This is a genomic window from Streptomyces sp. ISL-66 (assembly GCF_018614135.1).
In the GTDB taxonomy this organism is placed as follows: domain Bacteria; phylum Actinomycetota; class Actinomycetes; order Streptomycetales; family Streptomycetaceae; genus Streptomyces.
Map to the genome: position 1 here is coordinate 1 of NZ_JAGGOW010000005.1, position 57,671 is coordinate 57,671.

Here is a 57,671-nt window from a genome sequence, read left to right on the forward strand (position 1 = left end):
GCCGTGCGGGGCGGCCCCGGGCACGGCGGGCGGGGCGGCCCCGGCCCGGCCGTGCGGGGCGGCGGCCCCGGACCGGGCGAGGAGCCGGAGCCCGCGTACGCGGCGATCACGGGAGGGGACTGAGCCATGGGGTACCGGCCGTCGCAGCAGTTCAGGAAGACCGTCCTGGGGGCGGGGGCCGCCCTGCTGCTCCTCGCGCTCAACGCGCCCGCCGCGCTCTCCTTCGCCGAGGCCAGGTACCACGCGTACAAGATCGGGCGGCCGGGCTACCGCGCCCAGTACGGCTCCTGGGCGCTGATCGGCCTCCCCGACGAGTACAAGATCAACGCGATGCACGCGGCGCTGCTGCACACCGGCAAGGTCCTGCTCATCGCCGGCTCCGGCAACGACCAGCGCAACTTCGACAACGGCACCTTCTCCACCGTCCTGTGGGACCCGAAGGACGACACCTTCAAGAAGATCCCGACGCCCGAGGACTTCTTCTGCTCCGGACACAGCCAACTCCCCGACGGACAGCTGCTCGTGGCCGGCGGGACGGCTCGCTACGAGGTCCTCGACGGCAAGGTCACCCGCGCGGGCGGCGGCATGAGGGTCAAGAACGAGAACCCGGACAAGGCGGTCAGACTGCCGAAGGGGACCGTCTTCCGGTCCCCTTCGGGCGTCGAGTACGTGTCGAAGTTCGACGTCACCGTCCCCAGGGCCACCCGCCGGTTCGAGATCGCCCGCGGGCGCGGCGGGCAGGTGCTGCCGTGGAAGACCAAGGTGGTCGCCGCCGAGGCCCGGGTCTTCGTGGAGGCGGTGGAGCGGGGCGCCGCCGGGCTGACGACCCAGGCCGCGCAGTACGCGGTGGCCGGTCTCACCGGCAAGGACGCGAACGACGTCTACGGGCTCGCGGAACGGCTCAGCGCCGACAAGCAGGACTTCCAGGGCATCAAGTCCGCCTACGAGTTCGACCCCAAGGCGGAGAAGTACGTCCCGGTCGACCCGATGAAGGACGCCCGCTGGTACCCGACCCTGGTCGGCCTCCAGGACGGACGGGTCCTCGCGGTGTCCGGGCTCAACGACGTGGGTGACGTCGTACCCGGCGACAACGAGTACTACGACCCCCGCACGAAGAAGTGGTCCAAGGGGCCCTCCCACTACTTCCCCACCTACCCCGCCCTCTTCCTCACCCAGGGCGGCGAACTCCTCTACACCGGCTCCAACGCGGGCTACGGGCCCAAGGACAAGGGGCGCGAGCCGGGCCTGTGGGACCTGACGGCGAACCGGTTCCGGAAGGTCGGCGGACTGGCCGACCCCGACCAGCTGGAAACCTCCTCCTCGGTGCTGCTCCCGCCGGCGCAGGACCAGAAGGTGATGGTGCTCGGCGGGGGCGGGGTCGGCGAGTCCAAGCTCGCCACCGCCCGCACCGCGGTCGTCGACCTCAAGGAGGCCGAGCCGGTCTTCCGCTCGACGGCCCGGCTGCCCCGCGGCGTCCGCTACCTCAGCAGCGTGCTGCTCCCCGACGACTCGGTCTTCACGACGGGCGGCTCCGCCGACTACCGGGGCCGGGGCGCCAGCGACATCCGCAAGGCGCAGTTCTACCACCCGCGCACGGACTCCTTCGTGGCCGCGGCCGATCCGACGGTGGGCCGCAACTACCACTCCGAGGCGCTGCTGCTGCCCGACGGCAGGGTGGCCACCTTCGGCTCCGACCCGCTCTTCGCGGACAAGGACAACACCAGACTGGGCAGGTTCGAACACCGGCTGGAGGTGTACACCCCGCCCTACTTGTACCGGGACCCGGCGCTGCGGCCGGTCCTCGGCAGGGGGCCCGAGGAGGTCCGCCCCGGCGGCCGCGCCACCTTCGAGGCGAAGGGGGCGCGGCGCATCGAGCGGGCCCGCCTGATGCGGCCGAGCGCGGTCACGCACACCACGGACGTGGAGCAGCGGTCGGTCGAACTCGGGCTGGAGAAGGCGTCCGGCACGGTGACGGTCACCGTGCCGGCGGACCCGACCCTGGTGCCGCCCGGCTGGTACATGCTCTTCGTGACGGACGCGGACGGGACCCCGTCGGTGGCGAAGTGGATACGCGTCCGGGCGGACTCCTCCGGCTGAACACCGCCCGGCCACGGCACTACTGGTCGGTGGAGCGGCGGGCCAGGCCCAGGGCGTAGTCCGGCCACCACGTGCCCGCCGGCGGACCGCCGCGGCAGGGGCCGTCGGACTCGCCGGGGCGTTTGATCCACAGGTACGCGTCCACGAGCGGGTCGCCCGTCCGGTCGGTCGGGGGCGTCCCCAGCGCCCGGCCCGGCGGGTTGCACCAGGAATGTGCCCGGTCGGCGCCCGGGAGCGGGCCGGCGCCGTTGCGGCTGGTGTCGATGACGAAGTGCTTGCCCCCGGCCGCCTTGGAGATCGCCGCTCCGTACTCCCGGGCGGCCGTGTCGGGCTGGAAGTTGGAGACGTTGAGGGAGAACCCGTCGGCGTGCTCGAGCCCGGCCCGGTAGAGGGGACCGACCAGCTTCATCGGGTCCGGGATCCAGTCCGGGTTGCCGGCGTCCAGGTAGACCTTGGTGTTCTTGTTGCGCTTGAGCCGGTCGACGGCTTCGGAGAGCAGGCGCAGGCGCTCGTCGTGGTGGTCGGCCCGGGTGCAGCCGTCGACGACGTGCGGGACCGCGTCGGGCTCCAGGATGACCAGGGCCTTGTTGTCGGCGATGTTGTCGGCGAAGGCACCGATCCAGCTGCGGTAGGCGGCGGCCCCGGCCGCGCCGCCGGCGGAGTGCTGGCCGCAGTCGCGGTACGGGATGTTGTACGCGGTGAGGACGAGCGTGCGGCCGGCCGCGCGGGCGCTCTCCCCGGCCCGGCGGATCTGGGGGCCGGGGTCGTCCCCGGGACCCCACAGGGACATCGGCCGGTCGGAGATCCGCCGGAGGACCTGGGCGTCGCCGTTGCGCCCCTGCGCCTCCCAGGCGGCGACCTGCCGGGCCGCGTCGCTCTGCGGGTCCACCCAGAACGGCGACTCGTCGAGGATGCCGACGGCCGCCGGGCGCTCGGGCGGCGCGGATTCCGGCCGCGCGGCGGGGGCGTTGCTGCAGGCCGGTGCGGTGAGGGCGAGGGCAAGGACGACGGCGGTGGTGAGGGGGGTGCGGGCTCTGCGACGGACTGGCATCCGGCGGCTTCCTCGGGGCGAAGGGGCGGGCAGCGGACCGGGATATCGTGACATGACGGTCATTCGGGCCCGGCCGCGACACCGCCGCGCGGGGTGGGGTGGGTGGGCATGCGTGCGGGTGTGCGGGCGTCGGCCTACGCCCCGGCCGTCGGACCCGCGGTCAGGGCGATGGCCAGGGGGGTGCGTTCGTAGAGGATCTGGTGGCCGTGGCGGGACGCGACCAGGAGGCCCGCGCCCTGAAGGGCCTTCAGGTGGGACGAGACCGTGGAAGGGGCGAGGCCCAGGCGGTGGGCCAGGGCCGTGGTCGAGGCCGGATCGCTCAGCGCGCAGAGGACGTCGGCGCGGGCGCGGCCCAATAGCCGCGCGAGGGCCCGCGGGGTCGGGCCCGCCGAGGCCGTCCACAGGGCGCCGATGCCGCGGGCCGGGTACGCCAGCGTCGGCTGCCACGGCGGGTCGTAGCCCCCGACCACCTCCGGCCAGACGAACGCGCTCGGCATGAGCAGGAGCCCCTGGCCGTCGAGCGAGCGGTCGTGGTGGTTGCGGCGGTCGATCGTCAGGGTGTCGCCCGACCAGCGCAGGTCCGGGTGGAGGCCGTCGAAGAGCGCCTCCAGCCCGCCCGCCGCCAGCCGCCGCGAGTGGAAGAGGATGTCGGCCTCCAGGAGCGCCCGCAGCCGGGGCCAGTGCGGGGCGACCAGCGCGTGCCAGGCCGCCTCCATCAGGTCGGCCAACTCCTGGACCGCCCGCGCCGGATCGGCCAGCATCCGCTGCCCGGCCTCGCTCTCCAGCGCTCCCGGGGTGCACACCAGGGAGCGTCGCAGGTCGTCCTCGGCCGCCTGCGGATCGGCGGCCCGGACCCGCGCCAGCTCCTCCTCGAAGGTGACGGAGGGGCCCGCCGGCGGCGGACTGAGGAAATCCGGATTGTGCCCGGCACGTGGCATCAGCAGCCACAGCGGACGCAGGTCCAGCCCGGCCGCCGCCGCGCGGATCTGCCGGAGCCAGGGCAGGTGGTAGGCGTGCCGCCGAGGATCCAGCAGGACCCGTACCGCCTCCTGCGTCTCCCAGCGGGGAGAGATGGAGAAGCGGCAGCGCATCAGGTCCGCGGGACCGAAGCGATAGTGGAACGTCACGGGGCCCTCCGGGGTTCGGGCGGAACGGACCGGACCGCCCCCGGGGCGCATCCGGCCGCCGGGCCCCGGATCACCGGATCACCCGAGCCGCCGAGGGGCCCGGGGCGAGGCGGGGTGGCCGCGGTGATTCGGGCTGGGACGAATCTCTGTCGTCCCAGCCTAGGCGTCGCCAAGGTGATCCGTATGACCACCGTCGACCCGGGCACACCCCCCGCCGAACCCCGGACCACACCCCAGGGGGCCCCTGGCTCCGTGCGGGACTCCGCCTCCGCCGTGTCCGGGTCGGGACCCGGGCCGGGGGCCTCCGAGCCCGCTCCTGCCCCCGCCCCCGCTCCGGCGCTCGCCCCCGCCTCCGCGAAGGAACCCGCCGGCTACCGCTCCATCTTCCGCGTCCGGGAGTTCCGGCCCGTCTTCGCCGCGCACCTGCTGTCCGTGCTCGGGATCGTCGTCGCCGAGATCTCGCTCACCGTCCTCGTCTTCCGCGCCACCGGCTCGCCCCTGATGAGCGCCCTCACCTTCGCCATCGGCTTCATCCCCTACGCCTTCGGCGGCACCCTCCTCGCCCCCCTGGCCGACCGGCTTCCCGCCCGCCGCGTGCTCGTCGGCTGCGACCTGCTCTGCGCGGCCTGCGCGGCGGCCATGGCCGTGCCCGCCACCCCCGTCGCGCTGCTCCTCGTACTGCGCTGCGCGATGGCCTTCGTGGCACCGCTGTTCCAGGGCACCCGCAGCGCCTCCCTCGCCGACATCCTCGGCGCCGGGGACGCCTACGTCCTCGGCCGCTCCCTGCTGCGGATGGTCGCGCAGAGCGCCCAGCTCATCGGCTTCGGCCTCGGCGGGCTGCTGCTCACCGTGCTGGCCCCGCGCGGGGCCATCACGCTCACGGCCGCCGGATTCCTCGGCTCGGCGCTCCTGCTGCGCCTCGGCACCCGGGCCCGGCCCGCCCGCGCCGCGGACGGTGCGCCCCGCAGCTCCCCGCTCGCGGGACTGCGCGCGGTCCTGGGCGAGCGCCGGCTGCGTGCGCTGACCCTGCTGTGCTGGCTGCCGCCGCTCTTCGTGGTCGTTCCCGAGGCGCTGCTCACCCCGTACGCCGCCGGGATCGGCGCCTCCACCGCCGCGCTGGGGCTGCTGATGTGCGCGCTGCCGGCCGGCACCATCGCCGGGGAGCTGTGGGCGGGCTCGGCGCTCACCGCCCGAACGCGTTCGCGGATCGTGGCCCCGCTCGCCGCCCTCGCACCGGTCCCGCTGCTCGCCTACGCCGTCCGGCCCGGCGTACCGCTCCTGCTGGCCGCGCTCGTCCTGGCCGGGTTGGCCCACGCCTACACCCTTGGTCTCGACCAGTGGTACGTGGACGCCGTCCCCGAGGAGCTCCGCGGCCGGGCGATGACCCTGCTGAGCACCGGCTTGATGACCTCGCAGGGGGTGGGCATGGCGCTGGCCGGGGCGGCCGCGGAGTTCCTGCCCGTGCACGCGGTGGTCACGATCGCCGCCGTCCTCGCCACGGGTGTCGTCCTGCTGCTGCTCGCGGAGGTGCGCGGGAGCGACGGGCCGAGGCGTGAGACGGATCCCGGCGCCAAATGACCGCCCGGTAGGGTCTGGTGCGTGCCCAAACCGCTCAGCCTTCCCTTCGACCCCATCGCCCGCGCCGACGAACTGTGGCAGCAGCGGTGGGGGCCGGTGCCGTCGATGGCCGCGATCACCTCGATCATGCGGGCGCACCAGATCCTGCTCGGCGAGGTCGACGCGGTCGTCAAACCGTACGGACTGACCTTCGCCCGCTACGAGGCGCTGGTGCTGCTGACCTTCTCCAAGGCCGGGGAACTGACGATGTCGAAGATCGGCGAGCGTCTGATGGTCCACCCGACGTCGGTCACCAACACGGTGGACCGGCTGGTGAGGTCCGGGCTCGTCGCCAAGCGTCCCAACCCGAACGACGGCCGCGGCACGCTCGCCTCGATCACGGACAAGGGTCGCGAGGTCGTCGAGGCGGCGACGAAGGCGCTGATGGAGATCGACTTCGGGCTGAGCGCGTACGACGCCGAGGAGTGCGCGGAGATCTTCGCCCTGCTGCGCCCGCTGCGCGTGGCGGCCGCGGACTTCGAGGAGAAGTAGCCGCGGTCTGTGCCGGGGCGGCCCGCTGCAAGATCGTGCAAAACGGACGGCTAGGCTCGACGGCATGAAACGAAGCGTGCTGACCCGCTACCGCGTCATGGCCTACGTGACCGCGGTCATGCTCCTGATCCTCTGCTCCTGCATGGTGGCGAAGTACGGCTTCGACACCGGCGCCGACCTGACCTTCGCGGTCTCGCAAGCGCACGGTGTGCTGTTCATGATCTACCTGGTCTTCGCCTTCGACCTGGGCTCCAAGGCCAAGTGGCCCTTCGGCAAGCTCCTGTGGGTGCTGCTCTCGGGCACCATCCCGCTGGCCGCCTTCTTCGTCGAGCGCAAGGTCCGCGCCGAGGTCGAGCCGCTGGTCGCGGACGGCCTCGCGACCGCGAAGGCCTAGGGCACGGGTCGATCCGGACCCCCGGGGAGCGACTCTCCGGGGGTTGCCCATCGACATTTACTAGGACGTCCTAGTAAATTCAGGGGTATGGACGCTGACGCCATCGAGGAGGGCCGCCGTCGCTGGCAGGCCCGTTACGACAAGGCCCGCAAGCGCGAGGCCGATTTCACCACGCTCTCCGGGGATGACGTCGATCCCGTCTACGGGCCGCGGCCCGGCGATACGTACGAGGGCTTCGAGCGCATCGGGTGGCCGGGGGAGTACCCCTACACCCGGGGCCTGCACGCCACCGGCTACCGGGGGCGGACCTGGACCATCCGGCAGTTCGCCGGCTTCGGCAACGCCGAGCAGACCAACGAGCGCTACAAGATGATCCTGGCCGCCGGCGGCGGCGGGCTCTCCGTCGCCTTCGACATGCCGACCCTCATGGGCCGGGACTCCGACGACCCGCGCGCGCTCGGCGAGGTCGGCCACTGCGGGGTCGCCATCGACTCCGCGGCCGACATGGAGGTCCTCTTCAAGGACATCCCGCTCGGCGACGTGACCACCTCCATGACCATCAGCGGGCCGGCCGTCCCCGCCTTCTGCATGTACCTCGTCGCCGCCGAGCGGCAGGGCGTCGACCCGGCCCTCCTCAACGGGACGCTCCAGACCGACATCTTCAAGGAGTACATCGCCCAGAAGGAGTGGCTCTTCGAGCCCGAGCCGCACCTGCGCCTCATCGGCGACCTCATGGAGTACTGCGCGAACGGCATCCCCGCCTACAAGCCGCTCTCCGTCTCCGGCTACCACATCCGCGAGGCCGGGGCCACGGCCGCGCAGGAGCTCGCGTACACGCTCGCGGACGGCTTCGGCTACGTGGAGCTGGGCCTCTCGCGGGGGTTGGACGTGGACCACTTCGCGTCCGGGCTCTCCTTCTTCTTCGACGCGCACCTCGACTTCTTCGAGGAGATCGCCAAGTTCCGCGCCGCCCGCCGCATCTGGGCCCGCTGGATGAAGGAGGTGTACGGGGCGAAGTCCGAGAAGACCATGTGGCTGCGCTTCCACACCCAGACGGCCGGAGTCTCCCTCACCGCGCAGCAGCCGTACAACAACGTCGTCCGCACCGCCGTGGAGGCCCTCGCGGCCGTTCTCGGCGGCACCAACTCGCTGCACACCAACGCCCTCGACGAGACCCTCGCGCTGCCGAGCGAGCAGGCCGCCGAAATCGCCCTGCGCACCCAGCAGGTGCTGATGGAGGAGACCGGCGTCGCCAACGTGGCCGACCCGCTGGGCGGTTCCTGGTACGTCGAGCAGCTCACCGACCGCATCGAGGCCGAGGCCGAGAAGATCTTCGAGCAGATCAAGGAGCGCGGACTGCGCGCCCACCCGAACGGGCAGCACCCGATCGGCCCGATCACCTCGGGCATCCTGCGCGGCATCGAGGACGGCTGGTTCACCGGCGAGATCGCCGAGTCGGCCTTCCAGTACCAGCGCTCACTGGAGAAGGGCGACAAGCGGGTCGTCGGCGTCAACGTCCACCACGGCTCGGTCACCGGGGACCTGGAGATCCTGCGCGTCAGCCACGAAGTGGAGCGCGTGCAGGTGCGCGAGCTCGCGGAGCGCAAGGCGGGCCGCGACGACGCGAAGGTGACGCGGGCGCTGGACGCCATGCTGGCCGCCGCCCGGGACGGGTCGAACATGATCCCGGCCATGCTGGACGCGGCGCGCGCCGAGGCCACGATGGGCGAGATCTGCAACCTGCTGCGCGACGAGTGGGGCACGTACACGGAGCCGCCCGGTTTCTGACGCGGCCTCCCGGGATCTGGCGGGCCTCCTCTACGGGCCGGTCACGGCCGTCCACCCCTAAGGTGGCGGCCATGACCGGCCTTCGTCTTCCCGTCCCCGTGTACGGGGTGAGCGCCCGCGTGGTCATGCAGACCAACTGCGGGCCGTACGCGTACGTCGCCGCCGACTTCGAGCCGCCGGGCCCGGACGGTCTGACGGAGGTCCTGAACGCCGTGCCGGAGTCCTCGCTGCCCGCGCGGTACGTGCCGTGCGTGCGGGCGGGCATCGAGCGCGGGTTGGAGGGGGTGGCGGCTTCGGTGCTGCTCGTCGACGCCCGGTTCCACGAGGTGGACTCCTCCGAGTACGGCTACCGGCTCGCCGGGCTGGAAGCGGGCCGGGCCGCCCTGGTGGCGAGCGGACTGCTGCCGCCGGAGGAGGCGGACAGCCTGCGGTGGGCCGAGTGGCCGGGCCGCCCGAGGCCCTGGCCGGGCCACAATCCGCGTTCGGAGGCGCTGATCATGGCGGCCCCCGCCTGGTGCCCGGACTTCCTGCCGCTGTCGGACGGGCGGCCCCCCGTGGTCACGCCCGCGCGGGGCCGGGAGCGGCGCCGCCGGCCGCGCCCCGGAGGCCGTGCATCAGGAGGGCGGTGAAGGAGGCCACCCACAGCTCGTCGACCGGCTCGGAGCTGACCAGCGCGCGGTGGACGACCGTGCCCGCGATCACGTCGAAGATCAGGTCCGTGGTGTGGGCGGCGAGGGACTCGTCCTCCTCGTAGGGGAGTTCGCCGCGGGCCTGCGCCCGCTCGCGGCCCAGTACGACGAGACGTTTCTGCCGGTCCACGATGGCCGACCGGATCCGGTCCCGCAGGGCCTGGTCCCGGGTGGACTCGGCGACGACCGCCATCAGGGCGGTACGGGCCTCCGGGCGTCGCAGCAGTTCCGCGAACCGGAGCACCACGTACTCGATGTCCGCTTCGAGGGAGCCCCGGTCGGGGAGCTCCAGGGAGTCGAAGAGCTCCGCGACGGCGTCCACGACCAGCTCGTTCTTGCCGGACCAGCGCCGGTAGAGGGTGGTCTTCGCGACGCCGGCCCGCGCCGAGACGTCCCCCATCGTCAGCTTCGACCAGCCCAGCTCCACCAGCGCGTCCCGGGTCGCGGCGAGGATCGCGGCGTCGGCCGCGGCACTGCGCGGGCGGCCGGTGCGAGCGGCCGGGGAGGGCGGCGAGGGGAGGGGAGCGCCTGAGCTGGGGTTGCGCATGGCCGAGACCATACCCGCCGGTACTGGAACCGTCGGGGGCCCCGCCGGTGTGGTTCAGATCACGGGGCGCGGACGGGCGGGGCGAGTTACGCTACGGGTCGTAGCGTAAGAGCGGCAACCACGCGAAGAGCTACGGCGCCAGGTGGGGACCCGGCGCCACAGTAGGACGAGCAGGACACGCACGACGGCCGCGGCCGCGCAGGTCGCGGCCGACACGGCGGGAGTCGGACAGTACGGCGGTACGGCGTGCGCGGGCAGTTCGGCAGTGCGACGGATACCGCGATCGGTTCGTTTCGGCCGATCTTTTTCGTCGGCGCGCGCACACGGGGGAGGATGTACGCATGCAGCCCAGAAACATGTCCATGAGCGGCGTCGTCGACCTCGCCGCGGTGAAGGCGGCCGGCGAGGCCAAGGCGAAGGCCGAGCAGGCCCGCGCCGAGGCGTCCCGGAAGGCCGCTCAGGGCGGTGCGCCCGCGTCCGCCGGGGCGGTTCCGCCCTCCGCGCTCGTCTTCGACACCGACGAGACCCAGTTCGAGAGCCATGTCGTCCCGCTCTCGGGCGAGGTTCCGGTCATCCTCGACTTCCGTGCCGAGGGCTTCGAGCAGGGCCGCGAGCAGAGCCTGCTGCTGGAGCGGCTCACGGTCGAGGCCAACGGCCGCCTGGCCCTGGCCGCCCTCGACGTCGCGGCCAGCCAGAACTTGGTCCGCGAGTTCCGCATCCAGGCCCTTCCGGCCGTCTTCGCCCTGGTCGCGGGGCAGGCGATGCCGCTGTTCCAGGACTTCGCGCCCGAGGACGAGGTCCGCGCGATCCTGGCCCAGCTGGTCCAGATCGCCGAGGAGCGCTTCGGAGTCCTCGGTGTCGCCGTGGATCCGGCCGCCGAGGGCGCGGGCGGCCCGGGCCGCGGCCCCGGTGAGGAGCCCGCCGAGGCGCCGGCCGGACCGTACGACGCGCTGCTGGACGCGGCCGTCGCGGCGCTCGACGCCAATGACCTGGGCGGCGCCGTACAGGCGTACAAGAACGTCCTGCTGTCGGATCCGGCCAACACCGAGGCCAAGCTGGGCCTGGCGCAGGCCGAACTCCTCGCCCGTGTCAAGGACATGAACCCGCAGGCGGTGCGTGCCGCGGCGGCCGAGAACCCGCGCGATCCGGCGGCGCAGATCGCCGCCGCGGACCTGGATCTGGCCGGCGGGCACGTGGCGGACGCTTTCGGGCGCCTGGTGGACACCGTCCGCGTGACGGTGGGTGAGGACCGGGATTCCGTACGGGTGAGGCTGCTCGAAATGTTCGAAGCCGTCGGCGCGGACGATCCGCTGGTCTCCTCGGCCCGTGCGGCGCTCGCGCGGGTGCTCTTCTAACGCGGCCCCGCCGCTGGTCCGGCTTCGGTGCGGTGTCCGTCCGGCACGGTCCGACGCCGGTCCGGCGCCCACCCCGCGCCGGTGATTTGTTGACACGGAGATAAACAGCGGCCGCACTTTGCCAAAACTTGGCAATCGCGGCCGCTGTTACTCGCAGTAAATCGAACCCCGTGAACTGTCCGGTGTGTTCACTCTTCCCCCGGTCTGTCGTGGCCCTTGGTGACACCCTGTGTTGCCGCCCGACATCAACAGGTCTTCCTCGCGTTATTCGGCCGTTACCCGCCAGTAACGAACCCCCTTGTGCCCCGGCCGCGAATGGACCACGATCGGCGACGCTCGGTCCTTCCCGCAGAGCCGCTCATCCGGAGCCGCGGCGAAGGGTCCCCACCGGGCCGGCCGGTGGCAGTGGCACCGGCCGTGGGACAGGGGGGTCTTCGCCACACGGCGGAGCCTGTCCCCCAGGTTGCGCGAACGCGTGGCCAAGTGGTTGTCGCTCGGGGGTGATCGCCGGTGTACGGGACGCGGCTCGCTGCGGCTCGGCAGCCTGCGCTCCTTCCCGAGGACGTAGCACTTCTCCCATCCCAGGACGGGCACGGCCCGGACCGGAGATGTACGTCCGAGAAGGAGGAACGAAATGAGTTCTCAGATTCGTGGCGGGACCAGATGGAAGCGCTTCGCGCTCGTCATGGTTCCGAGCATCGCGGCCACGGCCGTGGTCGGTGTGGGTCTGGCGCAGGGTGCCCTCGCGGCTTCCTTCGCCGTCTCGGGCCAGGACTTCAAGGTTTCGGCCGACAAGCTCGACGGTCGCAACCTGATCCAGTACGGCGGCATTGCCGAGGGGCATGACCTCAAGGGCAACGTGGCGCACCACCCGGTCACCATCTCCGGGTTCAGCCACGCCGAGATCACCAACATGTGCCAGTCGCTGGTGACGCCGACTCCGCTCGGCAACATCACGCTGAGGCTCAACACGGGCACCAAGCCGGGCGTGCCCGCCGTGGCGACCAACATCTACTTGGATGTCGCCGAGCTCGACACGGACGCCGAGTTCGAGAACCTCGACATCGGTGTCGCCGTGGGCGACGCGAGCCACAAGACCAAGCCGCAGGCCGGTACGGTCGCGAGCCCGTACGCCTTCTCGCAGCGTGCGGACCGCGCGGTGCTGTCCAACGTGCGCCAGAAGGCCTGGGCGACGACGGCAGGCACCTTCAAGCTGCCCAACCTGAAGCTGCGCCTCCTCAGTGGCGACCAGCCCTGCTACCAGGACGAGAAGTAGTCGCTCCCGGTGCGTAGCCGGACGGGCGGGCGGCGACGGCAGCCGTCGCCGTCGCCCGCCCGTCCGGGCTCCACATAGTTCTCAGTACCACCCGTTTCCAGGGAGCTGTTGTCCATGAACCCCCAGGCCCCGGTTTACGTGCGCGCCGAAGACGACGCCTGGCTCACGATGGTGTACTACCGCTTCCACGCGTGGAGCGGTCGCCGCCCCTTCTGGGCAGGTCTGTTCACGCTCCTCAGCGGTGCTCCGATCATCTACTTCCCGTACGGGGACGTCCGGCTCGGCAACGTCACCCTCGCGATGGCGACGACGACCGGTTCCGGTTCGCTGATCATCGGCGTCCTCCTGATCACGCTGGGGCTGACGCTCTGGTTCCAGCAGGGCGTACGGATCTTCGCGGGTGTCGCCGCCATCCTGCTGGGGCTGGTGTCTGTGCCGGTGTCGAACCTCGGTGGCTTCGGCCTGGGCCTCATCCCCGCTCTGGTCGGCGGCGGTCTCGCGCTGTCCTGGATGCCGGGCAAGCCCGAGGAAGAGGCGGACGCAGTGGACGCCAGAGGCTCAATGCGCGCCGTGGACATGGGCAAGGCGGAGGCGATGGCGGGCTCCCAGGGCCTTGTGGGACAGCGCGCAACGGAAACGCAGGCATACGCGAGCGAGACGACTGCCCACGCCGATGGCGGGAGGAACAGTGCGGGGTGACGAAACGCAGCGGGGTGTCGCCCCAGATGCGCAGTCCCGTGAGAAGAAGGGCCCGCGCCACGCGGCGCCCAGGAAGTCGCTGCTGACCAAATTCCAGATACCCGTCGGCAAGACGATGGCTCTGGCGGCCATGCCGACGGCGGTCTTCGTCGGCATGGGCATGGCGCCGAAGCTGGCCGTGGCCGACGACAAGGACATCCCCTTCGCGCCCGGACCGTGTGTGACGCGGTCCGACGAGCCCGCGGAGTCGGCCTCCCCGTCCCCGTCCCCGTCGAAGACGCCTTCGAAGAAGGCGGAGAAGGCGGAGCCGTCGCCGGGCACGTCGCCCACCGCGGTGCCTTCCCCGAGCGCGAGCCCGTCGGCGTCCAAGGAGGCCGCGAAGCCCGCGGAGAAGCCGGTGGAGACGCCGGCCGCGAAGCAGGCGGCCCCCGCCCCGGAGACCAAGACGGCGAACCCGCTGGACCCGCTGGGTCTCGGCGACGCGGTCAAGGGCCTCTTCGACGAGCTCGGCAAGCCCCTCCAGCCCGCGGTGGCCCCGCCGGAGCCGAAGCCGGCGGCCCCGACCGCGCCGGCGCCCGCCCCGGACCCGGCCGCGAACGCGATCCGCGAAGCCGCGAAGACGGCCGGCGTCGAGGTCTCGGAGCTCTCCGAGGACGTCAAGAAGACCGCGACCGCCCCGAAGGACGAGACCGGCGGCACGTCCAAGGCCGACGCCAAGGCCAAGGCCGCCGCCAAGGCGGCGGCCGACGACAAGGCCGACGCCAAGAAGGACGCGGACGGGAAGCAACCCTTCCCGTGCCCGACCTACGACGCCAAGGCCCTGGCCGACGCCGAACTGGAGCAGGGCATCCCGCTGCTCCCGGACGAGCCCTGGTACCTCGACAGCTCGCTGCTGACCCTCTACGGCCTCGACTACGAGGGCATCGTCGAGGTGAAGACGGCGGGCGGCAAGACCAAGAAGGTCCTGAAGTTCACGGCGGACTCGCTGGACATCAAGGACCTCTACCAGACGGTCGGCAAGGGCGGCCAGATCGCCCATCTGAAGTCCCGACCCGGTTCCACCTCGAAGATCCGCGGGGCCAAGGTGACGATGTACACCGAGAGCCTCAAGGGCAACCTCTTCGGCCTGATCCCGATCGAGTTCAGCCCGAACAGCCCGCCGCCCCTGAACGTCCCCTTCGCGTTCTTCACGAACGCCAAGGTCGTCCAGGCCGGCCAGTTCGGCGGCACCCTGACCGTCCCGGGCCTCAAGAACTACATCGGCCCGGCGGAGTAGCAGCAGCTCTCGACAGGTGAACAAGTCGACCCGCAGTGAATGACCCGCCCTGGCAAATGAGGGGCGGGTCATTCACTTTTGGCCGCCAACTCCCTTGAGCTTTACATACGTTAATGGCGTGCATAATGTGATCTTGCCGCTGCCCAGGGCGCGGTGCGTTGGCTGTCCCAGGGGGGAAGTCCGAGTCTTCGGGTGCCTGTGGCATGCCCGCGCTCATGACTTCAGCGGGGGACCGACAACTCGATGCTGCAATCAATGAACCGCTCTTTGCGCCGGGCGGTGGTCTGTGCCGCCGGTCTGGTGCTGGCCGCCGTCGCGGCGGGGGTGTCCGGCGTGGCGCCGCCGCTCTGGCCGGACGGGACCGTCAACGCCGGCTCCATAGGGGCCCAACCCGTGGGCCCGCCCCTGAAGACGTTCCCGCTCCTCGCGCGCCACGCGAGCGCCGGAAAGCTCCGGGCGTACGAGCCGAACGGTACGGGCGGTCTGAAGTCCGCCTACGAGCTGGGCGGCGGTTTCGGTGACGCGACCGCACTCGCCCAGGCCAACGTCTCGGAGGGCGGCCGGGGCAACGACCTCTACCACCGTGCCGCCGGAACGCTCTACTACACCGCCGAACACGGCAACGACACCAAGGTCATCGGCGGCGGCTGGGACATCTACGACACGATCGTCTCCGTGGGGAACATGGGCGGTACGTCCGACGCGGACCTGGTCGGCCGGGACGCCTCCGGCGGCCTCTGGCTGTACCAGGGCAAGTCCGACGGCACCCTCGCGGCCCGGATCAGGGTCGGCACCGGGTGGAACGCCATGACGCTCGTGGGCCGTGGCGACTACACGGGCGACGGCAAGGCGGACCTCCTCGCCCGCTCCAGCGACGGCACGCTCAACATCTACGCCGGTACGGGCGCGGCCACGGTGGACGCCGTGGTCGGTACGCGGTATGCCGTGGGCGGCGGCTGGCAGGCGTACAAGACGCTCGCCTCCGCGGGCGACACCGACGGCGACGGGAAGACCGACCTGATAGCGGCGGACACCGCCGGCGCGCTGTGGCTGTTCAAGGGCACCGGCAACGCCGCCGCCCCCTTCGCCGCGCGCGTGCAGATCGGCACCTCCGGCTGGGCCGCCTTCGATGTCCTCTTCTGAGCAGAACGGCTGATACGGGTATGCGCAAGAACGCAACTGCGCCCAGACGCCGTCGTTTCGGCAACTGGACGAGCTTCCTGACCACCACGGCCGTGGCCACCGCCGCGGCCGTCACCTTCACCGGCAGCGGGGTGCAGCCCCTCGACGGCCTGCGCTCGGCCGCCGCCGCAGAGCCCGCCCCCTATGACCTGGAGGCGGCCCAGAAGGTCCGCGAGGCCCAGTGCCTGCTCGGCAACGTGCTCCGCAAGGGCGGCGCCGAGATGAAGGCCGTCGCCCGCACGGGCATGAAGGGAACCGAGGCCGAGCTGCTCGCCACCGGGGCGCGCAACTACTGGGACGGCACGCCGCTGTCCGCGGCGTACGCCAAGGACCATGCCGCCGCCAATGCCAAGTTCGCCGAGATGGACGACCGCAAGAAGGCGTGGCAGGCCAATCTGAACATGTACGACATCCCGCCCGGCTACACACCCACGGGATTCCAGTGGCCACCGGACGACCCGACCATCTTTACGGCGACGGGCTACGCGGGCTGGATCGCGGACCGGTTCTGGACGGGTGAGAGCGACTTCTACACGGACACGCACCCGCTGGCCGGCAAGGAATCCGTCGACGCGGCCACCAAGATCGCGAAGGCCCGCTACTACCCGGAGGCCCCCGCGACCTACGAGGACCGCAAGGAGTGGGAATGGCACATGGCGGGGTCCACCCCCATGTACGCCGACGACGCCCGCATCTTCCTGCAGAACGGCGGTTTCCCCACCAGCGCCCCGGCCGTGGACTCGATGGAGTTCCGGATCGACGTGGAGCAGCTGAAGGCGCGCTTCGCCTCCTGCGCGACCCGCAACCCGCTCGACCCGCACAAGGTCCTGACGGCCGAAGCGGCCATCGCCTCCCAGGAGTGGCAGGCCGAGATCGCGGGCCAGAACACCCAGCGCGACATCATCCTCGGTGCCGAGCAGGCCGCTTCCAAGGACCTGCAGATCGCCGCGCAGGCCATGGCCGAGGCGCTCGGCCAGTCCATGATCGCGAGCCGGCTGACCGACTGGGAGGCCCACTTCCTGAAGGTTCCGGCAGGCAGCGGACGGCCGTCGGCGAGTGAGTTCACCAAGGCCCGCACGGGGATCGAGCAGGCCCAGGCCCGTGCGACCGGGCGTCTGTACGTGGCCTCGCGCGCGGCCCAGGACGCCCAGGCGCAAGCCGCCAAGGTGACGACCGCGCAGAACGCCGCGTACGCCGTCGCCGATCAGGCGGGACTGCCCCGCGGCCGGGGTCTGCTCTACGGCCAGCAGGCGGCGCAGATCACCAAGGCGTCGGCGGCCGCTGCCCAGGCGGCGGCCAAAGCCACCGAGACCGCGCTGAACGCGACGCGCGCCTCGGCGGCCGACAGCAAGACCCTGAACTCGCTGGCCATGACGCAGGCGCACGCCTCGAAGGCGGAGTTCCGCCGCAAGGCCGCCGAAGAGGCCGCCGCGCAGGCGAAGTCCGCCGCGGAGGGTGCCGCCGCTCAGGCGGTCAAGGCCGCCGAGAACGCCACCAAGGCGAAGGCCGCGCAGGTCAAGGCGGAGAACGCGGAGAAGGAGGCCAAGACGGCCGCCGCGGACGCGAAGGCCAAGCGGAAGCAGGCCGAGGACGAGCGGGACTACGCCAAGTCGCAGAAGGAACTCGCCGAATCGGAGCGGGCGAAGGCCCAGGCGGCGGAAGCCAGGGCCCAGACCCAGCGGACCGAGGCGGGCAACCAGCTGTCCGCGGCGCAGACGGCGGGAACCACCGCCGAGAGCAAGATGAAGGACGCGCTCGACGCCGAGAAGAAGGCCGTGACGGCCCGCAACAACGCGTCCGATGCGGAGCAGCAGCGCGATGCCCTGGAGGCCAAGGCCTACGCCAAGGAGTCCAAGGCCGTCGCGGACGAAGGCACGGAGGCGGCCGGAGCATCCCGTACCGCCGCCACGGCCGCGCGTACCGCCGCGAACAACGCGGACACGGCGGCCAAGGCCGCACGGGCCGAGGCGGACACCGCGACCGAGGCCGCGACGAACGCCCGAGCGGCGGCCACCCGTGCCCAGGGCGCGGCCAAGCGCGCCCAGGCGGCGGCGGACGCGGCCAAGAAGGACGTCGCGATCACCGAAGCCGCGGTCACGAAGGCCCATTCGGCGGCGGCCGACGCCATCGACGCGTCGGACGCGGCCAAGTGGAACGCGATCACCGCGAAGTCGCTGGCGGAGACGGCCCACCAGAAGGCCGAGAAGGCCAAGACCGACGCCACGGTGGCCCGCAGCGAGGCGGTGGCGGCCGGAGCGGAGTCCATCCGTACGGCCGGATTCGCCTTCGCCACGGCGCAGGCCGCCGTGGCGGCCAGCGAGTCGGCGATGCAGGTGGTCAAGCCGGCCAACGACGCCATCGAGCTGGGTTCTCCGTACAAGGAGACCGACTCCTCGGCGGGTCTGGCCGTACTGACCGGCCAGGCGGCGAAGACGGCGGCCGAGCAGCAGGCGGCCCTGGCCCAGGCCAAGGCGGACCAGGCGGCGAAGGCGGCGGCCGAGGCGAAGAAGCTCGCCGAGCAGGCGGACGCGGACGCGAAGGCGGCGGCGGAGGCCGCGCTGCAGGCGGCCGACTGGGCTGCCAAGGCGGCCAAGTCGGCGCAGGCCGCGCAGAACTCCGCCAACGAGGCGGCAGCGGCGGCGAAGGCCGCGAAGGCCGCCGAGACCAGGACGGTCGAGTACAACCGGCAGGCCACGGCTGACGCCGCGGCGGCCCAGACCGCGGCCACCACGGCGGGCACCTACGCGTCCGACGCGGACGCCGCCGCCACGGACGCGGAGCGCGACGCCGCGTCGGCCCGTACGGCGGCATCGGCGGCCGAGGCCGACGCGTCCACAGCGAACACGGTGGCGACCAAGGCCGAGACCGACGCCAAGACGGCGGAGGACGCGGCGGCCCGCGCCCAGGAAGCAGCGAAGGAGGCCCAGGACGCGGCGACCCGAGCGGAGAACCAGAAGAGCCGCGACACCATCGCCTCGGGCGGTGCGACCGGCCAGAAGGGCGCGTTCGCGCGCCACACGATCGAGCCGGTCGGAGAGCCGGTGGACCAGAACAAGTGCGTCCTGGAGATCGGCTTCGACGGCTGCACGGTGACGTTCAAGCTGACCTACAACCTCACCCTCGATTTCTACCTGTGCACGGACCCGGCCGCTCCGGAGAACGTGACCGAGGCGAACTGCCCGGCCGAGTACGTGACCTGGATCAGCGCCGAGCCCATGGGCCTGCAGGCGTACTACAAGGACGTGTACTTCAGCAGGCTGGAGCTCGCCCTCATCTTCGACAAGGTGTTCCTGAAGACCCTCTGGCACATGATCACGGACGACTTCGTCAACTGTGCCAAGGGCGATACGAAGGCCTGCATAGCGCTGAACATCGACGCGATGATGGCGCTCAAGAACAAGCGCCTGGAACTCCTCATGGACTCGATGCTGGCCTACCGCGCCGTCATGAGGACCGGCGTCGGCCTGGAGGACGCCAGGGCGCTGGCGAACAAGGCCGAGATGGACCCGAGCACGATCGCCGCCTTGGAGCGCGAGGCGGATCTATCCCAGCGGCTGTTCGGCTCGTGCAAGCGCAACAGCTTCCCCGCATCGGTACCCGTACTCATGGCGGACGGTTCGCACAAGCCGATCGGGTCGGTGCGGGTCGGCGACGTTGTGATGGCGGGTGACACCGCGGCGGGGACGGTCAGGACGCAGCAGGTGACCGCCGCCTTCGGGCACGACACCAGCCGACTGATCGACATCACCCTGGCCGACGGCAGCCGCCTGAGCACCACGGCGGGTCACCGGCTGTTCGTCGTGGACCGCGGCTGGATCTTCGCCTCGGATCTGGCGGTGAACGACCGACTGCGGGATCCGCAGGGCCGGGACCAGGCGATCGCAGCTCTGGGCGATCGCGGAAACATCGCTCCCGTGGAGGTGTTCGACCTTACCGTCGACGGTCTGCACACCTTCTTCGTCCAGGCCCAGGGCGCGGCGGCGGTGGACGTGCTCGTCCACAACTGTCTGGACATCGTCGGTGACGAGGGCATTTCGGGTGCTCACACCCTGTCGGACCATGTCGCCCTGGACCGGGTGAAGATTCTGGAGAAGCTGGAGAAGGACTCGCGGGCCACCGAGTGGACCGATAGAGCCACTGCGGCTTCCTCCGTGCGACAAGCCTTCGACGAGTGGAGCGCGGTCCCGGGCAACAAGGACAAGTTGCTCGCATGGCTGAAGAAGCAGCAGGGAAAGCCGAACTTCGATCCGCGTGACGACCTCTTCCCGATCACGTGGAAGCTGCGCGACCAGGGTTCCCTGGGCAAGTCGTGGAAGAAGGGCCCCCCGGATGCGGACGGCAATCCCACACTGGTTTCGACGCCGGTCGGGAACGGTGTGTTCATCCAGATCAAACAGGTGAAGAAGAAGGTCGACGGAAAACATCAGGACGGCTATGTCGTCTACACGAGCTACCCGACGGACTAAGGACACATTGGTGAAGCAGGCCCCTCGCCGGCTCGGCTCGGACATCGGGCTCAGCGGCCTGATGAATACGTTCCACTACCCGCGGACGAACAGGATGTCCATCGCTCTCGCCCACGTGGGGTGGTTCACGGAACGCGGGGAAGGGGCGTACGCCCACCAGCTGCTGGAGGACACCCAGCGGCTGCTGGCTTCGCCCCTGTCCGGCCCGGAGCTGGCCGGGCTGTGGCAGGCGGGGACCTCGCGGGACTTCGATCTGGAAGCCTGCGGGATCGAGGGACGCCAGTGGCTCATGTGGATCGAGGAGATCGCCGAGTACCGCGTCACCTTCAACGTCGGGGACGCACCCGTCCCGCCGTATCCCCCGCCGGCTCTCGGGCTGACGGAAGCGGTGCTGGGCGAGATCGCGTCGGTGGCCCGGGACCTGGAGTCCGCCACGGCCGGGCACTCCTATGCCGCTGTGCCGGGCGTGGTTCCGGTGCTGCGGCGAGTCGCGGCCGAGGTCGATCCGGATCTTGGCTTCAGGCTGCTGCTGCGCATGCTCAAGTCCTACCTCGTGCCGATCGGGCCCACGCGCGTCGCGGGCTACCACGCGCTCGCGGAGCCGCTGGGGCTGGAGAAGGCGCTCGTCGAGGACGGTGACTTCATCGTCTGGCCCGATCTCGGCTGAGCAGCCGAAAACCCGAGGGCGGCACTCGGATCCCTTCCAGGATCCGGGTGCCGCCCTCGGTCTCTGTGCGGCAGAGTTTCAGACGGTGCGCGCGACGTCAGTCGCGGGTGTCGCCGCCCAGGTGGTGGACGCGGACCATGTTGGTCGTGCCCGGGACGCCGGGGGGCGAGCCGGCGGTGATGATCATGATGTCGCCCTGGTTGTTGCGATTGAGCTTGAGCAGCTCCGCGTCCACGAGGTCGACCATGGCGTCGGTGTTGTCCACGTGCGGGACCACGTACGAATCGACGCCCCAGCTCAGGGTGAGCTGGTTGCGGGTGCCCTCGTCGGTGGTGAAGGCGAGGATGGGCTGGATCGTGCGGTAGCGCGAGAGCCGGCGGGCGGTGTCACCGGACTGGGTGAAGGCGACGAGCGACTTCGCGCCGAGGAAGTCCGCGATCTCGCAGGCCGCGCGGGCGACGGAGCCGCCCTGGGTACGGGGCTTCTTGCCCGGGACCAGCGGCTGGAGGCCCTTGGACAGGAGCTCCTCCTCGGCCGCCTCGACGATCTTCGACATCGTCTTGACGGTCTCGATCGGGTAGGCGCCCACCGAGGACTCGGCCGACAGCATGACCGCGTCCGCACCGTCGAGGATCGCGTTGGCGACGTCGGAGGCCTCCGCGCGCGTCGGGCGGGAGTTGGTGATCATCGACTCCATCATCTGGGTCGCGACGATCACCGGCTTGGCGTTGCGGCGGCAGAGCTCCACGAGGCGCTTCTGCACCATCGGGACCTTCTCCAGCGGGTACTCCACGGCCAGGTCGCCACGGGCCACCATGACCGCGTCGAAGGCGGCTACGACGCCCTCCATGTTGGCGACGGCCTGCGGCTTCTCGACCTTGGCGATGACGGGGACCCGGCGGCCCTCCTCGTCCATGACCTTGTGGACGTCCTTGACGTCGTCGGCGTCACGCACGAAGGAGAGGGCGACCATGTCGCAGCCCATCCGCAGGGCGAAGCGGAGGTCGTCGACGTCCTTCTCCGACAGGGCGGGGACGTTGACGGCGGCACCCGGCAGGTTGATGCCCTTGTGGTCCGAGATGACACCGCCCTCGATGACGATGGTCCTGACCCGGGGGCCCTCGACCTCGGTCACCCGGAGCTCGACGTTGCCGTCGTTGATCAGGATCTGGTCGCCCTTGGAGACATCGCCCGGCAGACCCTTGTAGGTCGTGCCGCAGATCGACTTGTCACCCGGGACGTCGTCGGTGGTGATGGTGAACTCGTCACCGCGGACGAGTTCGACGGGGCCCTCGGCGAAGGTTTCCAGGCGGATCTTCGGGCCCTGGAGGTCGGCGAGGACGCCGACCGCCCGCCCGGTGTCCTCGGAGACCTTCCGGACGCGGTCGTACCGCTCCTGGTGTTCTGCCTGGGAGCCGTGGCTGAAGTTGAATCGGGCCACGTTCATACCGGCCTCTACGAGCGCTTTCAGCTGCTCGTAAGAGTCGACGGCGGGGCCCAGCGTGCAGACGATTTTGGAACGGCGCATGGAGCGGATCCTATCGGTTTGTTTCGTAGCGGAATATTCCGTCTGGTGGAAAGTCCAAAGTGACTACCGAGTAACCAGCGCGTACGTCTGGCTGGCGATCTCCAGTTCCTCGTCGGTCGGGACCACGGCCACGGCCACCCGCGCGTACGGCGCCGAGACCAGCCGCGGCTCGCGGGACCGCGCCGCGTTGGCTTCCAGGTCGAGAGCCAGACCCAGCTCCTCCAGGCCGGCCAGGGCCATCTCCCGGACGGAGGAGGAGTTCTCGCCGACACCGGCCGTGAAGGCCACGGCGTCGACCCGGCCCAGGACGGCCGAGTAGGCGCCGATGTACTTCTTCAGACGGTGGATGTACGAGGCCAGCGCCAGGCGCGCCGGGGCGTCGCCCTCCTGCGCCCGCCGCTGCACCTCGCGCATGTCGTTGTCGCCGCACAGACCCAGCAGACCGCTCTTCTTGTTCAGGAGCGAATCGATCTCGTCGACGGACATGCCGCCCACGCGCGCCAGGTGGAAGACGACCGCCGGGTCGACATCGCCCGAACGGGTGCCCATGACCAGCCCCTCCAGCGGGGTCAGGCCCATGGACGTCTCCATGCAGACACCGCCGCGCACGGCCGAGGCCGAGGCGCCGTTGCCCAGGTGGAGCACGATCACGTTCACGTCCTCCTCGGGCTTGCCGAGGAGCGCGGCCGTGGCGCGGGCGACGTAGGCGTGGGAGGTGCCGTGGAACCCGTACCGCCGGATGGAGTACTTGTCCGCCGTCGCGGTGTCGATCGCGTACCGGGCCACGTGCTCCGGCATCGTCGAGTGGAAGGCCGTGTCGAAGACGGCCACCTGCGGGAGGTCGGCGCGCAGCTCGCGCGCCACCTCGATGCCGGTCACGTTCGCCGGGTTGTGCAGCGGCGCCAGCGGGATCAGGGCGCGGATCTCGGCCAGCACCGCGTCGTCGATCAGCGTCGGGTGGGTGAACTTGGTCCCGCCGTGCACCACCCGGTGGCCCACGGCGGCCAGTTCGGGCGAGTCCAGCCCCAGCCCGTCGGCGGCGAGCTCCTCGGCCACGGCCCTGAGCGCCTCACCGTGGTCCGCGATCCGGCCGACCCGCTCGCGCTTGCCGCCGCCGTCGTCCCCGGCGGCGCCGACGAGCGGTTCGTGGGTGAGCACGGAGGTGTCCTCGCCGATGCGCTCGACCAGGCCGACCGCCAGGCGGGAGGAGTCCGCCATGTCAAGCAGCTGGTACTTCACCGACGAGGAGCCGGAGTTGAGGACGAGTACGCGCGATGCGGTCACGATGAGGGTCTTTCCTTTGCGGTGGAGGCTCGGTGGGGGCTCGGCGGGGCGCGGGGCGCGGACGCGGGGCTGAGGCGGTGGGCTCAGGCGGTGGGCTCAGGCGGTGGGAACCGGTGCGCCCTGGGCCTGGATCGCGGTGATGGCCACGGTGATGACGATGTCCTGGACCAGGGCGCCGCGCGAGAGGTCGTTGACGGGCTTGCGCAGACCCTGCAGGACCGGACCGACCGCCACGGCGCCGGCCGAGCGCTGCACGGCCTTGTACGTGTTGTTGCCGGTGTTGAGGTCCGGGAAGATCAGCACCGTCGCACGGCCGGCCACGTCGGACTCGGGGAGCTTGGTCGCGGCGACGGCGGGCTCCACGGCGGCGTCGTACTGGATCGGGCCCTCGATCAGCAGGTCGGGGCGCTGCGCGCGGACGATCTCGGTGGCCTTGCGGACCTTGTCCACGTCGGCGCCCGTGCCGGAGGTGCCGGTCGAGTACGAGAGCATCGCGATCCGCGGCTCCAGCCCGAAGGCGGCGGCGGTGGTCGCCGACTGGACGGCGATGTCGGCGAGCTGCTCGGCGTCGGGGTCCGGGTTGACGGCGCAGTCCCCGTACGCGAGGACCTTGTCGGCCAGGCACATGAAGAAGACCGAGGAGACGATGGACGCGTCGGGCTTGGTCTTGATGATCTCGAAGGCCGGTCGGATGGTGGCGGCGGTGGAGTGCACCGAGCCGGAGACCATGCCGTCGGCGAAGCCCTCCTGGACCATCAGGGTGCCGAAGTAGTTGACGTCGGTGACCACGTCGTTGGCCAGCTCGACCGTCATGCCCTTGTGGGCGCGGGCCTTGGCGTAGTACTCGGCGAATCGTTCCCGCAGCGGGGAGGTCGCCGGGTCGATGAGCTGGGCGGCCGAGATGTCGATCCCGAGGTCGGCCGCCTTCTTCCGGATCGCCGGCTCGTCGCCCAGCAGGGTGAGGTCGCAGACCCCGCGGCGCAGCACCACGTCCGCGGCGCGCAGCACGCGCTCCTCGGTGCCCTCGGGGAGCACCACGCGGCGGCGCTCGGATCGGGCCCGCTCCAGCAGCTCGTTCTCGAACATCATCGGGGTGACGCGCTCGGAGCGGGCCACCGAGAGCACCTCGCGCAGCTCCGCGGTGTCCACGTGGCGTTCGAACAGGCCGAGCGCGGTCTCCAGCTTGCGCGGGGTCGCGGAGTTCAGCCGGCTCTGCAGCGAGAAGAGTTCGGCGGCCGTCGGGAAGCTGTTGCCGGCCACCGAGACGACGGGCGTGCCGGGCGCCAGCTTCGAGGCCAGCGTCAGGACGGCCTGGGTGGGGCGCTCGTTCAGCGTCAGCAGCACGCCGGCGATCGGCGGGGTGCCGGAGGTGTGCGCGGCGAGCGCGCCGACCACCAGGTCCGAGCGGTCCCCGGGGGTGACGACCAGACAGCCGGGGGTCAGCGCGCCCAGGAAGTTCGGCAGCATGGCGCCGCCGAAGACGAAGTCCAGGGCGTCACGGGCGAGCCCGGCCTCGTCGCCGAGGAGCACCTCGCCGCCGAGCGCCTGGGTGATCTGGGCGACGGTCGGGGCGGACAGGTGCTTGTCGTCCGGCAGGACGTAGCACGGCACGGGGAGCCGGGCGGCGAGGCGCCCGGCTATCACCTCGCGGTCCTCCGGGGCCACCCGGTTGACGACCATCGCGCCCACGTGGCAGCCCAGGGCCTCGTACGCGCGGTACGCGTTGCGGGTCTCGGCGTGCACGGCCTCGGTGGGATGCTTGGTGCCTCCCACGACGGGGATGACCAGCGCGCCCAGCTCGTTGGCGAGGCGGGCGTTGAGCGCCAGCTCGTCGGGGAGGTTGGTGTCGGCGTAGTCGGTGCCGAGGACCAGCATGACCTCGTAGTCGCGCGCCACCCGGTGGTAGCGGCCGACCAGCTGGGAGACCAGCTCGTCGGTGCCCTTCTCGGCCAGGATGGCGGAGGCCTCCTGATATTCCATGCCGAAGGCGGTCGAGGCGTCCTGGTCGATCCGGTAGCGGCCCTTCAGGAGGTCGAAGAGCCGGTCGGGCCCGTCGTGCAGCAGGGGGCGGTAGACGCCCACCCGGCCCGTCTGGCGGGTCAGGAGCTCCATGATGCCCAGCTCGACGACCTGCCGGCCGTCCCCCCGCTCGATACCGGTCACGTACACGCTGCGCGTCACGCGTGGTCTCCGTCCCAATCGTGTGAATGTCGGTGCGGCCCACCATGATCCTCGCCGCTGCGGGGCGGATCTACGAGTCGGATGTCCCGATTGGTGTGGGCTTGACCTCTTGACGATACCCCCGTGGATCGATGGGACGCCCACCGGGAAAAGCCCTGTTCGACGGGGCCGAAAGGCCTTCCGCGGGTCCGGTGGGCGCGGTGCCACGGAGCGCGCGCCACCCCCTGGGCGTGGAACAATCGGACAGGCTTCATCAATACGCCCTTCATATGTACGGCTGTCCGCCCGCACGCGTACGGCCAGGTACGACCAGGAGCAGGAGACACAGCACGATGCGTATCGGAGTTCTCACCGCAGGCGGCGACTGCCCGGGCCTGAACGCTGTCATCCGGTCGGTCGTACACCGTGCCGTGGTCGGGCACGGGGACGAGGTCATCGGTTTCGAAGACGGCTTCAAGGGCCTCCTGGACGGAAACTTCCGTCCCCTCGACATCAATGCCGTCAGCGGCATTCTCGCGCGCGGCGGCACGATTCTCGGTTCAGCCCGGATGGAGCGCGCGCGCCTCCACGAAGCGGCCGAGAACGCCACCGAACTGTCGAAGCGCTACGGCATCGACGCCCTGATCCCGATCGGCGGCGAGGGCACCCTGACGGCCGCCCGGATGCTGTCGGACGCGGGCATGCCCGTCGTCGGCGTGCCGAAGACCATCGACAACGACATCTCCTCCACCGACCGCACCTTCGGCTTCGACACCGCCGTCATGGTCGCCACCGAGGCCATCGACCGCCTCAAGACCACCGCCGAGTCGCACCAGCGCGTCATGGTCGTCGAGGTCATGGGCCGTCACGCGGGCTGGATCGCCCTGGAGTCGGGCATGGCCGGCGGCGCCCACGGGATCTGCCTGCCGGAGCGCCCCTTCGAGGTGGACGCCCTGGTCAAGATGGTGGAAGAACGATTCGCCCGCGGCAAGAAGTTCGCCGTCGTCTGCGTCGCCGAAGGCGCGCACCCGGGCGAGGGCTCCATGCCGTACGAGAAGGGCGCGATCGACCAGTACGGCCACGAGCGCTTCGCCGGCATCGGCAACCGCCTCGCCGTCGAGCTGGAGCGGCGCCTGGGCAAGGAGGCCCGCCCGGTCATCCTCGGCCACGTCCAGCGCGGCGGCACCCCCACCGCCTACGACCGCGTCCTCGCGACCCGCTTCGGCTGGCACGCCGTCGAGGCCGTCCACCGCGGGGACTTCGGCAACATGACGGCCCTGCGCGGCACCGACATCGTCATGGCCCCGCTGGCCGAGGCCATCACCGAGCTGAAGACCGTCCCCGAGAACCGCATGTACGAGGCCGAGTCGGTCTTCTAGGTCCGGACCGGCCCCCGCGCACACCGGCGGACCGGTCCGAATGCCCGCGGACCGGCCGCCCGGGGCCGGCCTCGCGGTGTGTCCTACGCCGCACCGCCCGCGAAGTACCAGAAGTGCTCCACGATGTCGGCGAGGAACTCGCGGCCGGCGTCCCCGGTCCCGGCCTCGCCCACCCCGCCGCCCCAGCTGAGGGTGGCCACCATCTTGGACTGGTAGTCGGCGTGCAGCCGCTCCAGCACCTGCTCCAGGTGGGCCTTCGGCACCGGCAGCAGCTTGGACAGCGGTTTCACGTACGCCTGCCACCGCGTGGTCGCCGCGCTGCGCAGCAGGTCGGCGAGCTCGTCGTTCTTGCCGGTCGCCGTCACGAACTGGGCCAGGGTCAGCCCGAGCACCGTCGCCAGGGCGGCGGACTGGCGCTCGTTGCCCTTCCAGCGGCCGGTGTCCTCCATCTTCTGGTACGAGTTGGTCTCCAGGCCGAGTCGCCGGGCCAGGTCCTCCGCGGCCAGCCCCCTGGCGATCCGGTGCTCGCGCAGGGTGACCGGCTCGGCGAGCAGTTCGCCGGGGGAGCACCAGAGCACGCCCGCGAGGGCCGTGAGCTCGGCGGAGTCGGGCGAGATCTCGCCACGCTCCCAAGCCATCACGGTCTCGGGCGTGACGAGCAGTCCGTACTGGGCGCGCAGGCCATAGGCGACATGACCGGGAGCCATGCCCAGGGCCGCGCGGAGACGACGCGCGGCGGGGGCATTGAAAGGTGGGCTGGAGTGCACACGCCACACCGTAGGAGTGGCCGAGGTGTGGCGACTACAGACCAAACAAACAAGCCCATAACTCGTAGGAACGTCCTATGAAGTTAAGGGCTTTGGTCCGTTTTCTCTGCGACTGTCCGGTAATCGGATCGAGCCGTGATCCATTTCCCAGCGTACGTTTCCGGCCGCCCCCCGCGATACCCCCGTGCATGATCCCCCTCACACCGTTTCACCGTCCTGAACCGGCCACCCGGCCGATGCGTGCTCCATGAGGGAGGCCCCCCGTCCACGGGGGTGGCGGGGGCCTCCTCTTGCCTTGACGTCGGCGTCAAGGATTACGGTCGGGCCATGCGAATCGGCGAACTGGCCGAGCGGGCGGGCACCAGCACGCGGACGCTCCGGTACTACGAGTCGCGCGGGCTGTTGCCCGCGCGGCGCGACGGCAACGGATACCGCTCCTACGGCGAGGAAGACCTGCGGCTCCTGCGCGAGATCCGCACGCTCCAGGACTTCGGCTTCGACCTGGAGGAGACGCGCCCGTTCGTGGAGTGCCTGCGGGCCGGACATCCGGCCGGCGACTCCTGCCCGGCCTCGCTGGCCGTCTACCGGCGCAAGCTCGTCGAGCTGGACGGCCTGATCGGCCGGCTCGCGGGCGTACGCGACCAGCTGGCGGGCCAGCTCGCCGAAGCGGAAGCCGAAGCCGAAGCGGACGTCGAAGCGGAAGCGGAAGCGGAAGCAGAAGTGGAAGCCGAAGCGGCGGGAGCCGCGGCTGTCGCCCGGCCCAGATGCGAACTGACCGGCTGAACCGGTCGAGACGAGAGGGGAAAGAACGATGAAGGCTCACGGAGTGGCCGAAGTGACCGACGCGGACTTCGAGGCGGAGGTGCTGGCCGAGCGCGGCCGGCCCGTCCTGGTGGAGTTCACCGCCGACTGGTGCGGACCCTGCCGCCAGCTCGCGCCCGTACTGTCCGCGATCGCGGCCGAGGAGGCCGACCGGCTCAAGGTCGTCCAGATCGACGCGGACAGCAACCCCACGACCCTCACGCGGTACGGGGTGCTGTCCATGCCGACCCTGCTCGTCTTCCGTGACGGCGAGCCCGTCCGCCAGCTGGTCGGGGCCCGCGCCAAGCGCAGGCTCCTCCAGGAGCTGGAGGACGTGCTGCCGGCCGCCGCTACGACCGCGCCGTCGGCCTGAGCCAGAGCGTCGCCAGCGGCGGCAGCGTCAGGCGAAGGCTCGCCGCCCGCCCCTGCGCGGGCACCGGCTCGGGCCGCAGCGGCCGTGCGTGGTGCACGCCGCTGCCGCCGTAGGCCTCCCGGTCGGTGTTGAGCACCTCCTGCCACAGCGGGAACTCCTGCGGGACCCCGAGCCGGTACCCGTGCCGGACCACCGGCGAGAAGTTCGAGACGCACAGCAGCGGCGAGCCGTCCCCCGCGAACCGCAGGAAGGCGAAGACGTTGTCCTCCGCCGCGTCTGCCTCCACCCACGCGAAGCCCTCCGGCACGGTGTCCCGCTCCCACAGGGCGGGCGCCGCCCGGTAGGTGTGGTTCAGGTCGCCCACGAGGCTGCGTACGCCGAGGTGGTCGCCGGCGGCCGAGTAGGAGGAGTCCAGCAGCCACCAGTCCGGCCCTTGGCTCTCGATCCATTCCGATCCCTGCGCGAACTCCTGTCCCATGAAGAGCAGTTGCTTGCCGGGATGGGCCCACATGAAACCCAGGTACGCCCGGTGCGCGGCCCGCTGCTGCCACCAGTCACCGGGCATCTTCGACACCAGCGAACCCTTGCCGTGCACCACCTCGTCGTGCGAGATCGGCAGCACGTAGTTCTCGCTGAACGCGTAGATCATCCCGAAGGTCATGTCGTGGTGGTGGTACTTGCGGTGCACCGAATCCTTCGAGACGTAGCGCAGCGTGTCGTGCATCCAGCCCATGTTCCACTTCAGGCCGAAGCCGAGCCCGCCGCCGTCCGTGGGCTGGGTGACGCCCGGCCACGCCGTGGACTCCTCGGCGATCGTCACCACGCCCGGACAGCGCCGGTAGACGGTCGCGTTCATCTCCTGGAGGAACGCCACCGCGTCCAGGTTCTCCCGCCCGCCGTGCTCGTTCGGCGTCCACTCGCCCTCGCCGCGCGAGTAGTCGAGGTAGAGCATGGAGGCCACCGCGTCCACGCGCAGCCCGTCGATGTGGAACTCCTGGCACCAGAACACCGCGTTGGCCACGAGGAAGTTCCTGACCTCCCGGCGCCCGTAGTCGAACTCCAGCGTCCCCCAGTCCGGGTGGGCGGCCCGCTGCGGGTCGTGGTGCTCGTACAGCGGCCGTCCGTCGAACTCGGCGAGCGCCCAGTCGTCGCGCGGGAAGTGCGCCGGCACCCAGTCGACGATCACGCCGATCCCGGCCCGGTGCAGCGCGTCCACCAGGAAGCGGAAGTCGTCCGGGCCGCCCATCCGCGAGGTCGGCGCGTAGAAGCCGGTGACCTGGTAGCCCCACGAGCCGCCGAAGGGGTGCTCGGCGACCGGCATCAGCTCCACGTGCGTGAAGCCGAGCTCCGTGACGTAGGCGGGCAGATGCTCGGCCAGCTGCCGGTAGGACAGGCCGGGCCGCCAGGACGCCAGGTGCAGCTCGTACACGGAGAAGGGCGCCTGGTGCGGCGGAACGGTTCCCCGCGCGGCCATCCACTCCTCGTCCCGCCACACGTACCGGGAGGCCGTCACCACCGAGGCGGTGGCCGGCGGGACCTCCGTGTGCCGGGCCATCGGGTCGGCGCGCACGGTGTGCGAGCCGTCCGGGCGCGTGATGTCGTACTTGTACAGCGCCCCTTCGCCGATGCCCGGCAGGAACAGCTCCCACACGCCGGTCGAGCCGAGCGAGCGCATCGGGTGGGCGACCGGGTCCCAGTACGTGAAGTCGCCGGTGACCCGCACCCCCTGGGCGTTCGGAGCCCACACCGTGAACCGGGTGCCGGCCACGCCCTGGTGCTCCATCGGCTGCGCGCCGAGCGCCGTCCACAGCTCCTCATGGCGGCCCTCGCCGATCAGGTGCAGGTCGAGCTCGCCGAGCGCCGGCAGGAAGCGGTAGGGGTCGTGGACCTCCACCTCGTCGCTGTCGTACGTGACCAGCAGCCGGTAGTCGGGCACCCCGGTCAGCGGCAGCAGCCCGGAGAACAGGCCGTCGCCCTCGTCGAAGAGCTCGGCCCGCAGCCCCTTGGCGAGGATGGTGACCGCCTTCGCGTAGGGGCGCAGCATCCGGAAGACGACCCCGCCCCGCCGGGTGTGGGCGCCGAGCACCGCGTGCGGGTCGTGGTGGCGGCCCTCCAGCAGCCGGGCCCGTTCCTCGGCGCCGAGCTCGGGCGCCGGCCGGACCCCGCGCGCCGGCGCGGCCCGGCGGGCCCGCGGCGGCCGGGGCTTCTTCGCCTGCGTTTCAGGGGCGGGGCCGGGGCCGGAGTCGGGGCCAGGGCCGGGGTCGGGGTCGGTGGCGGTGACGGCGGCTTCGTCGCGGACGGTCGGTGACGGCTGTCGTGCGGCGCTCACGCGAGCGGCCTCCTCGGGGGCTTCGGGTGGGGAGTGGTGGAGCCGGGGACGGGGGACTGGGTGCGGTGTACGGACGGGCGCTGCGGCTCGGACAGCCGCCGGATCGCCGCCATCGGCACGTGCAGCCAGTCGGGGCGGTGCCGCGACTCGTAGCGGGCCTCGTACACCGCCTTGTCGGTCTCGTAGGCGCGCAGGAGTACGGGGTCCTCGCGCGGGTCCCGCCCCGTGGTGCGGGCGTAGCCCTCGCAGAAGGCGGCCCGGCAGGCGTCCGCCCAGGCGGGGGCGAACGGCCGGTGCGAGCGGGCGGCGTAGTCGAAGGAGCGCAGCATTCCGGCGATGTCGCGGACGGCCGGCTCCGGACGGCGGCGGTCGGCCAGCGGCCGGGCCGGCTCGCCCTCGAAGTCGATGAGCGCCCAACTGCCGTCCGCCGTGCGCAGGGTCTGCCCCAGGTGCAGGTCGCCGTGGATCCGCTGGGCGGGCACCCCGGCCCCGCGGGAGACGGCCAGCGCGTCGAAGGCTCCGCGCAGGCCCGCCTCGTAGGGCCGCAGTGCGGGCACCTCGCGGGCGGTGGCGGCGAGCCGCGCCGTCATCCCGGCGGCCAGCCGGGCCGTCTGCTCCGGGCCCAGCGCCAGGGTGGGCAGGGCGGCCGCCAGCGCGCTGTGCACCTCGGCGGTGGCCCGGCCCAGCGCGTGTGCCTCGGCGGTGAAGTCGGCTCCGGTGCGCAGCCGGTGCAGGGCGAGCTGCCAGCCGTCGTCGGAGCCGCGCAGGTAGGGCTGCAGGACGCCCAGGGTCAGCGGTTCGGATCCGGGCAGCTCGGCCTCGTACCAGGCGACCGGCGCGGGGACGCGGGCGCAGCCGGCGGCGGCCAGGGCCCTGGGCAGCTCCAGGTCCGGATTGACCCCGGGCCCGACCCGTCTGAACACCTTCAGGATGTACGAATCCCCGTAGATCATCGAGGAGTTGGTCTGCTCCCCGGACAGTGGCCGGGGCGCCGCGGCCCGGGGGATCACCACGGCCGGGTCCCGGTCGAAGCGGAGCGGGCCGAGCGTCCCGGGGGAGCGCAGCCGCTCCAGCAGCAGCGAGGCGAGCCGGGGGTCGCCCAGGCCCTCGTAGACCGACTGGCCGGCGTACGGGCCCTGCTCGGCGCGGCCGATCAGCGCGGGCGCGAGTGCGGGCGGCAGCGGGCTCGGGCGGATCCCGAGCAGCAGCTGGTAGCAGTCGCCGTCCACGTCCAGGAGCAGGTGGAGCAGTCCGGGCGTGGACCCGGGCGGCAGCAGTTCGGCCGCCGAGACCGTTCTCAGCCGTCCGATCTCACGGCTCTTGCCCGCGAACCAGCGCTGTGCGGGCAGCCAGGCCCTCAGCATCGGCTCCAGTGGACCGAGCCCGGCGGCCCGGTCGGCGGTGAGCCAATCCCGGGCGGATGCAGCCTCCGACATGGCGTCGCGTCCCTTCCCCGGGCCGTCAAAGAATGCGCAGATTGTCCCGGATCGCGGTAGTTGCTTGTCCGGTGTGTGCGAGTGTCGGGTCAGATGGGTCCTTACAGGGGCGGGCGGTTGACCCATTCGCCGCGCCCGCCCCCGGGTGCGGTCTCTACTCGGTGTGCAGGCGGAACCAGTAGAAGCCGTGTCCCGCCAGGGTCAGCAGGTACGGCCACTCGCCGATCGGCGGGAAGCGCACGTCACCCGTCAGCTCGACCGGGACCCACCCGTTGAACGACCGAAGATCGAGCTCGGTGGGCTGCGCGAAGCGCGAGAAGTTGTGCACGCACAGCACCAGGTCGTCCCCGAACACGCGCAGGAACGCGAGCACCGCCGGGTTGGTCGAGGGCAGTTCCGTGTAGGAGCCGAGCCCGAATGCCGGGTTCGCCTTGCGTACTTCGATCAGCCGGCGGGTCCAGTGCAGCAACGACGAGGGCGATGCCATGGCCGCCTCGACATTGGTGACCTGGTACCCGTGGACCGGGTCCATGATGACCGGCAGGTTCAGCCTGCCCGGATCGCACGAGGAGAAACCGGCGTTGCGGTCGGGGGTCCACTGCATCGGCGTGCGCACGCCGTCGCGGTCGCCGAGCCAGATGTTGTCGCCCATGCCGATCTCGTCGCCGTAGTACAGGACGGGCGACCCCGGCAGCGACAGCAGCAGCGCCGTGAACAGCTCCATCTGGTTGCGGTCGTTGTCCAGTAGCGGGGCGAGCCGGCGTCTGATGCCGATGTTGGCCCGCATGCGCGGGTCCTTGGCGTACTCGGCGTACATGTAGTCGCGCTCTTCGTCCGTGACCATCTCGAGGGTGAGCTCGTCGTGGTTGCGCAGGAAGATGCCCCACTGGCAGCGGTCCGGGATCGCCGGGGTCTTGGCCAGGATTTCCGAGACCGGGTAGCGGGACTCCCTGCGTACGGCCATGAAGATGCGCGGCATGACGGGGAAGTGGAAGGCCATGTGGCATTCGTCCCCGCCCTTGGCGAAGTCCCCGAAGTAGTCGACGACGTCCTCGGGCCACTGGTTGGCCTCGGCGAGCAGCACGGTGTCCGGGTAGTGCGCGTCGATCTCGGCGCGGACCCGCTTGAGGAGGGCGTGGGTGCGCGGCAGGTTCTCGCAGTTGGTGCCCTCCTCCGCGTACAGGTAGGGCACGGCGTCGAGGCGGAAGCCGTCGATGCCGAGGTCGAGCCAGAAGCGCAGGGCGGACACGATCTCCTCGACGACGGCCGGGTTCTCGTAGTTGAGGTCCGGCTGGTGGGAGAAGAAGCGGTGCCAGTAGTACTGCTTGCGCAGGGGGTCGTACGTCCAGTTCGAGGTCTCGGTGTCGACGAAGATGATGCGGGCGTCCTGGTACTGCTTGTCGTTGTCGGCCCACATGTAGTAGTCGCCGTAGGGCCCCTCGGGGTCCTTGCGGGACTGCTGGAACCACTCGTGCTGGTCGCTCGTGTGGTTCATGACGAAGTCGATGATCACCCGCATGCCGCGGGTGTGCGCCGCGTCCACGAACTCCACGAAGTCGGCGAGGTCGCCGAACTCTGGAAGTACGGAGGTGTAGTCGGAGACGTCGTAGCCCCCGTCGCGCAGGGGCGAGGCGAAGAACGGCGGGAGCCAGAGGCAGTCGACGCCGAGCCACTGGAGGTAGTCCAGTTTGGCGGTGAGCCCTTGGAGGTCACCCACGCCGTCGCCGTTGCTGTCGTGGAAGGAGCGGACGAGGACCTCGTAGAAGACCGCCCGCTTGAACCAGTCGGGATCGCGGTCCTTGGCGGGGGTGTCCTCGAAGGTGTCGTGGACGGGATCGTTGATCATCATGTGGTGGGTGACCCTCCGGTGGGCGGGGACGGTCGCAGAGCTGCCAACACGTGCGCGGGCGTCCGGCCCGGCTCTAGGCGCACGTAGTTCGCCCTGCCCCAGTGATAGGTCTCGCCGGTGAGCTCGTCGCGCACCGCGAGGGACCCGTGCCAGTCGAGGCCGAGTACCGGCATGTCCAACGAGACCGTCGCCTCCTGGGTGTGGTGCGGATCGAGGTTGACGACCACCAGTACGGAATTGGGTCCGGCGTGCTTCGAATAGGCGATCACGTGTTCGTTGTCGGTCGGGTGGAAATGGATGTCGCGCAGCTGCTGGAGCGCGGGGTTGCGGCGGCGGATCCGGTTCAGTGCGGTGATCAGCGGGGCGATCGTGCGGCCCTCGCGGTCGGCGGCGGCCCAGTCGCGCGGTCGCAGCTCGTACTTCTCGGAGTTCAGGTACTCCTCGCTGCCCTCCTCGACGGCGGCGTTCTCGCACAGTTCGTAACCGGCGTAGATCCCCCAGGTGGGGGAGAGGGTGGCGGCGAGGACCGCGCGCACCTCGAAGGCGGGGCGGCCGCCGTGCTGAAGGTACGCGGGCAGGATGTCGGGGGTGTTGACGAAGAAATTCGGCCGCATGACGGAGGCGGAGCGGGTGTCCGCGAGCTCGGTCACGTACTCGGTGAGCTCGGCCTTGGTGTTGCGCCAGGTGAAGTACGTGTAGGACTGCTGGAAGCCGATGGAGGCGAGGGCCCGCATCATCGCGGGGCGGGTGAAGGCCTCGGCCAGGAAGATCACGTCCGGGTCGGACTTGTTGATGTCCGCGATCACCTTCTGCCAGAAGACCACCGGCTTGGTGTGCGGATTGTCGACCCGGAAGATGCGGACCCCGTGGTCCATCCAGTGCCGCAGGATCCGCACGGTCTCCTCGACGATGCCGGCCATGTCGGTGTCGAAGTGGATCGGGAAGATGTCCTGGTACTTCTTCGGCGGGTTCTCCGCGTACGCGATCGTCCCGTCGGCCCGGTGGCGGAACCACTCCGGGTGCTTCTCCACCCACGGGTGGTCCGGGGAGCACTGCAGGGCGAAGTCGAGCGCCACCTCGACGCGCAGCTCGCGCGCCTTGGCCACGAAGGCGTCGAAGTCCTCGATGGTGCCGAGCTCCGGGTGGACGGCGTCGTGCCCGCCCTCCGTGGAACCGATGGCCCACGGCACACCGGGATCCCAACTCCCGGCGGACAGCGTGTTGTTCGGACCCTTGCGGAAGGTGCTCCCGATGGGGTGGACCGGCGGCAGGTAGACCACGTCGAAACCCATCGCGGCGATCGCCGGCAGGCGCTCGGCGGCCGTCCGGAACGTTCCGCTGACGGGAGCCTCGCCGGGCTCCAGCACGGCCCCCTCCGACCGGGGGAACATCTCGTACCAGGAGCCGAAGAGCGCCCGCTTGCGCTCGATCAGCAGCGGCAGCGGCTTGGAGGCGCTGACCAGCTCCCGGAACGGGCGCTTCGCCAGCGTCGCCGCGACCTGCGGATCGAGGGCGGCCGCGTACCGCACGGCGACCTCGCGGTCCTCGTCGCGCATCACGTCGACGGCGGCCAGCACGCGCTCGCGGCCGTCCCGCTTGGGAATCTTCGCGGAGGCCCGCTCGTACAGCTCGGCCCCCTCCAGGAGCGTCAGGCCCGTGTCGATCCCGGCGGGGATCTTGATCGCCGCGTGGGCCCGCCAGGTGGCCACCGGGTCGCTCCACGCCTCGACGGTGTACGTCCACCTCCCCTCGACCTCGGCGGACACCCGGGCTCCCCACCGGTCGGTGCCGGGGGCGAGCTCGGACAGCGGTACGGGGGGCCGCAGCCGCCCGCTCGGATCTCGCAGGACGACGTGTGCCGCCACGGCGTCGTGCCCCTCGCGGAACACGGTGGCGGAAATCTCGAAGACCTCGTCCACGACCGCCTTGGCGGGTCTGACGCCGCAATCGACGGCGGGGCGGACGTCCAGCACGGGAATGCGACCGATCATGATGGGATCACCTGGGGGCAGTTCGCAGGGCTCGGTGACAACAGGCCAGCCGGCAAGGCGACTGGTAGTGCACGCTCTGTTCGCTCTGTTTCTAGCCGCTCGGAAGACGGCTGGGCTGCGGGCATGGCCGCTCCTGTCCGCGTTCACTCGGGTGGCGGGAGAAGGTCGGGGGAGGGTTTGCCGTGCGCGTACCCGGTGAGGCCTTCCCACTCCGGCCCGGACCAATCCGCGTGTTCGGTTAACTACTCGTACGTAGTCGCTCGCATACCCCCAAGGCCCCGCCCGATATCCGCCGATGCTCCGTCAACTCGGCGACGACTACCGGATGTCCACGGCCCGGCGCGCGACCCGTGGTGGAGCGGCGGTAGAGACGCCGTGGCCGGGGGGAGGGGGCGGCGCTAGCCTTCCCGGGGTGACGCTCGCGGTGCACAGCGTGGTGCGGCCGCTTCGATCCGGCATCCCCTGCGAAGGTGGAACGCGTGAAGGCTATCCGTCGATTCACCGTACGCCCCGTCCTCCCCGAGACCCTCTCCCCGCTCGCCGACCTCGCGCGCAACCTGCGCTGGTCATGGCACGCGGAGACCCGTGACCTCTTCCAATCCGTCGATCCCGAGGGCTGGCAGGCCGCCGGCAGGGATCCCGTCCGGCTGCTCGGCGCCGTGTCCGCGGCGCGGATCGCCGAGCTCGCCTCGGACCGGCGCTTCCTGCGCCGGCTCGCCGTCGCGGCCGCCGACCTCGATGACTACGTCCACGGCGGGAGGTGGTACCAGAGTCACGAGGCCGCCGCGGACCTGCCCGCCGGCATCGCCTACTTCTCGCCCGAGTTCGGGATCACCGCCGCCCTGCCCCAGTACTCCGGCGGGCTCGGGATCCTCGCCGGGGACCACCTCAAGGCCGCCAGCGATCTCGGCGTACCCCTCATCGGCGTCGGACTCCTCTACCGGCACGGGTACTTCCGCCAGTCCCTGTCCCGGGACGGCTGGCAGCAGGAGCACTATCCGGTCCTCGACCCCAACGAACTGCCCGTCGCACTGGTCCGGGAGGAGGACGGGACACCGGCCCGGGTGTCCCTGACCCTGCCCGGCGGGCGGGCCCTGCACGCCCACGTCTGGCAGGCCCTCGTCGGACGCGTGCCGCTGCTGCTGCTCGACTCCGACGTCGAGGACAACGACGCCGTCGCCCGCGAGGTGACCGACCGGCTCTACGGCGGCGGCAGCGACCACCGGCTGCTCCAGGAGATGCTGCTCGGGATCGGCGGGGTGCGGGCCGTCAGGGCCTACTGCCGGATCACCGGTCATCCCGACCCCGAGGTGTTCCACACGAACGAGGGACACGCGGGGTTCCTGGGTCTGGAGCGCATAAGGGAACTGGAGGGCCGGCAGGGACTCGGCTTCGACGCCGCGGTGGAAGCCGTGCGCGCCGGAACCGTCTTCACCACGCACACCCCCGTCCCCGCCGGCATCGACCGCTTCGACCGGGCCCTGGTCGCCCGCCACTTCGCGGACGGCGGAGAACTGGACGGGGTACCCGTCGACCGGATCCTGGAACTCGGCGCCGAGACCTACCCCGGCGGCGACCCCGGGGTGTTCAACATGGCCGTCATGGGGCTGCGCCTCGCCCAGCGGGCCAACGGCGTCTCCACCCTGCACGGCGCCGTCAGCCGGGAGATGTTCGCCGGGCTGTGGCCGGGATTCGATCCCGCCGACGTGCCCATCACCTCCGTCACCAACGGGGTCCACGCACCGACCTGGGTGGCTCCCGAGGTCGTCGAGCTCGGCGCGCGCCAGATCGGCGCGGGGCGGACCGAGGACGCGCTGTCCGTCGGCGGCTCGCAGCGCTGGGACGCCGTCGCCGACATCCCCGACCAGGACGTCTGGGACCTGCGCCGGGTCCTGCGCGAACAGCTGGTGCAGGAGGTGCGGGACCGGCTGCGCGCCTCGTGGCGCCAGCGCGGGGCCGCGGCCGCCGAGCTGGCCTGGGTGGACTCCGTACTCGACCCCGACGTGCTGACGATCGGGTTCGCGCGGCGCGTCCCCTCCTACAAGCGGCTCACGCTGATGCTGCGCGACCCCGAGCGGCTGCGCAGGCTCCTCCTGGACCCGGACCGGCCCGTGCAGATCGTGGTCGCGGGCAAGGCGCACCCGGCCGACGACGGTGGCAAGCGGCTCGTGCAGGAGCTGGTGCGCTTCGCGGACGACCCGCGCGTGCGCCACCGGATCGTGTTCCTGCCCGACTACGGCATGGCCATGGCGCAGAAGCTCTACCCGGGCTGCGACGTCTGGCTCAACAACCCGCTCCGCCCCCTGGAGGCGTGCGGGACGAGCGGGATGAAGGCGGCGCTCAACGGCTGCCTGAACCTGTCCGTCCTGGACGGCTGGTGGGACGAGTGGTTCGAGCCGGACTTCGGCTGGGCCATCCCCACCGCCGACGGCCTCGGTTCGGACGAGGACCGGCGCGACGACCTGGAGGCGGGCGCCCTCTACGACCTGATCGAGGGCCGGGTCGCACCCCGGTTCTACGACCGGGCCGGGGCCGGCGGGCTGCCGGTGCGGTGGATCGAGATGGTCCGGCGCACCCTCGTCTCGCTGGGACCCAAGGTGCTGGCGGGACGGATGGTGCGCGAGTACGTGGAGCGGCTCTACGCGCCGGCCGCGCTCGCCCACCGCACCTTGACCCCGGAAGCGGCGCGGGACCTCGCCTGGTGGAAGGGGCGGGTCCGGGCGGCCTGGCCGCAGATCGCCGTCGAGCACGTCGAGGCGCTGGCCGCGGGTCCCGTGGGCGGCACCGCCGAACTCGGCGCCACCCTCACCCTGCGCGTGCAGGTCTCGCTCGACGCCCTCGCCCCCGAGGACGTGGAGGTGCAGGCGGTCGCGGGCCGGGTCGACGCCCAGGACGTGATCCAGGGCGGGCGGACCTTCCCGCTCAAACCCGCCGGCGGGCCGGACCTGGAGGGCCGCTGGCTGTACGAGGGCCCGCTCGCCCTCGACCGTACGGGGCCCTTCGGGTACACCGTACGGATCCTGCCCGCGCACCCGCTGCTGGCGACCCCGGCCGAACTGGGCCTGGTCGCCGGGCCGGCCGACACGGACGCCGGAGGCGGCGTACTCCTGCGGTAGGGGCCGGCGGGGGCCGAGGAACGGGCCCGCCGGTCCGCGGGGTTCTCCGCGGGCCCGCGGGGCTCAGAGGACGGGCGGCGGGTGCGCCGGCCGCCCGTCCTCCACCAGCGTCCCGGTCCGCTCGACCGGTCACGGCCGCCCCGAGGGGACCGTGAGGGTGAACCTTCGAACGGGCTGCGGAGTCGAATCGTTTCTGCATTCGGTCGGCTCCTACGCTGCCTCGCGGATGTCACCGGACCCGGCATCCGCGAAACCCGAGAAACCCGAGAAACGGACTCCCCCATGCGTCTTCGCACCACCGCCGCGGCGCTCCTCGCGGCCCTCGCGCTCGTCCTGCCCACCGCCGGCCAGTCGCTGGCCAACGACCACGACGACCGCGACGGCCTGGGCGAGCTGCTCTACCGGTACAACGACGGCGATGACACGCGGCACGGCCGGCTCGAGCCGGCCGACAACGACACCTGCTACCAACTGACCCACGCTTCGCGCAACCACCCGGCCTTCGCGGTGCACAACGAGACGGAGTCCCTGGCCGTGCTCTTCGAGAACCGCAGCTGCGGCGGCCAGGCCGAGGAAGTGCTGGAGCCGGGCGAGAGCGCGCACGACCTGGAGGTCCGCTCGGTCCTCTTCAAGCCGACCGACGAGCACCACCACGGCCGCCACGACGGACGTGACGACGACCGCCGTGACGACGACCGCCGTGACGACGAGGACCGCAGCCACAGCGGCCGCTCGGCCGTGGCGCAGGGCAACGAGCGGGCGAGGGACCTCTTCGACTCCGTCTTCCGCTCCATCGGCTGATCCAGGACCGACCGCGGACAAGGCCCGGCCCCCCGGGGGGCCGGGCCTCCGCGTGTCCCCCGCCCGCGCGGCCGGGGGTCAATGGAACAGGGCCGCCCGGGGAGGTTTCCTCCCGGGCGGCCCCGTGATCTAGCGGTGAGCGCCGTGGCTCAATCCGTCCCGGTGGGGATCAGAAGGTGAGCTTCCAGCTGTCGATCTTGCCGACGTCGGCGGACGCGAGGTCCGCGACGCGCAGCTTCCAGACGCCGTTGGCGACCTCGGAGGAGGCGTCCACGGTGAAGCTCTGGATGATGTTGTCCGCGCTGCCGCCGGAGCGGTTGCGCAGGTTGTAGAGGGTGCCGTCGGGGGCGACGAGGTCGACCTTCAGGTCACCGACGTAGGTGTGGAGGATGTTGACGTCCACCTTGAGGGTGCTCGGCGCGTTGCCGGAGCGGGTCACGGTGATCGGCGACTCGACCGTGGCGTTGTCGTTGATCGTGTAGTCCGCGGTGTTCTCGAAGACGTTCTGCTGGGCGGTGCCGACCGTCCAGGTGAAGGACGTCGTCCCGGTCTTGCTCGCCGAGTCGGTCACCGTGACGGTCACGTTGGACGTGGCCGCGGTGGTGGCCGTACCCGAGATCAGGCCGGTGGAGGCGTTGATCGACAGGCCGGCCGGCAGGCCGGTCGCCGCGTAGCTGAGCGCACCCGGATTGGTGCTGGTGGCCTGGACCTGCAGGCTCACCGCGGTGTTGATCTGGGTGGTCTGGTTCGGGATCGCGGTGACCGAGACGCCGCTGGGCGCGGGGCGCGATCCGACGGCGATGGCCGCCCAGGCGTGGGCCACGTTGTTGTACGTGGCCGAGCCGGAGCCGTACAGGTCGGCCGCCGCCTGCAGGGTCGCCGTACGGGCGGCCGCGTAGTTGGTGTTCGACTTGAAGTAGCCGACCGTCAGCGCGCGGAACCAGATCTTCGAGGCGGCCTCGCGGCCGATCGCGGTGACCGGGAGGCCGTCGGACGTGGGCGAGTTGTAGCTCACGCCGTTGATGACCTTGGCGCCCGAGCCCTCGGAGGCCAGGTAGTACCAGTGGTTGGCCGGGCCCGAGGAGTAGTGGACGTCGATGCCGCCGAGGCCCGAGTACCACGCGTCCTTGGAGCCGCCGTCCTTGCTCGGCTTGTCCATGTAGCGCAGCGGGGTGCCGTCGCCGTTGATGTCGATCTTCTCGCCGACGAGGTAGTCGCCGACGTCGTTGGCGTTGTTGGCGTTGAACTCGACGGCCGCCGCCATGATGTCGGAGGTCGCCTCGTTCAGGCCGCCGGGCTCACCGGAGTAGGTCATGTTGCCGGTGACCGAGGTCAGACCGTGGGTCATCTCGTGCGCGGCCACGTCGATCGAGGTCAGCGGGTGCGTGTTGCTGATGCCGTCGCCGTAGGTCATGCAGAAGCAGGAGTCGCTCCAGAACGCGTTGACGTACGCGTTGCCGTAGTGGACCCGGCTGTACGGCGCCACGCCGTCGTTGCGCAGGCCGTTGCGGCCGTGCACGTTCTTGTAGTAGTCCCACGTCAGCTGGGCGCCGTAGTGCGCGTCGGCGCCGGCGGTCGCCCGGTTCGAGGCGAGGCCGTTGCCCCAGGTGTCGCTGGTGCTGGAGAACAGGGTGCCGGTGCCGCTGCCCGTGCCCCCGTTGAGGTCGTAGGTCTTGTGGCTGCCGCGGACGGCGTCGGTCAGCGTGTAGTTGCTGCCCGACTGCGAGGTGCCGAGGGTGACCTGACCGCTGTACATGGTGTTGCCGATGCCGGTCTCGATCGCCTGCCACTCGGTGATCTTCGCGCCGGTCTTGGCGTTGGTGACCACGTGCAGTTCGCTCGGGGTGCCGTCGTGCTGGAGCCCGCCGACGACGGTCTCGAAGGCGAGGACCGGAGCGCCCTCGGCGGCCCAGATCACCTTGCGGGCGCCCTTGGAGGCCGTGGCGTCCTTGGCACCCGCCGCGTTGGCGGACTTGAGCGCGGTGCCCTCGGCCGAGGCCGGGGTGACGGTGGCGGTGGTGTCCGCGACCTTGATGTCCGCGTTCGTGGCCTTGGTGACGCTCTTGGTGGCGCCGTCCTTCGCGTGGACGGTCAGGTCACCGCCGAGCACCGGTATGCCGTCGTAGGTGCGCTCGTAGGTGGTGTGGGTGGTGCCGTCCGCGTCCTTGACCACGTCGCGGACGATGAGCTTCTCGGTGCCGGCGAGGCCGAGGGCCTTGGCCGCCTGCACGGTGGTGGAGTTCGCCTCGGCGAGGAGCGTCGCACGCTCCGAAGCGCTGAGTGCGCGGTTGGCCGCGCCCGGGTTGGCCTGGGCGACCGAAGCAGCCTGCGACGCGGTGGCGTCGGCGGTGGCGGTGCCGGTCTGGATGCCTACGGCGAGGAGAGCGGCCGCGGCGACAAGCGCGCCGGCCGTGGTGGCACGCCGCTGGGGGGTGGGACTCAACGCAGACTCCTTCTGCAAGGGGGGTTCCGGATGGCTGGGTGGGCCTCCGGGCAGATCAGGGCTGGTGCGCAGAACGGTCGAAGAGTGCCACTTGGCGGCTGCAATGTCAGGGCCGCGTCAAAATGTTGGCCGGAAACAGTTCGTTGTCCGAAGAGACGTATCCGGTATGCGGAGCATTCACTTTCGTGTGGGAGGGAAGCGCGCAATATCCGGAATGTGCGATACCGGTCGCTAACGCTTGCGCAACAAGCCGCCCGGTTCCCGCGAACGGGATTTGCCGTACGTATGTTTGTCGTACTGTTTCCCGGTGCGTCAGTCGTCCGCTGCCTGGGGAAGCCGCGGACGGACGCCGCTGTCATAGACAACGTGCCAGGGGGGCCCATGAGGCATGTCCATATTCCTGTGCAAAGAGTGGCCGCGAGAGCGCTCGCGTCGGCCGCGCCGGTTCGGGGGCTCGGCGACAAAGCGCGCTGGTACCTCCCGGCCGCGGTCACCGCGGACCTGATCGGCGCCGGCGTGCCCGTCGGCCTGGTCTTCGAGGCCGCGCACCAGGTCCGGCCCGGCTACTGCGCCCTCGGCGCCGCCCTGGCCTGGACCGGCGTACAGCTGCTGCGCCGGCGGTACGCGGGCCGCGTGCTCGGAGAATCCAGGGGAGTCCTGCCCGTCGTACACGACTGGCTGATTCTGATCGGCGTACTCGCCGTGGCCCGCGTGGTCACCGGCGAGGACACCCCCCGGCTGGCCGCACTCGGCGCCCTGCTGCCCGCTCTGCTCATCACCGTCGCCTGCCACAAACTGACCTACCGCCACCTCTCCGGCGCCCGGCGCGAGGCCCAGGCCGTGAGCCGGGTCCTGGTCGTCGGCGAGCCCGCCGCCGCCGAGTCCGTCATCGGGCACCTGGCCGCGCGCACCGACCACCCGTACGTGGTCGTCGGCGTGGTCCCGGTCGGCCCGGGGGAGCTGGACAGCGGGATGCCCGTCGCCGCGCGGCTCGGATCCACCATGGCGCCCCACCCCAACGGGGACCCGGCCGCCGTGCTCGACGCCGTCGCCGCCCACCGGGCCGACCTGGTGCTCGTCGCCCCCGGGACACGGCTCGCCGGTGACCGGCTGCGGCGGATCGCCTGGGCCCTGCACGACGCGGGACTGGAACTGGCGGTCTTCCCCGGGCTGGTGGAGGTCTCCGTCAAGCGGCTGGAGACCCTGTCCGTGGGCGGCCTGACCGTACTGCGGGTGGCGCCGCCGGTGAGCCGGGGCGTACAGACCCTGCTGAAGTCGGTGATGGACCGGGTGGCCGCGGCGCTCGGACTGGTGCTGCTGTCGCCGGCGTTCCTCGGGATGGTCCTGGCGATCCGGCTCGGCTCGCGCGGTCCGGCCTTCTACCGGCAGCTGCGCATCGGCCGGGACGGGGTCCCGTTCGTCATGTGGAAGTTCCGCACGATGGTCGTGGACGCCCACGCGATGAAGGCCGAGCTGTCCGGGGCCAACGAGAACGACGGCCTGATGTTCAAGATGCGCCGCGACCCCCGGGTGACCCGGGTCGGCCGGCTGCTGCGGCGCACGTCCATGGACGAACTGCCGCAGCTGATCAACGTGGTGGCCGGGGACATGTCCCTGGTCGGCCCGCGCCCTCCGCTGCCGGAGGAGGTGGCGAAGTACGACGAGGTCGAGCTGCGCCGGCTCACCGTGCGGCCGGGGATGACCGGGCTGTGGCAGATCAGCGGCCGGTCCGACCTGTCATGGGACGAAACGATCCAGCTGGACCTGCAGTACGTCGACAACTGGTCGTTCACCAGTGACGTCGACGTCATGGGCCGCACGCTCCGCGCCGTGGTCGACGGACGCGGAGCGTATTGAGGGCCGAAGCGTTGAGATCAGCCCTGCCCGTTGCCCGCCGCGCCGCCCGGCCCGCCGCTCTGCTCGCGCCACCACGCGTACGTGGCGGCGATGCCGTCGCGCAGCGGGACGGCGGGCTTCCAGCCGAGCGCGCGCAGCCGGGTCACGTCCAGCAGCTTGCGGGGGGTGCCGTCCGGCTTGGAGGTGTCCCACGCGAGCCGGCCCCGGAAGCCGGTCACTTCGGCGACCGTCTCGGCGAGCGCCTTGATGGTGAGGTCCTCGCCGCAGCCGATGTTGACAGGCTCGGCGCCGTCGTACTCGCGCAGCAGCACCGCGCAGGCGCCAGCCAGGTCGTCGACGTGCAGGAACTCCCGGCGGGGCGTGCCCGATCCCCACAGGGTGACCTCGTCCCGGCCCTCGGCCGCGGCCTCGTGGAAGCGGCGGATGAGGGCGGGCAGGACGTGCGAGGACTCCAGGTCGAAGTTGTCGCCCGGCCCGTAGAGGTTCGTCGGCATGGCCGAGATGTACGAGGCCCCGTACTGCTTGCGGTACGACTGGACCTGGACGATGCCGGCGATCTTCGCCAGGGCGTACGCCTCGTTCGTGGGCTCCAGCGGGCCGGTCAGCAGGGCGTCCTCGCTGATGGGCTGCGGCGCCAGCTTGGGGTAGATGCACGAGGAGCCGAGGAAGAGCAGCCGGCCGACGCGCGCCTCGTGGGCGCCGGCGACGACACTGAGCTGGATCTTGAGGTTGTCCTCGAGGAACTGCACCGGGAACGTGCTGTTGGCCATGATCCCGCCGACCTTGGCGGCGGCCAGGACGACGGCGTCGGGCCGGACGTCCCGCAGGTACGCCGCGGTCGCCGCGGCGTCGCGGAGATCGAGGTCGGCGCGGCCGCGGGTGAGCACCTCGTAGCCGTCGGCGGTGAGCCGGCGGACGACCGCGGACCCGACGAGGCCGCGGTGGCCGGCGACGAAGACACGGGCGTTCGGGGGCAGGAGCGGCGAACTTGTCATACCGCCGATGATGCCAGTCCGCTCGCCGCGGCCGAACAGGGGAGCCGCCGGGGAAGGTGCGGCTCCGGACCGCCCCGCGGTCCCGGACGCGCCCGGTCGCCGAGGCGGTCCGACGGCCCGCCGGGCAGGGTTTCCGGGCGTTTGCGCCCCGGTGGGGGTTGCGCCCCCGTAGGGCGACGGGTTGGTCCGAATCCGGCGGAAAGGGTTCCGGATGAGGCGTGTACGGTACCCATCCAGCCCCCTGCGGCCGGGCCCGGCGGGCCGGCCCGAACGAGCCCCGTGCAGCACCGCAAGCACCACGAGGCCCCGCAGCCTCAGTACAACAAGACCGCAACGATCCCCAGGGGGACCCCAATGGGCAAGACCGCGCTGATCACCGGCGTCACCGGGCAGGACGGCTCGTACCTCGCAGAGCTCCTGCTCTCCAAGGGCTACACGGTGCACGGGCTCGTGCGGCGCTCCTCCAGTTTCAACACGGAGCGGATCGACCACATCTACCAGGACCCGCAGACGGCGAACCGTTCCTTCGTGCTGCACCACGCCGACCTCTCCGACGGCGTCTCCCTGGTGAACCTGCTCCGCGACATACGCCCCGACGAGGTCTACAACCTCGGCGCGCAGTCGCACGTCCGCGTCTCCTTCGACGCGCCCCTGTACACCGGTGACGTGACCGGGCTGGGCGCGCTGCGCCTGCTGGAGGCGATCCGCGCCAGCGGCGTGGACACCCGCATCTACCAGGCCTCGTCCTCCGAGATGTACGGCGCGACCCCGCCGCCGCAGAACGAGGGCACCCCCTTCCACCCGCGCAGCCCGTACGGGGCCGCGAAGGTGTTCGCGTACTGGACGACGGTGAACTACCGCGAGGCGTACGGCATGTTCGCCGTCAACGGGATCCTCTTCAACCACGAGTCCCCGCGCCGCGGCGAGACCTTCGTGACCCGCAAGATCACTCGCGCGGTCGCCCGGATCAAGGCGGGCCTCCAGGAGAAGCTCTACCTCGGCAACCTCGACGCGGTGCGCGACTGGGGCTACGCCCCGGAGTACGTGGACGCCATGTGGCGGATGCTGCAGCAGGACGAGGCCACCGACTACGTCGTGGCCACCGGCGTCGCCGCCACCGTCCGCGAGTTCGTCGAGGCCTCCTTCGCCCACGCCGGCCTCGACTGGAACGCGCACGTCCGCTACGACCCCAAGTACGAGCGCCCCAGCGAGGTCGACGCCCTGATCGGTGACGCCTCCAAGGCGCACGAGCTGCTCGGCTGGAAGCCGACGGTCATGGTGGCCGAACTGGCCAAGATCATGGTCGACGCGGATGTCCGTCAGGTCGAGGACCAACTGGCGGGCGTGAGCGTCCGCATTGACCGCTGAGGCCTTATATTTCGCCTACGATTCGCCGTGTCCCGGTCATTCGCGCAGCTGTATGCGGGTGTGACCGGGTCAAACCTGCCATATGTCCGTAGCGCACCCTCCGTACGGAACCTCGTTGATTCCAAGTTGGTATGCAATGGGTCAAGTGCGGTGACCGGGCCCGCGCGCGCGCCCTAGTCTGCGCCAGTACATATGGCTGTTCGGATAGTTCAAGCCATTCAAACCGGGCAATTGCCCTGGGGGGCTCATGCGTAGATCCAGAGGGCTGACTGCTGCCCTCGTCCTGTCACTGGCCGGTGCCGGCACCGGTATAGGCCTGGTACTGATGCCCGAGGCCTCGGCCATCACCCAGCCGGTGGCCTTCACCGCCGACGAACTGCCGACGTGGCAGCCCAACGGCATCGTCTGGGCGATGGACCAGGCCAACGGCACGGTCTTCGCCGGTGGCACCTTCTCGGCGGTCCGCCCGCCGGACGGCGCGGCAGGCGCCGAGCAGGAAGCCGTGAACTTCGTCGCGCTCGACGCGGCGACCGGCGCACCGAGCTCCTGCAAGCTCTCCTTCACCACCGGCGACGGCAGCGCGACCGTGCGCGCCCTGGCCGTCTCGAAGGACAAGAAGACCCTTTACGCGGCCGGGTACTTCGGTGCCGTCAACGGCACCCCGGTCTCCAGCGTCGCCGCCATCGACATCGAGACCTGCACCCCCAAGGCCTCGTTCCACCCGGCCTTCCCGGCCACCGTGCGCGCGCTCGCCGTCACCGACGACACCCTGTACGCGGCCGGCGACTTCAGCACCGTCGAGGGCGAGACCCGCGAGCGGTTCGCCGCGGTCGACGCCACCTCCGGTGCGCTCAAGCCCTTCGTCGCCAACGTCGACGAGCCCGGCCGCGCCATCAAGATCAGCAACGACGGCGCCAACGTCCTGCTGGGCGGCGACTTCTTCACCGTCAACGGCAAGAACAGCCACGCGCTGGCCGTCGTGAACGCCACCACCGGCGCCGTCACCAAGACGTACGGCAACATCCCCTCGAACTCCGTCGTCAAGCACATCGCGGCGGACCAGACCGGCTACTACACCGGCAACGAGGGCTCGGGCGGCGGCGTCTTCGACGGCCGCATCGGCCTCACCACCGACTTCAACGAGAAGTGGCGCGACCGCTGCCTCGGTGCGACGCAGTTCGTCCTGCCGTACGACGGAGTCCTGTACAGCTCCTCGCACGCGCACGACTGCTCCCTCGAGGGCCAGTTCCCCGACGGCAAGCGCAACTTCCTGCTGGCGCAGCTGACCGACCACGAAGGCGCCGCCCCCGCGCCCGTGGGCGGTTTCGTGCGCAGCCCGCGCAAGCTCGGCTGGCACCCCACCGCCAACGACGGCCTCGGCGAGGGCATCGGCCCGCGCGTCATGGCCATCGCGGAGAAGAGCGACACCAAGTACATGTGGGTCGGCGGTGAGTTCACCCTCATCAACGGCAAGGCCCAGCAGGCCCTCACCCGCTTCGCCTCCACCGGTGACGTCGGCGCCCCGACCACCCCGGTCTCCAGCGCCTCCAGCGTCAAGCCCGGCGAGGCCCAGGTCCGCTGGCGCACCAGCTACGACCAGGACGACAGCAAGCTGACCTACCGCGTCTACCGCAACGGTTCGGCCACCCCGGTCGCCACCGTCAGCGCGGAGTCCCTGGAATGGGAGCGCCGCCAGGCCTCCTGGACCGACACCACGGTCAAGGCCGGTCTGTCCTACAGCTACCGCGTGACCGCGACCGACGCGGCCGGCAACACCAGCGCCCTGTCGGCCAGCACCGCGGTGACGGTCCCGACCGCGGTCAACGCCTACCCGGACCAGGTCCGCACGGACGGCGCCGAGCTGTTCTGGCGCTACGACGACACCGTCAGCCCGTACGTCGCCGACTCCTCGAACGGCAACACCAGCGGCATCCAGCTCAACGCCCCGGCGCTGCGCCAGAGCCCGGGGGCCGTCTCCGGCACCAGCACGGCCATGGGCTTCAACGGGACCAACCAGCAGGTGTACAGCGACCACCGCCAGACGGTCGCCAGCTCGTACACCCTCGAGACCTGGTTCAAGACGAGCTCCACGCGCGGCGGCAAGCTCATCGGCTTCGGCAACAACACGGACCGCAGCAGCAGCGCGTACGACCGGGTCATCTACATGACCAACAGCGGCCGCCTGTTCTTCGGCGCCGCCCCCAGCGGCGGCTGGAAGACCCTCTCCACGGGTCTGACCGACACGTTCAACGACAACAAGTGGCACCACGTCGTCGCCACGCAGGGCCCCTCGGGCATGGCGCTCTACGTCGACGGCCAGGCCAAGGGCACCAACAACGTCACGGGAGCCCAGCAGTACGAGGGCTTCTGGCACGTCGGCGGCGACAACCTCGGCGGCTGGACCTCCAGGCCGACGAGCAACTTCTTCGCCGGTCAGATCGACGAGACGGCCGTCTACCCGAAGGTCCTGACACCGGCCCAGGTCAAGAACCACTTCGACCTGGCCAAGGCCCCCACCGACACGGTCTCCACGGTCTCCGCGACCGAGGACACCTACATCAACCAGGGCGCCCCCGGCACGGCCTACGGCACGTCCACCTCGCTCGCGGTGCGCGGCACCTCGGCCTACGAGACGTACCTGCGCTTCGACATCCCGGCGGCTCCGTCCGGCCAGGTGCTGAAGTCGGCTTCGCTCCAGTTCAAGACCTCGACGGCGACGGGCGCCGGTACGGCCGACACCGTCTCCGCGGTTCCGGTCACCGGCACCTGGAGCGGCGCGGGCACGACCTTCAACACCAAGCCCACCCTCGGCACCACCCCGCTCGGCTCCATCGCGGGCGTGCCGGACGGCTCGTCCGTCCAGAGCGTCCAGCTGGACACGGCCGCGGTCTCCGCGGTCCTGGGCACCAACTACAGCCTGGGTCTGACCAGTGCGGGCACCGACGCGCTGTGGCTCTGGTCCTCGGAAGCGACGGCGGCGGACGCGAGCCCGAAGCTCGTCCTCACCTTCGGCGCGAAGTAACCGCTTGAGGGCCTGCGGGGCCCGGCCGTCCCGACGAACCGTCGGGCGGCCGGGCCCCGCACACCCATCTCATACGTACGGGAGCCACCTGATGTACCGACGCTCCGCAGCGGCTGCTGTCCTGCTGGCCGCCGCCCTGACGCTGACCGCCTGTAGTTCGGGCGGGAACGACAAGGCCGACGCCCCGGCCGCGTCGCCCAAGCCGCCGGCCGCCTCGCCGGCCGCCGACCCGGCGGACGCCCCGGCGCCGCCCTCGACGGACGCGAAGCCGACGGGACCCGTCCTGCCGGATGCGAAGCTCACCCCGAAGACGGGCACCTTCACCGCGACGGAGAAGAAGTACCTGACCGGTCGCGTTCCGGAGAAGATGGACCCGGCGGCCGTCCTCCAGAGCGGCCAGGAGTCCTGCCAGCGGGTGCAGCGCACCGCGAAGCACGACAACGACGCGGCGGTCGGCTCCATCGTGGCCGGGGAGATCCCGGGCGCGAAGGACGCGATCACCTTCCTGTGCCCCGACCAGAAGCCGGTCCTCGCGGCGGCCGAGAAGGGCTTCCCCGACGGCACGAAGGACTCCCCGGCGGCGGGCACCTACCGCGCGCTGACGCAGACCACCACGTGCACCTGGGAAGCCAAGGGCAAGGACGGCGCGGTCCTCGCCTCGGGCCCCGAAGCCCCGCTGAAGGCGGGCGACAAGGTCACCGCCACGATCCCGTCGGGCACGGCGCGGTTCACCTCGAACGGCTGCTACGCCTGGATCCCGGCGTAGCGACCCCTGCGTGACGCGCCCCCGCGCGGCCCGCCCCCGCTGCCCGAACTCACGGGCGGCGGGGGCGTTTTCGTTCCCGGAACGCGGGCAGGCGAAGTCCACACGGCGGGGTTCTCCCCGACCACGGATGTGGAGGCGAATTCGATGAGGGGCATCAGCGGTTGCATAGGCCTGATCGTGGTGGGGGCGATCCTCACCTTCGCGTCCGACTGGAAGATGCAGAGCGTCAATCTCGACCTGGTCGGGGTGATCATGATGGTGGCCGGCGCCATCGGCCTCGCGGTCTACGCGAGCGTCCTCAAGCGCCGCCGCGTCGGGGCCCTGCCGGTGGTCGACGAAACCCGTCGGGACCTCTGACGGCTCCGCCGTGCCGGTACGGCCCCTGTCCTCAGCGGGAGATGCCCCGATAGACGTCCAGCAGCGTGTCCAGGACCGCGTCCATCGAGAACGAGGACGCGGCGAGCGCGCGTGCGGACTTCGAGGCCGTGGCGTTCTCCGCCGGGTCCAGGAGGGACAGGACCGCTTCGGCCACGCCCGCCGGGCCGGGGGCGACCGCGCGGCCCGCGCCCGCCGCGGCGATGTCGCGGGCCAGGCCGTTGGAGTGGGTGACCACCGGAGGGACGCCGACCGACAGGGCTTCGAGGACCGACATGGGGAACGGTTCGTCCACCGAGGGCAGTACGTAGACGTGGGCGCGGCGCAGCTCCGTCAGGACCTCGGAGCCGGAGAGGGCGCCCGGGACGGTGAAGCGGGAGCCGAGGCCCAGTTCGGCGATGCGGGCGCGGACCGCCGGGAGTTCGCCCTCGTCCGGGCCGGCCACCACGAACTGCGCGTCCGGGTGCACCGCCAGCACCGCCGGGGCCGCGTCCACGAAGTCCACCGGGCGCTTGCGGGCCTGCAGGCGGGCCGAGTACAGGATCCGCGGAGGCCCGGACGGGGCGGGGCGCTCGTCCTGGGCCGGGGTGCCGTTCACCAGCCGCAGCGACCGGGGCAGGGCGCCGCCGACGACCGCGTCGAGGCCCTCCCGCTCGTGCGGGGTCAGGTGGAGCACCGCGTCGGCGCCGCGCAGCAGGCGGCGTACCGCCACCGCGTCCAGCACCTTGGCCAGGAGCTTCTCGCTCGGGTCGACCATGCCGTGGGTCTGCAGGACGAGGCGTTTGCGGGCGCGCAGCGCCGCCAGGGCCACGGGCAGGGTGACCAGGTCCCGGGCCAGGTGGACGTGGACCACGTCCGCGTCCCGCACCAGGCGGCCCGCCGAGGCGAGCAGGGCGGGCGAGGTCATCCCGCTGAAGCCGAGGGGGAGCAGGCGCCGGGCCGGGAAGAGCTTCGCCGGGACGCCTTCCACCGAGGTCGGCCAAGGGTCCGCGAACCCTTCGCCCAGCGCCAGCAGGCCCGCCTCGTGGCCGCGTTCGCGCAGCCCCTTCGCGAGGTTCAGCGCGACCCGCACCGGCCCGCCGAAGGCGTGCGTGGGGGAGTGCAGGGTGACGGCGTGCAGGACTCTCACTTGGGCTCCTCGACGGGGCGGCGCTGCCCGTCCTGGGTCTGCAGGGTCAGGGCGGGCAGGTCCCGGTGGACCACGGAGCCCGCGCCCGCCACCGCGCACCGGCCGACCGTGACGCCCGCCAGCACGGTGGCCCGTACGGCCACCCACGCGCCGTCCTCGACGGAGATCGGCGCGTTGCGGTAGCGGAAGTCGGCGGCCCGGTGGTCGTGCGAGCCCGTGCACAGCAGGGCCTCCTGGGAGAGGCACACGTGCGAGCCGATCGTGACCGGCTCCAGGTTCAGCAGCCAGGCGCCCTCGCCGATCCACGTGTGGTCGCCCACGGTCAGCTTCCAGGGCCACAGCACCCGCACCTTGTGGCGGATCAGCACCCCTTCGCCGATCTGCGCCCCGAAGGCGCGCAGCAGCGAGACCCGCAGCCGCGCCGGGCAGAACCAGCTCATGAACAGCGTGTTCATCACGGCGAACCAGAGCGCCTGCGTCAGCAGCCCGCGCCCCTTGTCGTACCCGGCCAGTGTGAAGGCAGGAAGATCACGCACAGCAGCCCCTCATCGTCCGCCCCATCGTCCGCACCACCGTCCGCACCACGTCCGCCGCGCCCTCCGGCCCACGGGCGCCTCCCCGGGCGCCGACCGCTCAGACTAGACTGCGCCCGGATCAGGCACGGGGGGTGGGGGCAACGGTGGCAACCGACATGCGCGAGACGGCGGTCCGTCCCCCCGCGCCCACGTCCCCGCCGCACCCCGACGAAGAGAAGAACTGGGGCAGGGTCACCACTCCGCGGACCCTGCTCTCCCGGGCGCTCTCCGTCCCGCTGGCCCTCGGATTCACCGTCTTCCTGCCCCTCGTCGTCGCCGCCCAGCCCGGCGCCGGCCAGCGCGACGCCGCCTTCTGGCTACAGCTCCTGCTCACCATGTACGCGGGCGCCCGCCTGTCCGCCATGGTCCTGACCAGCCGCCGCAAGCTCCTCCAGGGCTCGTTCTGGCTCTTCGTCTACATGGCCATGGGCGTGGCCCCCCTCGCCCAGGCCGTCCTCGGCCAGGTCCCCACCCCGGTCGTCGGCCCGCGCTCCGACCTCACCGTCGCCATCGGTCTGGTGCTGCTCGGCTGCGCCGCCTTCGACGTGGGCGTGCTGCTCGCCCGGCACCGGCCGGCCGGCCGCGCCGGAGGCTCGCAGAAGGAGCCGCGCCCGGTCATGGCGCACCGGCGGCGGCTCCAACTGCTGGCCGCCGTGTCGTTCCTGGGGAGCGCCGCCCTCATCATGAAGCTCGGCGGCCCGGCGGTCTTCTTCTCCAGCCGCCAGGAGATCATCGCGGGCATCGAGGAGGCGGGCGTCTCCCAGGACGGCCAGGCCGGCCAGGCGCTGCTGCGCGGCTTCGGCACCGTCCCGGCGCTGCTGTCCCTGCTGCTGTACACGCGCTGGCTGATCACGTCCAAGTTCGCCCGCCGCAAGGTGTCGGTCATCGTCACCTGGGCGGCACTGGCCGCCCTCAACCTGGTGGTCAACAACCCGATCTCGAACCCGCGCTACTGGTTCCTCACCGTCATGTTCTCGCTGCTCTTCACGATCTTCCCGGTGAGCGCGGCGATGTACCGGGTGGCGCTGTCCATGGCCGTCGTGATCGCCCTGCTCGTCTTCCCGTTCGCGGACCGCTTCCGCTACGACGAGAAGAACTACAAGCCCGTCGAGACGACCTCGTTCCTGGAGCCGATGGCGCTCAAGGACTACGACCAGATCGGCATGTTCGCGAACACGATCACCTTCTCCAACTCCGGCCCCGGCCATTCCTACGGGCGCCAGCTCGCGGGATCCGTCTTCTTCGCGGTGCCGCGCACCATGTGGCCCGCCAAGCCCCGCGACACGGGCGTGATGGTGGGCCAGTGGATGGGCACGGTCAACACCAACCTCTCCTCCCCGATCTGGGCGGAGCTGTGGATCGACTTCGGGCCGCTGGGGATGGGCGCGGGACTCCTCGGGATGGGGTACGCCTCCGCCCGCGTCGACCGCCGCTACGCGAAGCGCGCCACCCGGCGTTCGCCACCTGGCAGCCTGATCTCCGTGGTGGTTCCGCTGGTCGCCGGGTACTCGTTCATCCTGCTGCGCGGGCCGCTGCTGCAGGCCTCGGGGCGCGTGGCCATCGCCGCGATGTGCCTCGCGCTCGTGGCCACGTACCGGCAGGACAAGGGCGCCGGGCTGCGCTGACGGGCCCCGCCCGCGGTACGGCCCGCGGCGCCTCAGACGGCGGCCGGCTCCGAGGCCGTACCGGGGGCCGTGCCGCAGGCCGTCGGAGCGGGCGTCTCCAGTCGGGCCACCCGCAGCCAGCCCGCCGCCGCCTTCGCGGCGGAGCCGAGCGCCAGCCCCCACGCGGCCCCGGCCACGCCCCACACGGCGTAGCCGCCGAGCAGGAGTGCGACCGACAGCAGCGAGAAGACGACCTGCAGCGAGAGCGTGGCCTTCGGGTTGAGCACCCGCAGGGTCAGCAGCGCGCAGGTGCCCAGGCCCATGACCGCGTACTGCGCGCCCGTCGCGGGCAGCAGCGCGGCCGCCGCCGTCCAGCTGTCGCCGAGCAGTTCGCGGCCCAGCCGGTCGGGCAGCGCGTACAGCACGGCCCCCCAGGCGGCGCCGGTCACCGCCAGCGCCCCGCCCATCAGGGCGGTCAGCCGGACCACGCCCCGCTTGCCGCGGGCCCGGCCCACGACGGGCGGGCCGAAGGAGCTCGCGGAGTTGAACAGCACGTTCAGCGGGCCGAAGAGGGTGGTGGCGCCGCGCAGCGCGCCGACGGCCAGCGGGGTCGCGAAGACGCCGAGGCCCAGCACGGCCAGCTGGCTGGAGCCGCTGCCCACCGCGAACTCGACGACGAACCGCTGCCCCAGGTGCCCGCGCCGCAGGTACGGCCGGACCTCCCGGACCAGTTCGGCGGCCCCCTCCCCGCGCACCGACGGCCACACCAGCCACAGGCCCAGCGCGAGCGCGGGCAGCGCCGAAACCCCCCACACCAGCACCAGCCGGGCCGCGGAGGCCCCTTCGGGCTGGAGCAGCAGCGCCGGTACGACGCAGGCGAGGCGCAGCGCGTCGGCGGCCAGCGCCCGTTGCGGAGCCCGCAGGGCGGAGAAGCAGTAGCGCAGCCCGTCCTGCACCAGCACCAGGGGCAGTATGAGCCCCAGCGCGAGGAACGCCCGGCCGGGGGCCCCGGGCAGCAGCAGTCCTACGAGGGCCAGTACGGCGCCCACCGCGGCCGAGGCGGCCCCGGTGAACGCGAGACCGGCCCGGCACGCGGCGCCGAGCCTGCCCGGGACCTCGTCCGGGGGGACCCCCGAGCCCTTTTCCAGGACCAGGCTCTGGCCGACGTAGGCCATGTTCAGGCCGAGGAGCACGGTGAAGGTCACGTAGACCATGGAGAAGTCGGCGAAGCCGGCCGCGGAGGAGAGCCGCGCGGCCAGCACCAGCACCAGGATGTTCGTCGCACTGGACGCGGCCTGGTCCAGGACGGACGCGACCGCGGCGAGAGCCCCGCGGCTCACCGCCGGCCCGTGCGCACCGTACGCAGGGCGACCGTGTCGGTCCCGTCGCCCGGGATGTGCTGCGCCGCGTCGGCGGCCGCCACCTCGTACGGGATCGGCTGGGGCTCGCGGTTCCGGGAAAGGGGAGCGGCGGCGGCCGGGGCCGTGGGAGCGGGGACGCCGCCCCTGCGGAACGGGCCGCCGCGCTTGTTCTCGCCGGGCAGCGGCGTGTGCAGCACGGCGCCGAGCACCGTGCCGCCCGCGCCGCTGATCAGCTCGCGGATGCGGGACAGGTCGGTGCGGTGCACCGCGCGCGGGTCGCAGACCACCAGGACCCCGTCGACGCGGTCCACGAGCGCGAGCGCGTCGGCGTACGAGAGCACGGGCGGCGCGAGCACCACGACGGTGGAGTTGGGGGAGTCGGCCTCGGAGATCAGGCGGGTGGCGCGCGGGGAGGTCAGCGCGCGGGGCACGTTGCGCACCCGCTCGCCCGGGATCAGGTCGAAGGAACCGGACTCCCCGGCGTCCACGACGAGCTGGCGCCCGTCGGGCCACTCGGGTTCCCCGTGCTGTCCGCCCGGCGTCTGGCTCCAGCGCGGCCGGCCGCCCGCGTCCGTCGGCAGCTGGCTGGCCAGCACCGGGGTGCGCAGATCGGCCTCGATGAGCAGGACGTCCTTGCCGGTCTCCGCGAAGGAGGCGGCCAGGTTCACCGCCACGGCGGCGGCGGTCTCGCTGCTGCCGCGCGGGGCGATCACGAGGAGCCGGCGCCGGTCGGCGAACCGGGAGTCGTAGGCGAGCCGGAAGGCCACCGAGCGGAATTCCTCGGCGAGCCGGGGGTCCTCCTCGCCGGCCGCGAGCAGCGGACCGCCGTCGCCCTTGCCCCGGGGCAAGGAGCCCAGTACGGGAGCGCGCAGGGCGCGGGCGACATCGCCCTCGGAGCGCGGCGCCGGATCGAAGACGAGCCGCACCCAGGCCGCGAGCAGACCGAGCGCGAGGCCCACGGCCGAGCCGAGCGCGAGCGACATGACGAGGCCGGGGCCGTCCGTCGAGTGCGGCGGCACGGCGGTGCTGGTGACCCGGCCCGGGGTCATGTCCAGGGCCTGGAGCTTGGCGATGTTGCTGTTGAGGGTGTTGACCTTGCTCTGGTGGTCGGTCTTGGAGGAGTACGCCGCGTCGCGCGCCGGGCCGGCCGGCATGGAGTTGATCTGCTTGACGAGGTCGTCGAGCTGCTTGGCCACCGGGTCGCGCTGATCCTGGTAGCCCTTGACCATCTTGTCGCGGGTGACGTCGAGGGCCTCCTGCCGCTTGAGCAGGTAGGCCTCGCTCATCGCGTTGGCGCGCTTGGCGGCCTCGGCGGGGGAGGCCGCGGTGTAGGTGAAGCGCAGCACCATCGTCTGCGGCGGGTTGGTCACCTGCAGGCCGCTGCGCAGGGCGCGGAAGCCGGAGGCCGGGACACCGAGCTTCTTCGCGGCCTCGTTGGCTATGGAGCTGGAGAGCGCGACCTGGCGCTCCGAGCCGATGTTGATCGCCTTGTCGGGGGCGAGGCTCGGGTTGAACGGGTCGTCGGTGGGCGCGCGCAGCACGATGTCGGCGGTGGCCACGTAGGTGTCCGCCGTGGAGACGCCGAGGTAGACCCCGCCCAGCAGGCCGATGCCCACGCCCGCGCCGATGAGCCGACGGT

Annotated in this window: 41 protein-coding genes (1 of these 41 running past the window's edge); 24 read left to right on the forward strand and 17 right to left on the reverse strand. The window is 71.6% G+C overall.

From position 1 onward, the window contains the following. The first annotated feature begins 126 nt into the window (after positions 1 to 126). Positions 127 to 2,097, forward strand: a complete 1,971-nt coding sequence (locus J7E97_RS01085; protein WP_215021360.1) for a kelch motif-containing protein — start codon at positions 127 to 129, stop codon at positions 2,095 to 2,097. A 19-nt stretch (positions 2,098 to 2,116) separates the two neighbouring features. Here J7E97_RS01085 and J7E97_RS01090 read toward each other — a convergent pair whose 3' ends face one another. Together J7E97_RS01090 and J7E97_RS01095 are read right to left on the reverse strand one after the other, a co-directional pair. Beyond that, entirely contained in the window at positions 2,117 to 3,148 is a 1,032-nt protein-coding gene (locus J7E97_RS01090) for a glycoside hydrolase family 6 protein (protein ID WP_215021361.1), read from the reverse strand. 134 nt (positions 3,149 to 3,282) lie between these two features. Continuing rightward, positions 3,283 to 4,275: a DUF5937 family protein gene (locus J7E97_RS01095; protein WP_374224093.1), complete on the reverse strand. Its 993-nt coding sequence runs from the start codon at positions 4,273 to 4,275 to the stop codon at positions 3,283 to 3,285. Between the two features lie 183 nt (positions 4,276 to 4,458). Between J7E97_RS01095 and J7E97_RS01100 the strand changes: the two genes are divergently transcribed. The 5 genes from J7E97_RS01100 to J7E97_RS01120 all read left to right on the forward strand — a co-directional run bounded on the left by J7E97_RS01100 (position 4,459) and on the right by J7E97_RS01120 (position 9,195). Then, on the forward strand, positions 4,459 to 5,853 hold the full coding sequence (locus J7E97_RS01100; protein ID WP_215021362.1) for an MFS transporter: 1,395 nt from the start codon (positions 4,459 to 4,461) through the stop codon (positions 5,851 to 5,853). Positions 5,854 to 5,874: 21 nt separating this feature from the next. Next, positions 5,875 to 6,384 (forward strand): MarR family winged helix-turn-helix transcriptional regulator, encoded by a 510-nt coding sequence (locus J7E97_RS01105; RefSeq protein ID WP_215021363.1) that lies wholly within the window; start codon positions 5,875 to 5,877, stop codon positions 6,382 to 6,384. 64 nt (positions 6,385 to 6,448) lie between these two features. Next, positions 6,449 to 6,778, forward strand: coding sequence for a DUF3817 domain-containing protein (locus J7E97_RS01110; RefSeq protein ID WP_215021364.1), 330 nt, complete (start codon positions 6,449 to 6,451; stop codon positions 6,776 to 6,778). An 87-nt stretch (positions 6,779 to 6,865) separates the two neighbouring features. Further along, on the forward strand, positions 6,866 to 8,566 hold the full coding sequence (locus tag J7E97_RS01115; RefSeq protein ID WP_215021365.1) for a methylmalonyl-CoA mutase: 1,701 nt from the start codon (positions 6,866 to 6,868) through the stop codon (positions 8,564 to 8,566). A 71-nt stretch (positions 8,567 to 8,637) separates the two neighbouring features. Beyond that, on the forward strand, positions 8,638 to 9,195 hold the full coding sequence (locus J7E97_RS01120; protein WP_215021366.1) for a hypothetical protein: 558 nt from the start codon (positions 8,638 to 8,640) through the stop codon (positions 9,193 to 9,195). Here J7E97_RS01120 and J7E97_RS01125 read toward each other — a convergent pair. Next, positions 9,125 to 9,802, reverse strand: a complete 678-nt coding sequence (locus J7E97_RS01125; RefSeq protein WP_215021367.1) for a TetR/AcrR family transcriptional regulator — start codon at positions 9,800 to 9,802, stop codon at positions 9,125 to 9,127. The two genes, J7E97_RS01120 and J7E97_RS01125, sit on opposite strands and share 71 nt — an antisense overlap. 341 nt (positions 9,803 to 10,143) lie before the next feature. Between J7E97_RS01125 and J7E97_RS01130 the strand changes: the two genes are divergently transcribed. From J7E97_RS01130 to J7E97_RS01160, 7 genes are all read left to right on the forward strand, one after another. Continuing rightward, positions 10,144 to 11,157 carry a co-chaperone YbbN gene (locus J7E97_RS01130; RefSeq protein ID WP_215021368.1) on the forward strand — a complete coding sequence of 338 codons (1,014 nt, stop codon included), beginning with the start codon at positions 10,144 to 10,146 and terminating at the stop codon, positions 11,155 to 11,157. 634 nt (positions 11,158 to 11,791) lie between these two features. Next, entirely contained in the window at positions 11,792 to 12,433 is a 642-nt protein-coding gene (locus J7E97_RS01135; RefSeq protein WP_215021369.1) for a DUF6230 family protein, read from the forward strand. A gap of 114 nt (positions 12,434 to 12,547) precedes the next feature. Next, on the forward strand, positions 12,548 to 13,132 hold the full coding sequence (locus J7E97_RS01140) for a DUF6114 domain-containing protein (RefSeq protein WP_215021370.1): 585 nt from the start codon (positions 12,548 to 12,550) through the stop codon (positions 13,130 to 13,132). Further along, positions 13,122 to 14,408, forward strand: coding sequence for a hypothetical protein (locus J7E97_RS01145; protein WP_215021371.1), 1,287 nt, complete (start codon positions 13,122 to 13,124; stop codon positions 14,406 to 14,408). The genes J7E97_RS01140 and J7E97_RS01145 overlap by 11 nt, the downstream gene beginning before the upstream one ends. Before the next feature lie 255 nt (positions 14,409 to 14,663). After that, entirely contained in the window at positions 14,664 to 15,551 is an 888-nt protein-coding gene (locus tag J7E97_RS01150) for a VCBS repeat-containing protein (RefSeq protein WP_251053568.1), read from the forward strand. Between the two features lie 20 nt (positions 15,552 to 15,571). After that, entirely contained in the window at positions 15,572 to 20,056 is a 4,485-nt protein-coding gene (locus tag J7E97_RS01155) for a polymorphic toxin-type HINT domain-containing protein (RefSeq protein ID WP_215021373.1), read from the forward strand. Between the two features lie 10 nt (positions 20,057 to 20,066). Beyond that, positions 20,067 to 20,723: a hypothetical protein gene (locus tag J7E97_RS01160; protein WP_215021374.1), complete on the forward strand. Its 657-nt coding sequence runs from the start codon at positions 20,067 to 20,069 to the stop codon at positions 20,721 to 20,723. Between the two features lie 97 nt (positions 20,724 to 20,820). Here the strand turns inward: J7E97_RS01160 and pyk are convergent, their stop codons facing one another. The 3 genes from pyk to pta form a co-directional block, all read right to left on the reverse strand. Continuing rightward, complete coding sequence (pyk, locus tag J7E97_RS01165; RefSeq protein WP_215021375.1) at positions 20,821 to 22,251, reverse strand: pyruvate kinase; 1,431 nt, start codon at positions 22,249 to 22,251, stop codon at positions 20,821 to 20,823. 63 nt (positions 22,252 to 22,314) lie between these two features. Then, positions 22,315 to 23,535: an acetate kinase gene (locus J7E97_RS01170; RefSeq protein WP_215021376.1), complete on the reverse strand. Its 1,221-nt coding sequence runs from the start codon at positions 23,533 to 23,535 to the stop codon at positions 22,315 to 22,317. Between the two features lie 96 nt (positions 23,536 to 23,631). Further along, on the reverse strand, positions 23,632 to 25,716 hold the full coding sequence (gene pta / locus J7E97_RS01175) for a phosphate acetyltransferase (protein WP_215021377.1): 2,085 nt from the start codon (positions 25,714 to 25,716) through the stop codon (positions 23,632 to 23,634). A gap of 332 nt (positions 25,717 to 26,048) precedes the next feature. Here pta and J7E97_RS01180 point away from each other — a divergent pair, with 332 nt between their 5' ends. Then, positions 26,049 to 27,074: an ATP-dependent 6-phosphofructokinase gene (locus J7E97_RS01180; protein WP_215021378.1), complete on the forward strand. Its 1,026-nt coding sequence runs from the start codon at positions 26,049 to 26,051 to the stop codon at positions 27,072 to 27,074. Between the two features lie 83 nt (positions 27,075 to 27,157). On the opposite strand, the gene J7E97_RS01185 is transcribed toward J7E97_RS01180, so the two are convergent. Beyond that, positions 27,158 to 27,781 (reverse strand): helix-turn-helix transcriptional regulator, encoded by a 624-nt coding sequence (locus J7E97_RS01185; protein WP_215021403.1) that lies wholly within the window; start codon positions 27,779 to 27,781, stop codon positions 27,158 to 27,160. 387 nt (positions 27,782 to 28,168) lie between these two features. Between J7E97_RS01185 and J7E97_RS01190 the strand changes: the two genes are divergently transcribed. Both J7E97_RS01190 and J7E97_RS01195 read left to right on the forward strand, forming a co-directional pair. Next, entirely contained in the window at positions 28,169 to 28,624 is a 456-nt protein-coding gene (locus J7E97_RS01190; protein ID WP_215021379.1) for a MerR family transcriptional regulator, read from the forward strand. 28 nt (positions 28,625 to 28,652) lie between these two features. Beyond that, positions 28,653 to 29,015 (forward strand): co-chaperone YbbN, encoded by a 363-nt coding sequence (locus J7E97_RS01195; RefSeq protein ID WP_251053569.1) that lies wholly within the window; start codon positions 28,653 to 28,655, stop codon positions 29,013 to 29,015. On the opposite strand, the gene glgB is transcribed toward J7E97_RS01195, so the two are convergent. The 4 genes from glgB to J7E97_RS01215 all read right to left on the reverse strand — a co-directional run bounded on the left by glgB (position 28,993) and on the right by J7E97_RS01215 (position 36,620). Further along, on the reverse strand, positions 28,993 to 31,344 hold the full coding sequence (glgB, locus tag J7E97_RS01200) for a 1,4-alpha-glucan branching enzyme (RefSeq protein WP_215021380.1): 2,352 nt from the start codon (positions 31,342 to 31,344) through the stop codon (positions 28,993 to 28,995). The genes J7E97_RS01195 and glgB overlap by 23 nt on opposite strands. Further along, on the reverse strand, positions 31,341 to 32,780 hold the full coding sequence (locus J7E97_RS01205) for a maltokinase (RefSeq protein WP_215021381.1): 1,440 nt from the start codon (positions 32,778 to 32,780) through the stop codon (positions 31,341 to 31,343). The genes glgB and J7E97_RS01205 overlap by 4 nt, the downstream gene beginning before the upstream one ends. 154 nt (positions 32,781 to 32,934) lie before the next feature. After that, on the reverse strand, positions 32,935 to 34,629 hold the full coding sequence (treS, locus tag J7E97_RS01210; protein WP_215021382.1) for a maltose alpha-D-glucosyltransferase: 1,695 nt from the start codon (positions 34,627 to 34,629) through the stop codon (positions 32,935 to 32,937). Then, the gene (locus J7E97_RS01215; RefSeq protein ID WP_215021383.1) at positions 34,626 to 36,620 is read right to left on the reverse strand and encodes an alpha-1,4-glucan--maltose-1-phosphate maltosyltransferase; all 1,995 of its coding nucleotides are present in this window, start codon (positions 36,618 to 36,620) and stop codon (positions 34,626 to 34,628) included. Before J7E97_RS01215 ends, treS begins: the two co-directional genes overlap by 4 nt. Before the next feature lie 479 nt (positions 36,621 to 37,099). Between J7E97_RS01215 and glgP the strand changes: the two genes are divergently transcribed. Beyond that, a complete protein-coding gene (gene glgP, locus J7E97_RS01220) occupies positions 37,100 to 39,736 on the forward strand; it encodes an alpha-glucan family phosphorylase (protein ID WP_215021384.1) in 2,637 nt (878 codons plus the stop codon). Between the two features lie 282 nt (positions 39,737 to 40,018). Then, positions 40,019 to 40,537 (forward strand): hypothetical protein, encoded by a 519-nt coding sequence (locus J7E97_RS01225; RefSeq protein ID WP_215021385.1) that lies wholly within the window; start codon positions 40,019 to 40,021, stop codon positions 40,535 to 40,537. Between the two features lie 169 nt (positions 40,538 to 40,706). Here the strand turns inward: J7E97_RS01225 and J7E97_RS01230 are convergent, their stop codons facing one another. Beyond that, entirely contained in the window at positions 40,707 to 42,980 is a 2,274-nt protein-coding gene (locus J7E97_RS01230; RefSeq protein ID WP_215021386.1) for a M4 family metallopeptidase, read from the reverse strand. A 381-nt stretch (positions 42,981 to 43,361) separates the two neighbouring features. Between J7E97_RS01230 and J7E97_RS01235 the strand changes: the two genes are divergently transcribed. Then, positions 43,362 to 44,837, forward strand: coding sequence for a sugar transferase (locus J7E97_RS01235; protein ID WP_215021387.1), 1,476 nt, complete (start codon positions 43,362 to 43,364; stop codon positions 44,835 to 44,837). 17 nt (positions 44,838 to 44,854) lie between these two features. On the opposite strand, the gene J7E97_RS01240 is transcribed toward J7E97_RS01235, so the two are convergent. Next, entirely contained in the window at positions 44,855 to 45,832 is a 978-nt protein-coding gene (locus J7E97_RS01240; RefSeq protein WP_215021388.1) for a GDP-L-fucose synthase, read from the reverse strand. A 354-nt stretch (positions 45,833 to 46,186) separates the two neighbouring features. Here J7E97_RS01240 and gmd point away from each other — a divergent pair, with 354 nt between their 5' ends. The 4 genes from gmd to J7E97_RS01260 all read left to right on the forward strand — a co-directional run bounded on the left by gmd (position 46,187) and on the right by J7E97_RS01260 (position 51,345). After that, positions 46,187 to 47,200, forward strand: a complete 1,014-nt coding sequence (gene gmd, locus J7E97_RS01245) for a GDP-mannose 4,6-dehydratase (protein ID WP_215021389.1) — start codon at positions 46,187 to 46,189, stop codon at positions 47,198 to 47,200. Between the two features lie 247 nt (positions 47,201 to 47,447). Further along, a complete protein-coding gene (locus J7E97_RS01250; protein WP_215021390.1) occupies positions 47,448 to 50,222 on the forward strand; it encodes a LamG-like jellyroll fold domain-containing protein in 2,775 nt (924 codons plus the stop codon). Between the two features lie 91 nt (positions 50,223 to 50,313). Then, the gene (locus tag J7E97_RS01255; protein WP_215021391.1) at positions 50,314 to 50,988 is read left to right on the forward strand and encodes a hypothetical protein; all 675 of its coding nucleotides are present in this window, start codon (positions 50,314 to 50,316) and stop codon (positions 50,986 to 50,988) included. Positions 50,989 to 51,132: 144 nt separating this feature from the next. Next, positions 51,133 to 51,345: a hypothetical protein gene (locus tag J7E97_RS01260; protein WP_215021392.1), complete on the forward strand. Its 213-nt coding sequence runs from the start codon at positions 51,133 to 51,135 to the stop codon at positions 51,343 to 51,345. A 31-nt stretch (positions 51,346 to 51,376) separates the two neighbouring features. Here the strand turns inward: J7E97_RS01260 and J7E97_RS01265 are convergent, their stop codons facing one another. Both J7E97_RS01265 and J7E97_RS01270 read right to left on the reverse strand, forming a co-directional pair. Continuing rightward, complete coding sequence (locus tag J7E97_RS01265) at positions 51,377 to 52,492, reverse strand: glycosyltransferase (protein ID WP_215021393.1); 1,116 nt, start codon at positions 52,490 to 52,492, stop codon at positions 51,377 to 51,379. Further along, positions 52,489 to 53,028: a WcaF family extracellular polysaccharide biosynthesis acetyltransferase gene (locus J7E97_RS01270; protein ID WP_215021394.1), complete on the reverse strand. Its 540-nt coding sequence runs from the start codon at positions 53,026 to 53,028 to the stop codon at positions 52,489 to 52,491. The genes J7E97_RS01265 and J7E97_RS01270 overlap by 4 nt, the downstream gene beginning before the upstream one ends. Before the next feature lie 155 nt (positions 53,029 to 53,183). On the opposite strand from J7E97_RS01270, the gene J7E97_RS01275 reads away from it, so the two are divergent. Then, positions 53,184 to 54,692 (forward strand): hypothetical protein, encoded by a 1,509-nt coding sequence (locus tag J7E97_RS01275; protein ID WP_215021405.1) that lies wholly within the window; start codon positions 53,184 to 53,186, stop codon positions 54,690 to 54,692. Between the two features lie 32 nt (positions 54,693 to 54,724). Here the strand turns inward: J7E97_RS01275 and J7E97_RS01280 are convergent, their stop codons facing one another. Together J7E97_RS01280 and J7E97_RS01285 are read right to left on the reverse strand one after the other, a co-directional pair. Further along, on the reverse strand, positions 54,725 to 56,011 hold the full coding sequence (locus J7E97_RS01280) for a hypothetical protein (RefSeq protein ID WP_215021395.1): 1,287 nt from the start codon (positions 56,009 to 56,011) through the stop codon (positions 54,725 to 54,727). Next, positions 56,008 to 57,671 carry the 3' portion of a lipopolysaccharide biosynthesis protein gene (locus J7E97_RS01285; protein WP_215021396.1) on the reverse strand. It continues 85 nt past the right edge of the window, so only the last 1,664 of its 1,749 coding nucleotides appear in the window; its start codon lies off the right edge, out of view; the stop codon is at positions 56,008 to 56,010. Before J7E97_RS01285 ends, J7E97_RS01280 begins: the two co-directional genes overlap by 4 nt.

Coding starts and splice junctions, on each gene's coding strand:
- J7E97_RS01205 (WP_215021381.1), bottom strand. CDS start 32,780: ATGTCGGAGGCTGCATCCGCCCGGGATTGGCTCACCGCCGACCGGGCC.
- J7E97_RS01240 (WP_215021388.1), bottom strand. CDS start 45,832: ATGACAAGTTCGCCGCTCCTGCCCCCGAACGCCCGTGTCTTCGTCGCC.
- treS (WP_215021382.1), bottom strand. CDS start 34,629: ATGATGATCAACGATCCCGTCCACGACACCTTCGAGGACACCCCCGCC.
- J7E97_RS01185 (WP_215021403.1), bottom strand. CDS start 27,781: ATGGCTCCCGGTCATGTCGCCTATGGCCTGCGCGCCCAGTACGGACTG.
- J7E97_RS01180 (WP_215021378.1), top strand. CDS start 26,049: ATGCGTATCGGAGTTCTCACCGCAGGCGGCGACTGCCCGGGCCTGAAC.
- pyk (WP_215021375.1), bottom strand. CDS start 22,251: ATGCGCCGTTCCAAAATCGTCTGCACGCTGGGCCCCGCCGTCGACTCT.
- J7E97_RS01190 (WP_215021379.1), top strand. CDS start 28,169: ATGCGAATCGGCGAACTGGCCGAGCGGGCGGGCACCAGCACGCGGACG.
- J7E97_RS01155 (WP_215021373.1), top strand. CDS start 15,572: ATGCGCAAGAACGCAACTGCGCCCAGACGCCGTCGTTTCGGCAACTGG.
- J7E97_RS01215 (WP_215021383.1), bottom strand. CDS start 36,620: ATGATCGGTCGCATTCCCGTGCTGGACGTCCGCCCCGCCGTCGATTGC.
- J7E97_RS01260 (WP_215021392.1), top strand. CDS start 51,133: ATGAGGGGCATCAGCGGTTGCATAGGCCTGATCGTGGTGGGGGCGATC.
- J7E97_RS01135 (WP_215021369.1), top strand. CDS start 11,792: ATGAGTTCTCAGATTCGTGGCGGGACCAGATGGAAGCGCTTCGCGCTC.
- J7E97_RS01125 (WP_215021367.1), bottom strand. CDS start 9,802: ATGCGCAACCCCAGCTCAGGCGCTCCCCTCCCCTCGCCGCCCTCCCCG.
- J7E97_RS01115 (WP_215021365.1), top strand. CDS start 6,866: ATGGACGCTGACGCCATCGAGGAGGGCCGCCGTCGCTGGCAGGCCCGT.
- J7E97_RS01235 (WP_215021387.1), top strand. CDS start 43,362: ATGAGGCATGTCCATATTCCTGTGCAAAGAGTGGCCGCGAGAGCGCTC.
- J7E97_RS01085 (WP_215021360.1), top strand. CDS start 127: ATGGGGTACCGGCCGTCGCAGCAGTTCAGGAAGACCGTCCTGGGGGCG.
- J7E97_RS01130 (WP_215021368.1), top strand. CDS start 10,144: ATGCAGCCCAGAAACATGTCCATGAGCGGCGTCGTCGACCTCGCCGCG.
- J7E97_RS01140 (WP_215021370.1), top strand. CDS start 12,548: ATGAACCCCCAGGCCCCGGTTTACGTGCGCGCCGAAGACGACGCCTGG.
- J7E97_RS01250 (WP_215021390.1), top strand. CDS start 47,448: ATGCGTAGATCCAGAGGGCTGACTGCTGCCCTCGTCCTGTCACTGGCC.
- J7E97_RS01275 (WP_215021405.1), top strand. CDS start 53,184: ATGCGCGAGACGGCGGTCCGTCCCCCCGCGCCCACGTCCCCGCCGCAC.
- J7E97_RS01110 (WP_215021364.1), top strand. CDS start 6,449: ATGAAACGAAGCGTGCTGACCCGCTACCGCGTCATGGCCTACGTGACC.
- J7E97_RS01100 (WP_215021362.1), top strand. CDS start 4,459: ATGACCACCGTCGACCCGGGCACACCCCCCGCCGAACCCCGGACCACA.
- gmd (WP_215021389.1), top strand. CDS start 46,187: ATGGGCAAGACCGCGCTGATCACCGGCGTCACCGGGCAGGACGGCTCG.
- J7E97_RS01120 (WP_215021366.1), top strand. CDS start 8,638: ATGACCGGCCTTCGTCTTCCCGTCCCCGTGTACGGGGTGAGCGCCCGC.
- J7E97_RS01225 (WP_215021385.1), top strand. CDS start 40,019: ATGCGTCTTCGCACCACCGCCGCGGCGCTCCTCGCGGCCCTCGCGCTC.
- J7E97_RS01090 (WP_215021361.1), bottom strand. CDS start 3,148: ATGCCAGTCCGTCGCAGAGCCCGCACCCCCCTCACCACCGCCGTCGTC.
- J7E97_RS01150 (WP_251053568.1), top strand. CDS start 14,664: ATGAACCGCTCTTTGCGCCGGGCGGTGGTCTGTGCCGCCGGTCTGGTG.
- J7E97_RS01195 (WP_251053569.1), top strand. CDS start 28,653: ATGAAGGCTCACGGAGTGGCCGAAGTGACCGACGCGGACTTCGAGGCG.
- J7E97_RS01255 (WP_215021391.1), top strand. CDS start 50,314: ATGTACCGACGCTCCGCAGCGGCTGCTGTCCTGCTGGCCGCCGCCCTG.